The sequence below is a fragment of the Paenibacillus sp. CMAA1364 genome (genome assembly GCF_054373195.1).
The window spans coordinates 57,672-115,342 of the sequence record NZ_JBITNB010000008.1; the positions used below are offsets into that span (position 1 = coordinate 57,672).

At 39.8% G+C, this 57,671-nt stretch carries 48 protein-coding genes and 1 pseudogene (2 of these 49 cut by a window edge); 40 read left to right on the forward strand and 9 right to left on the reverse strand.

Annotation, left to right across the window (positions count from 1 at the left end; all coding sequences use genetic code 11):
- Nucleotides 1–94, forward strand: partial view of a response regulator gene (locus ACH8E3_RS07750; protein ID WP_458632048.1) — the 3' end only. 1,475 nt of this gene lie to the left of the window's left edge; 94 of the gene's 1,569 nt are visible here — the last part of the coding sequence; the start codon falls outside the window, past its left edge; its stop codon occupies nucleotides 92–94.
- A gap of 111 nt (nucleotides 95–205) precedes the next feature.
- Nucleotides 206–1,654 (forward strand): RICIN domain-containing protein, encoded by a 1,449-nt coding sequence (locus tag ACH8E3_RS07755; protein ID WP_458632049.1) that lies wholly within the window; start codon nucleotides 206–208, stop codon nucleotides 1,652–1,654.
- Between the two features lie 110 nt (nucleotides 1,655–1,764).
- On the opposite strand, the gene ACH8E3_RS07760 is transcribed toward ACH8E3_RS07755, so the two are convergent.
- The gene (locus ACH8E3_RS07760) at nucleotides 1,765–2,316 is read right to left on the reverse strand and encodes a hypothetical protein (RefSeq protein ID WP_458632050.1); all 552 of its coding nucleotides are present in this window, start codon (nucleotides 2,314–2,316) and stop codon (nucleotides 1,765–1,767) included.
- 11 nt (nucleotides 2,317–2,327) lie between these two features.
- On the opposite strand from ACH8E3_RS07760, the gene ACH8E3_RS07765 reads away from it, so the two are divergent.
- Entirely contained in the window at nucleotides 2,328–2,534 is a 207-nt protein-coding gene (locus tag ACH8E3_RS07765; RefSeq protein WP_458632051.1) for a hypothetical protein, read from the forward strand.
- 42 nt (nucleotides 2,535–2,576) lie between these two features.
- Here ACH8E3_RS07765 and ACH8E3_RS07770 read toward each other — a convergent pair whose 3' ends face one another.
- Both ACH8E3_RS07770 and ACH8E3_RS07775 read right to left on the reverse strand, forming a co-directional pair.
- Nucleotides 2,577–3,515, reverse strand: a complete 939-nt coding sequence (locus ACH8E3_RS07770; protein WP_458632052.1) for an aldo/keto reductase — start codon at nucleotides 3,513–3,515, stop codon at nucleotides 2,577–2,579.
- An 11-nt stretch (nucleotides 3,516–3,526) separates the two neighbouring features.
- Nucleotides 3,527–4,534 carry a Gfo/Idh/MocA family protein gene (locus tag ACH8E3_RS07775; protein WP_458632053.1) on the reverse strand — a complete coding sequence of 336 codons (1,008 nt, stop codon included), beginning with the start codon at nucleotides 4,532–4,534 and terminating at the stop codon, nucleotides 3,527–3,529.
- Nucleotides 4,535–4,647: 113 nt separating this feature from the next.
- Between ACH8E3_RS07775 and ACH8E3_RS07780 the strand changes: the two genes are divergently transcribed.
- From ACH8E3_RS07780 to ACH8E3_RS07790, 3 genes are read left to right on the forward strand one after another with little or no spacing between them, the layout of a single operon-like run.
- Nucleotides 4,648–5,496 carry an AraC family transcriptional regulator gene (locus ACH8E3_RS07780; protein WP_458632054.1) on the forward strand — a complete coding sequence of 283 codons (849 nt, stop codon included), beginning with the start codon at nucleotides 4,648–4,650 and terminating at the stop codon, nucleotides 5,494–5,496.
- Nucleotides 5,497–5,527: 31 nt separating this feature from the next.
- Nucleotides 5,528–6,097 (forward strand): SF0329 family protein, encoded by a 570-nt coding sequence (locus ACH8E3_RS07785; RefSeq protein ID WP_458632055.1) that lies wholly within the window; start codon nucleotides 5,528–5,530, stop codon nucleotides 6,095–6,097.
- Between the two features lie 24 nt (nucleotides 6,098–6,121).
- Nucleotides 6,122–6,727, forward strand: a complete 606-nt coding sequence (locus tag ACH8E3_RS07790) for a sugar O-acetyltransferase (RefSeq protein ID WP_458632056.1) — start codon at nucleotides 6,122–6,124, stop codon at nucleotides 6,725–6,727.
- A 77-nt stretch (nucleotides 6,728–6,804) separates the two neighbouring features.
- On the opposite strand, the gene ACH8E3_RS07795 is transcribed toward ACH8E3_RS07790, so the two are convergent.
- A complete protein-coding gene (locus tag ACH8E3_RS07795; protein ID WP_458632057.1) occupies nucleotides 6,805–8,490 on the reverse strand; it encodes a methyl-accepting chemotaxis protein in 1,686 nt (561 codons plus the stop codon).
- A gap of 279 nt (nucleotides 8,491–8,769) precedes the next feature.
- On the opposite strand from ACH8E3_RS07795, the gene ACH8E3_RS07800 reads away from it, so the two are divergent.
- The 5 genes from ACH8E3_RS07800 to ACH8E3_RS07820 all read left to right on the forward strand — a co-directional run bounded on the left by ACH8E3_RS07800 (nucleotide 8,770) and on the right by ACH8E3_RS07820 (nucleotide 17,564).
- Nucleotides 8,770–11,571: an NPCBM/NEW2 domain-containing protein gene (locus ACH8E3_RS07800; protein WP_458632058.1), complete on the forward strand. Its 2,802-nt coding sequence runs from the start codon at nucleotides 8,770–8,772 to the stop codon at nucleotides 11,569–11,571.
- A gap of 115 nt (nucleotides 11,572–11,686) precedes the next feature.
- On the forward strand, nucleotides 11,687–12,961 hold the full coding sequence (locus ACH8E3_RS07805; RefSeq protein ID WP_458632059.1) for a mechanosensitive ion channel family protein: 1,275 nt from the start codon (nucleotides 11,687–11,689) through the stop codon (nucleotides 12,959–12,961).
- Between the two features lie 860 nt (nucleotides 12,962–13,821).
- Nucleotides 13,822–15,363 (forward strand): xanthine permease, encoded by a 1,542-nt coding sequence (locus ACH8E3_RS07810; RefSeq protein ID WP_458632060.1) that lies wholly within the window; start codon nucleotides 13,822–13,824, stop codon nucleotides 15,361–15,363.
- 60 nt (nucleotides 15,364–15,423) lie between these two features.
- A complete protein-coding gene (locus ACH8E3_RS07815; protein ID WP_458632061.1) occupies nucleotides 15,424–16,707 on the forward strand; it encodes a tetratricopeptide repeat protein in 1,284 nt (427 codons plus the stop codon).
- Nucleotides 16,708–16,958: 251 nt separating this feature from the next.
- Nucleotides 16,959–17,564 (forward strand): hypothetical protein, encoded by a 606-nt coding sequence (locus ACH8E3_RS07820; RefSeq protein ID WP_458632062.1) that lies wholly within the window; start codon nucleotides 16,959–16,961, stop codon nucleotides 17,562–17,564.
- An 87-nt stretch (nucleotides 17,565–17,651) separates the two neighbouring features.
- On the opposite strand, the gene ACH8E3_RS07825 is transcribed toward ACH8E3_RS07820, so the two are convergent.
- Together ACH8E3_RS07825 and ACH8E3_RS07830 are read right to left on the reverse strand one after the other, a co-directional pair.
- Complete coding sequence (locus tag ACH8E3_RS07825) at nucleotides 17,652–19,142, reverse strand: TIGR00341 family protein (protein ID WP_458632063.1); 1,491 nt, start codon at nucleotides 19,140–19,142, stop codon at nucleotides 17,652–17,654.
- 148 nt (nucleotides 19,143–19,290) lie between these two features.
- Nucleotides 19,291–19,704, reverse strand: a complete 414-nt coding sequence (locus tag ACH8E3_RS07830; protein ID WP_458632064.1) for a hypothetical protein — start codon at nucleotides 19,702–19,704, stop codon at nucleotides 19,291–19,293.
- Nucleotides 19,705–19,929: 225 nt separating this feature from the next.
- Between ACH8E3_RS07830 and ACH8E3_RS07835 the strand changes: the two genes are divergently transcribed.
- From ACH8E3_RS07835 to ACH8E3_RS07925, 19 genes and pseudogenes are all read left to right on the forward strand, one after another.
- Nucleotides 19,930–20,250 (forward strand): antibiotic biosynthesis monooxygenase, encoded by a 321-nt coding sequence (locus tag ACH8E3_RS07835; protein ID WP_458632065.1) that lies wholly within the window; start codon nucleotides 19,930–19,932, stop codon nucleotides 20,248–20,250.
- Nucleotides 20,251–20,387: 137 nt separating this feature from the next.
- Nucleotides 20,388–21,845: an arylsulfatase gene (locus tag ACH8E3_RS07840; RefSeq protein WP_458632066.1), complete on the forward strand. Its 1,458-nt coding sequence runs from the start codon at nucleotides 20,388–20,390 to the stop codon at nucleotides 21,843–21,845.
- Nucleotides 21,846–22,080: 235 nt separating this feature from the next.
- Entirely contained in the window at nucleotides 22,081–23,496 is a 1,416-nt protein-coding gene (locus ACH8E3_RS07845) for an alpha-L-fucosidase (RefSeq protein WP_458632067.1), read from the forward strand.
- 69 nt (nucleotides 23,497–23,565) lie between these two features.
- The gene (locus tag ACH8E3_RS07850) at nucleotides 23,566–25,317 is read left to right on the forward strand and encodes a glycoside hydrolase family 35 protein (RefSeq protein ID WP_458632068.1); all 1,752 of its coding nucleotides are present in this window, start codon (nucleotides 23,566–23,568) and stop codon (nucleotides 25,315–25,317) included.
- Nucleotides 25,318–25,378: 61 nt separating this feature from the next.
- A complete protein-coding gene (locus ACH8E3_RS07855) occupies nucleotides 25,379–25,618 on the forward strand; it encodes a hypothetical protein (RefSeq protein WP_458632069.1) in 240 nt (79 codons plus the stop codon).
- An 84-nt stretch (nucleotides 25,619–25,702) separates the two neighbouring features.
- Nucleotides 25,703–26,050: a hypothetical protein gene (locus tag ACH8E3_RS07860; RefSeq protein ID WP_458632070.1), complete on the forward strand. Its 348-nt coding sequence runs from the start codon at nucleotides 25,703–25,705 to the stop codon at nucleotides 26,048–26,050.
- 189 nt (nucleotides 26,051–26,239) lie between these two features.
- Nucleotides 26,240–27,634 (forward strand): MATE family efflux transporter, encoded by a 1,395-nt coding sequence (locus ACH8E3_RS07865; RefSeq protein WP_458632071.1) that lies wholly within the window; start codon nucleotides 26,240–26,242, stop codon nucleotides 27,632–27,634.
- A 230-nt stretch (nucleotides 27,635–27,864) separates the two neighbouring features.
- Nucleotides 27,865–28,869, forward strand: coding sequence for an ABC transporter substrate-binding protein (locus ACH8E3_RS07870; RefSeq protein ID WP_458632072.1), 1,005 nt, complete (start codon nucleotides 27,865–27,867; stop codon nucleotides 28,867–28,869).
- A gap of 17 nt (nucleotides 28,870–28,886) precedes the next feature.
- Nucleotides 28,887–29,876 (forward strand): FecCD family ABC transporter permease, encoded by a 990-nt coding sequence (locus ACH8E3_RS07875; protein WP_458632073.1) that lies wholly within the window; start codon nucleotides 28,887–28,889, stop codon nucleotides 29,874–29,876.
- A 1-nt stretch (nucleotide 29,877) separates the two neighbouring features.
- The gene (locus ACH8E3_RS07880) at nucleotides 29,878–30,657 is read left to right on the forward strand and encodes an ABC transporter ATP-binding protein (RefSeq protein WP_458632074.1); all 780 of its coding nucleotides are present in this window, start codon (nucleotides 29,878–29,880) and stop codon (nucleotides 30,655–30,657) included.
- 38 nt (nucleotides 30,658–30,695) lie between these two features.
- Nucleotides 30,696–31,208: a pyridoxamine 5'-phosphate oxidase family protein gene (locus ACH8E3_RS07885; RefSeq protein ID WP_458632075.1), complete on the forward strand. Its 513-nt coding sequence runs from the start codon at nucleotides 30,696–30,698 to the stop codon at nucleotides 31,206–31,208.
- A gap of 41 nt (nucleotides 31,209–31,249) precedes the next feature.
- Entirely contained in the window at nucleotides 31,250–31,702 is a 453-nt protein-coding gene (locus tag ACH8E3_RS07890; RefSeq protein ID WP_458632076.1) for a DinB family protein, read from the forward strand.
- Between the two features lie 127 nt (nucleotides 31,703–31,829).
- Nucleotides 31,830–32,252 (forward strand): annotated as a pseudogene (locus ACH8E3_RS07895) (M48 family metallopeptidase); the annotation flags it as partial.
- 21 nt (nucleotides 32,253–32,273) lie between these two features.
- Nucleotides 32,274–32,750 (forward strand): GNAT family N-acetyltransferase, encoded by a 477-nt coding sequence (locus tag ACH8E3_RS07900; protein ID WP_458632077.1) that lies wholly within the window; start codon nucleotides 32,274–32,276, stop codon nucleotides 32,748–32,750.
- Between the two features lie 180 nt (nucleotides 32,751–32,930).
- On the forward strand, nucleotides 32,931–33,851 hold the full coding sequence (locus ACH8E3_RS07905; RefSeq protein WP_458632078.1) for a DegV family protein: 921 nt from the start codon (nucleotides 32,931–32,933) through the stop codon (nucleotides 33,849–33,851).
- Between the two features lie 449 nt (nucleotides 33,852–34,300).
- Nucleotides 34,301–35,629 carry an ABC transporter substrate-binding protein gene (locus tag ACH8E3_RS07910; protein WP_458632079.1) on the forward strand — a complete coding sequence of 443 codons (1,329 nt, stop codon included), beginning with the start codon at nucleotides 34,301–34,303 and terminating at the stop codon, nucleotides 35,627–35,629.
- 111 nt (nucleotides 35,630–35,740) lie between these two features.
- A complete protein-coding gene (locus ACH8E3_RS07915) occupies nucleotides 35,741–36,598 on the forward strand; it encodes a carbohydrate ABC transporter permease (RefSeq protein WP_458632080.1) in 858 nt (285 codons plus the stop codon).
- A gap of 22 nt (nucleotides 36,599–36,620) precedes the next feature.
- Complete coding sequence (locus ACH8E3_RS07920; RefSeq protein WP_458632081.1) at nucleotides 36,621–37,496, forward strand: carbohydrate ABC transporter permease; 876 nt, start codon at nucleotides 36,621–36,623, stop codon at nucleotides 37,494–37,496.
- Nucleotides 37,497–37,679: 183 nt separating this feature from the next.
- Nucleotides 37,680–38,681, forward strand: a complete 1,002-nt coding sequence (locus tag ACH8E3_RS07925; RefSeq protein WP_458632082.1) for a protoglobin domain-containing protein — start codon at nucleotides 37,680–37,682, stop codon at nucleotides 38,679–38,681.
- A 106-nt stretch (nucleotides 38,682–38,787) separates the two neighbouring features.
- Here the strand turns inward: ACH8E3_RS07925 and ACH8E3_RS07930 are convergent, their stop codons facing one another.
- The 3 genes from ACH8E3_RS07930 to ACH8E3_RS07940 form a co-directional block, all read right to left on the reverse strand.
- Nucleotides 38,788–40,473 carry a type 2 periplasmic-binding domain-containing protein gene (locus tag ACH8E3_RS07930; protein ID WP_458632083.1) on the reverse strand — a complete coding sequence of 562 codons (1,686 nt, stop codon included), beginning with the start codon at nucleotides 40,471–40,473 and terminating at the stop codon, nucleotides 38,788–38,790.
- Between the two features lie 103 nt (nucleotides 40,474–40,576).
- Nucleotides 40,577–42,187, reverse strand: coding sequence for a response regulator transcription factor (locus ACH8E3_RS07935; RefSeq protein ID WP_458632084.1), 1,611 nt, complete (start codon nucleotides 42,185–42,187; stop codon nucleotides 40,577–40,579).
- A 13-nt stretch (nucleotides 42,188–42,200) separates the two neighbouring features.
- Nucleotides 42,201–44,000, reverse strand: coding sequence for a sensor histidine kinase (locus tag ACH8E3_RS07940; RefSeq protein WP_458632085.1), 1,800 nt, complete (start codon nucleotides 43,998–44,000; stop codon nucleotides 42,201–42,203).
- A 145-nt stretch (nucleotides 44,001–44,145) separates the two neighbouring features.
- Between ACH8E3_RS07940 and ACH8E3_RS07945 the strand changes: the two genes are divergently transcribed.
- The 10 genes from ACH8E3_RS07945 to ACH8E3_RS07990 form a co-directional block, all read left to right on the forward strand.
- Nucleotides 44,146–45,096, forward strand: a complete 951-nt coding sequence (locus tag ACH8E3_RS07945) for an ABC transporter permease (protein WP_458632086.1) — start codon at nucleotides 44,146–44,148, stop codon at nucleotides 45,094–45,096.
- Between the two features lie 15 nt (nucleotides 45,097–45,111).
- Nucleotides 45,112–45,984, forward strand: coding sequence for a carbohydrate ABC transporter permease (locus ACH8E3_RS07950; protein WP_458632087.1), 873 nt, complete (start codon nucleotides 45,112–45,114; stop codon nucleotides 45,982–45,984).
- Nucleotides 45,985–46,027: 43 nt separating this feature from the next.
- A complete protein-coding gene (locus ACH8E3_RS07955) occupies nucleotides 46,028–48,190 on the forward strand; it encodes a glycoside hydrolase family 3 N-terminal domain-containing protein (protein WP_458632088.1) in 2,163 nt (720 codons plus the stop codon).
- Between the two features lie 55 nt (nucleotides 48,191–48,245).
- Nucleotides 48,246–51,590 (forward strand): GH36-type glycosyl hydrolase domain-containing protein, encoded by a 3,345-nt coding sequence (locus tag ACH8E3_RS07960; protein WP_458632089.1) that lies wholly within the window; start codon nucleotides 48,246–48,248, stop codon nucleotides 51,588–51,590.
- Between the two features lie 148 nt (nucleotides 51,591–51,738).
- The gene (locus ACH8E3_RS07965; protein WP_458632090.1) at nucleotides 51,739–52,242 is read left to right on the forward strand and encodes a DinB family protein; all 504 of its coding nucleotides are present in this window, start codon (nucleotides 51,739–51,741) and stop codon (nucleotides 52,240–52,242) included.
- 550 nt (nucleotides 52,243–52,792) lie between these two features.
- Nucleotides 52,793–54,544 carry an ABC transporter substrate-binding protein gene (locus ACH8E3_RS07970; protein WP_458632091.1) on the forward strand — a complete coding sequence of 584 codons (1,752 nt, stop codon included), beginning with the start codon at nucleotides 52,793–52,795 and terminating at the stop codon, nucleotides 54,542–54,544.
- Nucleotides 54,541–55,062: a hypothetical protein gene (locus tag ACH8E3_RS07975; RefSeq protein WP_458632092.1), complete on the forward strand. Its 522-nt coding sequence runs from the start codon at nucleotides 54,541–54,543 to the stop codon at nucleotides 55,060–55,062. Before ACH8E3_RS07970 ends, ACH8E3_RS07975 begins: the two co-directional genes overlap by 4 nt.
- 169 nt (nucleotides 55,063–55,231) lie before the next feature.
- Nucleotides 55,232–56,434 carry a cation:proton antiporter gene (locus ACH8E3_RS07980; protein ID WP_458632093.1) on the forward strand — a complete coding sequence of 401 codons (1,203 nt, stop codon included), beginning with the start codon at nucleotides 55,232–55,234 and terminating at the stop codon, nucleotides 56,432–56,434.
- Between the two features lie 33 nt (nucleotides 56,435–56,467).
- Nucleotides 56,468–56,956, forward strand: coding sequence for a cation:proton antiporter regulatory subunit (locus ACH8E3_RS07985; protein ID WP_458632094.1), 489 nt, complete (start codon nucleotides 56,468–56,470; stop codon nucleotides 56,954–56,956).
- A gap of 225 nt (nucleotides 56,957–57,181) precedes the next feature.
- A protein-coding gene (locus ACH8E3_RS07990) for a cation-translocating P-type ATPase (RefSeq protein WP_458632095.1) crosses the window boundary here: on the forward strand, nucleotides 57,182–57,671 show its 5' portion. Its footprint extends 2,141 nt past the window's final position; only the first 490 of its 2,631 coding nucleotides appear in the window; it begins with the start codon at nucleotides 57,182–57,184; its stop codon lies beyond the right edge, outside the window.

Sequence of the window (57,671 nt, forward strand, 5' to 3'; positions counted from 1 at the left end):
TGCGCTGGAGGTGGGATATACCGATGTCGATTGGTTTTATAAAAAGTTTAAGCAGTATACCGGGGTAAGCGCTGGAGAGTATCGATCCTCATAATCCAAATAGGTTGTTCGACTAGATCTGAGAGGGGGGTGATAGGGACTAGAAGTGGTGTCGGTTTATGTAAGCGATTAATCGTTTAATAATATGGAGGAGGTAATGTAGCATATGTCCATAACAAAGTCTATCAAATGGCTGGTAGTTGTATTGCTAATGGCAACTATGATCATCCCTACCGAAGTGATGGCGGCGAGTAAAACGATTGTTCCAGGCATAAAGTGGTATGATACATCGGGTAATTTAATTCAGGCTCATGGTGGCGGTATGATCCAGGTAGGAAACAAATATTATTGGGTTGGGGAGAATAAGACAGGCATCACCGATAGTGGAAGATTTAGAGGTGTGAGTCTTTATTCGACGACGAATTTCGCGGATTTCACTTATGAAGGGGAAGCTTTGACACCCCAGGCCACAGGTGATTTAACGTTAGACCGAATCGTTGAAAGACCCAAAATTATTTACAATGCGAGTACCAGCAAATATGTGATGTATATGCATATTGATGATTCTTGCTATTGTGATGCAAAGGTGGGCGTAGCTACTAGTTCATCCATTACTGGTCCGTGGACCTACCAAGGATCCTATCGACCGCTTAATCATGAGATTCGAGATATGACCATTTGGAAAGATACAGATGGAACGGCTTATTTGATGGGTGCAACAGATGGCAATGCGAACTTCGCCATTTTCCAATTAAGTGCAGATTACTTGAGTGTTAATAGTCTAGTCTATCAATGGAATGATGTCTACCTAGAAGCACCGGCAGTTGTGAAGGATAACGGAAAGTATTTCATCCTAACATCAAGACAGAAGGGTTGGACGCCGACCATTCAGAAGTACGTTAGTGCAACATCAATGGCAGGGACATGGTCCGACTGGCAGACAGTGGGTAATAGCAATAATTATCAGTCACAATCTACGTTTGTGTTGCCAATTCAAGGTGGGGCGGGTATGACTTATCTATACATGGCAGATCGTTGGAATCCTTCAAATCTACAAGATTCCCGATATATATGGCTACCACTCAAAATTGAGGGGAACATACTGAGTTATGGATATTTCGATCAATGGAACCTGGATGCCGCTGTAGGTACGTTTAGCACACCTTCGAGCTTCACTGGGGTGACTCCGAATAGCTGGTATAAGATCAAAAACTTGAACAGTGGATTATTAATGGATATCAGTGGTCAATCTACTTCCGATGGAGCGCCCGCTATTCAATATACGGATAACGGCGGATGGAATCAGCAATGGAAGTTCGTGCCGATTAGTAATGGATACTACCAAATTATTAATAGACATAGTGGTAAAGCACTAGTTGTCGCTACTGGAACGATGGCTCCTGGTAATCAGCTTGTTCAATCGACCAGCAGTGGTAGTTTGTCTCAGCAATGGTCATTGCAAGCTACAGCCGGTGGAACCTTCAAAATGATGAACGTGAATAGCTTGAAAGCGGCAGATGTAAGTGGTTCGTCTACGAGCCCAGGCGGTCCAATTATTCAGTGGGATGATCAGTTGCAGAATAACCAACAATGGTCGATTACAGTCGCGAACTAACGTTGTTAGTTCTATTCTAATCTCCAAAAGAATGAATCCGGAATGACATCGGATTCATTCTTTTGAGCTTGTTGATAGAATTGCCTATGAATATGGTTAAGCAGATTTCATTAGATCCGTCTAGCTACTTCTGCACCTTCCCATATGGCATTTAGTGCTTTACGAGCTTGAACCGCATCGCCAATCACATGATAAGGGATATCTTTCTCATCAAGGTACGATGCGAGTGATTCTTTGTCCCGAGCTTGGGAACCTACAGCCATCACCACGTAGTCTGCAGGAAAATTAAGACGTTCTCCATCTTTTTCAATAATGACTGTATCTTCTTCGATGGCACAACATTTACTGTTCGACATTAATTGAACACCATGACCATACAGACTTTCCATCACACAAATTTTTCGTAGAATTCCAAGACCGCCACCAATAATAACAACACGACCTTCAGGATGAACGGTTCCCCATAGCACATCATGTGAATTCAGGACATGCGCGCTAGTTACACCGTCTACTGGAGGCATCATTGGTGAGGAACCGATAGCAAGAATCACTTCATCGGGAGCAATCTCATCGATTAATGCTGTAGTTACCTCGGTATTCATACGGAGCTCTACACCTTCGCGTTTGGCAGCCTCGCCCATATTCACTGCGGCAAGGGGCATTTCCTCTTTACGTGGCGCAGCAAATCCAAGAGAATTTTACCGTTGAAGTAGAAGATGGACATTTCCACGATGATTTCGACTTAAGTATTGTTGCTGAATCCATTGTTGGTGTTATTGAGCACCTCACCGTAACGAAATTATGGACAGGCTTGAACACACCTGAGGAACTCACCAAAGAGATCACACGGATTTTTTTGTATGGATTGAAGAAGAAATAACTAGTGTACAATTATTTTAGATGAGTCTAATTACTTCAATTCTTATAGTTGATCCGCTGTTAGATCAAGCCAGTCCATTTCAGCCTTCGTCAATTGAATTATTGCTCCTTCGTTGCAAGATGACAGCTCCGCTTCACTGCGTGCTCCAATCAATGCACAAGTTGGAAATGGCTGATTCATCACATAGGCAAGAGCAATTTGTATAGCAGTCAGACCCTTTTGTGTCCCAAGCTGCTTGGCTCTTCTTAGACGCTCCCAATTAGCATCATTATAAAACACACGGACCAAATCGGCGTTTTCGCGATTTTCTGGTGTGAATAGACCTGTAAAAAACCCCCTAGCTTGTGAAGACCATGATAGCAAAGGCATTTGAACTTCTTCATGCCATTTACAGGTCTGTTCATCTGAGGAAACACAACCTTCCCAGAAAGGTTCACTTGCTTTCGCTAGACTCAGATTAGGACTGTTAAAGGTAAAGCCAGTTAAACCCTCACGTTGCGCATAGTCATTAGCTTCCTGTATACGCTGCCAAGTCCAGTTGGAAGTGCCGATAGCCTGCACTGTGCCAGCGTCTATATATTCATTTAATGCATCAATAATATGTCCTACAGGTGTATTGGGATCATCACGGTGCAGGGCATATAGATCAATGTAGTTCGTTCGTAATCTCTCTAAGCTAAGCGAAAGATCATATGCAATATCTTGTTTAGCTAATCGAGGGCCGTTGTGATCATGATGCGAACCTTTTGTCAAAATGACTATCTGTTCCCGATTCCCTCTGTCCTCTAGATATTTACCAATCACTTCTTCACTTTGACCACCACAATAGATATGGGCAGTATCCAAAGAATTCCCACCGATTGCAATATAAGCATCCATATTTTTTTGAACAAGCTCATAGCTATCATGGTAAAAATAATCCGTACCCTTCATCAACCTCGAGACGGGCTTGGGACATCCTGCGATTTGTATATATTCCATCGTATACACCTCTATTCGCTAAGTTCTACTCTCTTATTTCCTCTTGCCGAATCTAAACAGGCATCAATAATTTTCATATTAAGAACTGCGTCTGTAGCATCAAACGGAAGTGGCTCTCCTTGAAGAACTGCCTTAGCAAAGGCATCTGCTTGCAAGGAATAGGCATTTAGAAACGGTACAGATATTTTATTCGTTTCACCGGATTTAATGATATAGAAATGACCACTTTCTTCGGTCGGCGTTACGTAGGCAGAAGGAACCTCGATGATTCCCTCAGACCCTAGCACCTCTAACGGATTACGGAATGCTGACCACATGGCGCAGTCGAATTGAAGCGAGACACCACCCTCAAATTCAATTAAGCCCGCAGCCATCATATCTACATCACCATGAACACTGGAGAACTGTGCTTGGACGGTAACGGCCTCTGGTTCTTTTCCTAACAGTAATCTCGCAGCAGTGATTGGATAGCAGCCCACATCGTAAAGAGCGCCGCCGCCCCATTCTTTTCGATATCGTACATTATTCAAGTCATTGGCATTATTGAACGTAAAGGCACTTCGAATTCCTCTAACTTCACCAATTTCTCCACGATCAATAATTTCTTTAATTTGGGTATACCTTGGATGATAACGGTACATAAAGGCTTCTGCTAATAGAACTCCTGCTTCCTTGGCAGCCCGTATCATTTGCTCAGCTTCTTCTGCATTTAATGCTAACGGTTTTTCGCATAAGACATGCTTACCGGCTTGGATTGCCTTGATTGTCCATTCATAATGTAAATGATTCGGTAGTGGTATATACACAGCATCGATGTCTGGATCCTGTAGTAATTGTTCATATGTACCGTATGCTTTTGGAATTTGAAATTGAACTGCCGATTCTTGTGCTTTCTCTAAGGTTCTGCTTGCAATACCTACTACTTCATTTAAATGTGATTGAAGAATACCTGGAATAACGGAATTAATTGCAATTTGAGAACTCCCTAAAACGCCCCATTTGAGCTTGCGATCAGACAATTGGCTCACTCCTTCATTAGTAGTATATTGTGATTATACTATTACTGTATTACAATTAAAATGATAGTATTTTGTCTGTGAATACAACAAAATTGTCATAGAGGTGAATCTACATGAGGCGTCAATTCCATATGATTACACGATCTGAACAAATGTATTTCATCTATCCTGAGTCTGTTGGTCATTACTTCTCTGAGCCTGATCACAATGTTCAGCGCTTGCCCAATCAAATGACTAGTTATAACATTCATGTTGTCGAATCGGGTTATGGTATGGTTAAGTTAAATGGTGTTGAGCATGTTCTCGGTCCGGGAGACGCTGTCTTGTACTACCCTCAACAAGAGCAATATTATTATTCCAGTAAAGATCATCCTTGGAATATTCGTTGGATTCATTTTTATGGAGATAAACTGAAGGATTATTTACTAAGCAATAACATTAAACCAGGTCAACTGTGGACTTTAAGACAAACCGAACTTTGGATCAAATTACACGACGAATTGATGCTAGAGGCAGAAACCAATCGGATGCTTAATGCAACAAAATTATCTGCTAGAACGTACGCGTTAGTTGTTCATTTTATTGAGCAAGCTATTCCTTTGACGGAGCGGAAGCAAGGGGGAACGAATACCAAGATATTGGATTTGCTTCCCGATATGCAATCTTCTGCTACCGAACCCTTTCTGCTCGAATATTGGTCAAGCAAAGTGGGTGTCAGCCCTCACTATTTCTGCAAGTTATTCAAACAGACCATGTCGATTACACCAATGGAGTTTATGACAAGATGTAGAATGCAACTCGCTAAGCAATGGCTGCTGGAGCGCCGTGATGACTCAATCGGTCAAATTGCCAATGAAGCGGGCTATCCCAGTGTCAGCTATTTCAATAAAAGGTTTATGGAATATGAGAAAATAACACCTTCAACTTATAGAGAGCTTTATGCGATGACGATAGAAATCTAATCAACCATAATCATAGAACATAGGAGGATTTATGTCCTGGAGTAAATTGAAGCAACAACTAGAGAGTTATCTGTGTCCGGCGTTGTATGGAAGGGTAGAATACCGTGCAACTAGTTACCGTTATGCACCTGATAAAGCAGGTCATTGTTACATTGCAGTAGATAACAAGAACATACTCAATATGAATGATAGAACGACCTTAATTAGATGGTATCAGTCGGAGCTAGAAATTAAGAATGATTCAGAAATCCAAATTCCTCTCACCAACGAAGAACTTGATGCGGTTAGAATAGCTAGCAAAGGGATGGTTCCGGAGGATCGGCTAAATGTAATTGCAAGAAGTAGAAAAATATCGGAATATGCAAAGGAGATTTTATCTGCACAGACGGCATTAACGAAATCAAATTTTATGGTCGTATCTAATATGTTTCTATCTACTTCAATAGATGATAGCCTAGAGAGCAATGATATCTTATTAAATATTCTAGCTTTGGTAGACAGAAGAGTTGGAAAAAGGCGTATTTTAAACATGTCCGAGAAGATGAAGTTAAAGCATCCAATTGTGCAGTATTTCTATGAATTGCGGCTGAGCACATTATGAAGAAAATTTGGAGGGTCAAAACTGATGACTATATATGAAAAGCTACATTCGGGCGAGATTTACCATTGTGCAGATAACGATCTAGTGTTAGAACAACTAGGGTACCTAGAGAAGCTATATGATTACAACGCGACGCGTCCATCGGAGCAAGCTAAGCGTGAACAATTGCTGAAGGAAATGTTCGCGGAGATCGGGGATGACTGTTATATTGAGGCACCCTTGCGTGCGAACTGGGGCGGCCAACATGTGCATTTCGGTAAAAATGTATACGCCAATTTCAATCTAACACTTGTGGATGACACTCATATTTATGTGGGTGATTATACGATGTTTGGTCCCAACGTCACAGTTGCGACCGCAGGGCATCCTATTCTTCCGGAGCTTCGTGAGGATGTAACACAATTTAATATACCTGTTCATATTGGTAGAAATGTATGGATTGGTGCCGGCGTTGTTATTCTACCAGGTATTACAATAGGGGATAATAGCGTTATTGGTGCGGGTAGTATTGTAACGAGGGATATTCCGACGAATGTCGTTGCAGTAGGCAATCCCTGTCGTGTACTACGTGAGATCAATGACCATGATAAAGAATATTATTTCAAGGATAGAAAAATTGATGCTAAGTAATGTATAGACATATGCAAAGAAAAAGGAGTAAACCCTTGGGTTCACTCCTTTTTCTTATTATGCCTTGTATCACATGATTATAATTTAAACCGCTTTACAAGGTCGTTCAACTGTTCCGCTAATTTGGATAGGTCATCAGAACTGCTTGCTAGCTCATCCATGGCACTACTTGCTTCTTCAGCTGAAGCAGAAGTCTCTTCTACGCCCGCAGCGGATTCCTCTGAAATAGCTGCGATTTCCTGAATTGACCCGCCCATTTCTTGGCTGTTCGCTGAAATGTCGGCCAAGCTAGCAGATACGATATGAATCCGATCGACCATTGCTGACACTGCGACACTAATCTGCTCGAAGGTTTCCTCCGTCGTACGGATTTGATGAGTACCTTCCTGTACTTCCATATAACCCACTTGAAGGGAGTCAGCCATGCGTGTAGACTCACTTTGAATCCGTCCAACGATTTCTGTAATATTCGTAACAGATGATGCGGATTGCTCCGCTAGTTTCCTTACTTGATCTGCGACGACAGCAAAACCTCTGCCATGTTCTCCTGCTCGAGCGGCTTCGATAGCAGCGTTTAAGGCAAGTAAGTTTGTTTGTGCGGCAATGTCCTGTATGACTGCCACGATTTCTGAGATCTGTTGTGCATGCTTGTCTAAACCATCAACATTACCAACGGCATCATGTACAATCTTATCGATAATGGCCATTTGTGCTGCCGAAGATTTCATCAATTCACGACCCTGATGGGTCATTTCAAGAACGGTGTTAGATGAATTCTGGATCTGTTCACCGTTCTCACTCATATCCATTACCTTAACGACAAAATTCTCCATTGTGGTAGAGAGAATTCCAATGTTTGTGGATTGGCTCTCTGTACCTTTTGCTAAATCCTCCATCGTAATGGCAATCTGACTAGTACCTGCTTTTACTTCACTTGCAGATTGTGTCAAGATGTCACTTTGCGAAGATACCGTCCCTGATAAGGTATGTATCTGGACTAATAATTGATGTGAATTCTGGCTCATTTCATTGGTTGCCATAACCAGTTGACCAATTTCATCCTTCAATGTGGTCTTGAGTGGTTCATGGCTAAGATCACCTTGCGCTATAAGCCCCATCCGATGCATGACAAGGCGAAGAGGTCTAGAAATTGAATTCGCAGTAAATAGGGCAATGATAATTCCCAACAATACAGAAGCTATACTTAGTGCAAGTACGATAAGTATCGTCCGTTTCCCTTCCGCAAAAAGATTCTTTTCTAATTCAATAATATGTTGTTCTCTATTCGTGGCAATCTCTTCGTATTTCATAACGAGTGCACCTACATTGTTGTCTGCAGTAATGATGTTGTTACGTGCTTGATCTATATTCCCTTTATCGTATTCCTTGATGCCTTGTTCAACAACAAAATCTTCCCATTCCTTCGTAATAGTGATGAGTTGGTTAAATTCCTCATTCTTATATATCGAATTCACGAATTCTTGGTTGGCTTGTACCTTTGCTGTAGCGGCATGAAATAGTTCTTTATAAAAGGTATTGCCCGATAATACATACGCACGGACTGCTCCCATTCGATCATACATGGATGCTACTAATTGCTCATCGGCAATGAGTAATGGTAACTCCTCGTTTAAAATACTATCGACCGTTTTGTTACCGTTGTTAAGAACTACTAGGCTGTTGATCGATAGAATAATAACTAACAATAAGACAGTAGAAAATCCAAGCATCATTTTTGCGCGTATACTCTTAAATGTAAACATCCTCTTTGAGCAACCCCTTTAGATTTATGAGATAACAACATGTTGATAGGAAACTTCTACCTTGGTCGAATTTTGTAGAATTTCATAATATTAAGTATACACTGCGATTCAATATACATGAATAGTAAACTAGTACTTTTGTATGAATATTTTCAAGAGGGGGTCTTAAGATTTAATGCAAAAAAGATCATTGACTTCGGGGATAGCCAGTGAAATACTAGAAAATGATGATACTATTTGTATCTGGTAATTTGGAGCATAAAAAGGGAGGTTTATGAATTGAGCCGTTCTACTCGCAAACATTTCATTTTCTTATTCGTCATTACATTTATGGTAACACAGTTAATTAGCTTGAATAACGCTACAGTACAAGCCGCTCCAACCGATAGCGGTGGTGTGGTAAATCAATCGGTGGTGACTAATAATCAACCAGGTCTTACCCCTATCATGGGTTGGTCAAGTTGGAATGCATTTAGAATTAATATCAGTGAACAACTTCTACATGAACAAGCGGACGCAATGGTGAGTAGTGGCATGAAAGATGCAGGCTATCAATTTGTGAATTTGGATGATGGATGGATTGGTGGAAGGGATACAACAGGCGTACCTCTTCCTAACCCGAAATTTCCAAGTGGTATGAAGTCTTTAGCAGACTATATTCATTCCAAAGGATTGAAGGCGGGTATTTATACCGATGCAGGTAGAAAAAGATGTGCTACGATTTATGATAATGATCCATATACAACGGTAGGTGACGGTAGTTATGACTATGGTCAACTTGATTTCGATACATACATCAAGACATGGGGATACAACTTTGTGAAAGTAGACTGGTGTGGCGGAGAAATCATGAAACTGGATCAAGAAACAGAATACAAGAAGATCAAGCAATATATTGAGAATACCGGCATACCTACGGTCTATGAGGTTTGTAGTTGGAAATTCCCTGGTGCATGGGTTGCCGATGTGGCATCACAGTGGAGAATCTCAGGAGATATTGCACCTACCTTTGCATCGATAACAAGCATTATTGACATCAATGCACAATGGGGTCAATACGCCAAACCGGGGCACTTCAATCATATGGATATGCTCCAGGTTGGAAATGGCATGACCTATGAAGAAGATAAATCTCACTTCAGTATGTGGGCTATTATGGCTTCACCTCTGGTTGCCGGAAATGACTTGCGTACGATGTCTGCACAGACGAAGGAAATCCTCACCAATCAAGAAGTGATTGCTGTGAATCAAGATCCAATGGGTATTCAAGGCACACGTATCGTGAAAGACGGGAACAAAGAAGTATGGGCGAAACCGTTAGATAATCGCTCTAGTGGTGCAGTGGCATTATTTAATCGGGGGAATGCAGCAACAAATATGACAGTGAACTGGAGTGACTTAGGGCTCACCGGATCGGCATCTGTACGCGATTTATGGGCCCATCAAGATAAAGGATCATTTAACGGTTCTTATACAGTAAATGTTCCCGCACATGGGATTGTAGTTCTGAAGATCAAGGGGAATACATCATTTGGGATAGAGAAATTTCAGTTTAACAAAAATTCAAAACAAAACCTTCCTATCACAATGGCAAGCGATGGGAAAGTATTCGTTGATATCAAGAAAGGCAACGACATCTTGGTAAATGGTCTAGATTACGTCATGGATGGGCAACGATTAATCCTCAAAAAGGAATATCTGAAATCACTAACTAACGGTCATATTGCCTTTACTTTGAACTATAGTGAAGGTTGGTCGCAAAAGATTAGTATTGAGGTTCTAGGTCAAGATGGCTTCGAATATTTAAGTGATTTACCTTGGGTAAAAGCGATTAGCGGTTGGGATGTTGTTAGGCGTGATAAGGGTGGACCTGAGGCGTATAACCTGACAATAAATAATGTCGTTTATCCAAAAGGGTTATGGACGAACTCCAATTCCGAGATTGTGTATAAACTCGACCAGAAATATCGTGAATTTAAAGCTTTTGTGGGGAATGACGACTTTCAACGACCGAACGGTAGTATCATTTATCAAGTATGGACAGATGGTACAAAGCGATATGATAGCGGTCTTATGAGGGGTTCTGAGAATATAACCAAGGAAATCTCCGTAGATATATCACAGAACAACGAGCTTAAATTGGTTGTGCTGGATGGAGGAGATAATAACTGGTTTGACCGTTCTATTTGGGCAGATGCCAAAGTAATGATCAAAGATGATAATACGACACTGCGTAGTATTCAAATAGATAACAAGGTAATTGAAGGGTTTGACAACAATAAATATGTATATGATGTTGAACTTCCTGCGGGTACGCTGGATATACCCACTGTGACAGCTGCGACATACCATGCATCTGCCATAACTGTGGTGTCAGCAGCGACAACACTTCCTGGAACGACAACCATTAAGGTCACGGCAGAAAATGGATCTAGCACACAACTGTATTCCATTAACTTTGGTGTGAAAAGCAACAACACGATAGGTCCTGTAACCACCTTATTAGGTGATAGTACAGTCCAATCAGGCCAGACATACCATGTGGTATTAGGCTTAGCGGGTGTGACTAACAATGTCTATGCAGAAGATATCACATTAAACTATGATGCCAATCTATTTGAGTTCGTATCAGCCCAATCAATTAAATCTGGAGTTAATCTGGTTGAGTCTAAACAAACTGCACCAGGTAAGATTCGACTGATTCTAGCGAGCGAAGGCCCAAGCGTGAGTCTGATTGGGGATACTCCCATGGTAGAGATGATCTTCACAGCTCAGAGTGTACAGCAATCCGCTGTGGGGAACATCGCAGTCGTAAATGCTGTGATTGCAGATAGTACGGGAATTGAGACAGAAGCGGGATTGAGTACGCTACAAGTTCAAATTCAAATCACTATCGGTATTCCAGGTGATATGAATAACGATGGCAAAGTATCCATTGGTGATTTGGCCTTTGCGGCAGCAAATTATGGTAAGAACGAGTCGAGTCCTGACTGGAATCAAGTGAAAATAGCAGATATGAACAAGGATAGAGTCATTGATATTATAGACCTTGCAGCGATTGCAACAAAGATTATCCAATAGTGCGATAACACACACATAAAGAGGGTTGGGAGTGGTATTCCCATCCCTCTCTTTTGCTTCATAACGAAGAGTATTCTATAATTATAGGCTAATACAAAAGGGGGGGAGAGAACATTTGCAATTTATTAAAAGCCAATTAGAAGGATATGGAATAAAAGAGCAGATGGTTACTTATCTATCCAATATCATCATGATTGTGGTGATTGCAGGGATTTGTATAGTAGCAAACTATATAACTAAAAAGATAGTTCTGAAGATTATTGTCCGAATGATAACCAACAATAAGTATACGTGGGATAAAGTTATTTTAGAGAAGAAGGTATTCCATAAACTGTCTCATATCGTTCCAGCTTTTATCATCTATCATTTCGGATCTGTATTTCCGGCCTATCAATATTGGATTGAAAAAGGTGCAGTAACGTATATGACCATTGTGAGTATATCGATTGTAAGCTCGCTACTTAATGCCTTTGATGATATTTATCGATCGTATGCTGTCTCGAAGGTTAAGCCTATCAAGGGTTATATTCAGGTTGTTAAGATCTTTATGTATATCATTGGGACAATTATCGTGATCTCTAATCTTATCGGTCAGAATCCAGCGATTCTTTTAAGTGGTCTTGGTGCATTATCGGCTGTATTCATGTTGGTCTTTAAGGATTCGATATTAGGTCTAGTGGCGGGTATTCAATTATCGTCCAACGATATGGTGCGCGTAGGTGATTGGATTGAGATGCCAAAGTACAATGCGGATGGTGACGTGTTAGATATTACGTTAAATACGGTCAAAGTCATGAATTTCGATAAAACGATCACAATGATTCCAAGCTATGCGCTAATATCAGATTCGTTTAAGAACTGGAGAGGGATGCAAGCATCCGGAGGTAGAAGAATTAAGCGTAGCATCCATATCGATACAAGTAGCATACAATTCTGTACGCAGGATATGATAGATGAATTTCAGAACATTCACTTACTCACGGACTATATCATGACGAGGATAAATGAAATTGGAGAATACAATAAGAACAGACATATCAACTTATCCAATAAAGTGAACGGAAGACAACTTACGAATATTGGGGTGTTCAGAGTATATATACAGCAATATTTGAAGCACCATCCCAAAATCCACAAAGACATGACACTTATCGTGAGACAACTAGCACCAGAAGCAACCGGACTACCGTTAGAAATCTATACTTTCACCAACGATACGGATTGGGCAGTATATGAATCAGTTCAATCGGATATATTTGATCATATTTTTGCAGTTGCACCTCAATTTGGGCTTCGGGCGTTCCAAAATCCAACCGGATATGATGTTAAGCATATTGCAGAACGACAAGCCGGTAGTGTGAGAGAAGAGGCTGTTTCTTACGTAGATTAGTTTATTGACATGGTACTGACGCCTATTTACCTTAATATAATTTGGCATCTAGTTCGATAATTGACGACAAACTCTATAGCGTTGGTGGAGATATTACTAATGAGTATCTTTATCATATCTATGTCCTAGAAGATAAAAACATATAGGGAATTAAAATTTCAAAAAAATTCCTTGCACATTAAATATCATGAAAAAGAGAAGAATAGTCGTAGTTTGGTTGCTTATTGCGCACCTAACTCGCCTCTTCTTCTTTTTTCTTTCTTGTTAGTAAGTATTCCGTCATTGCCCTGTCAATTAGTCAGTTTACTAAACTTTAACCGTTAATAATTATAGAATTAGATGTCATCTTATATTGTTAATATTATATTCCATACCTGTGTTAATTGCATTGTGCAATGTGCACAGCGACTACGCGCTTCTTTTAGTTTCACTGTACAATGACAGCTATACTACGGGAGACTATAATAATGATGTTAGGCAAGCTTAATCTGTGATGTTTTTTGCAAAGATATCACAGGTCAACAAGAATAACAGCTTACCTATTATTTACTCCTATATTTAGTCATCTCTATTCATCGAATTAATCGTTTTATATCCCTGACAACAAGCAGAAATTCTCTTTGACTTATGGCAAAGGAGGCGATCGCGCGGTTAACGTATGGTGCATGTCAACCGATGATTTATATGCGATCTCAGATAACGGATCGAGTACGCTAGTCTCTCTTAAGTCGACAGTTTTTCGGCCTTGTACTGGAAATCGGGAATGATGTGTTAATGGAGAACGACAGATATTATATCTAATGTCTGAAGAGTAAATAATGATTAAAGTGTAAGCGCCAACAACCCAAAGGGGGATTCATATGGATCAAGTATTTATGAAAATGTTGTGGAAAAAGGGAGACTGGGCTGCTTTCTTCGGATTGCTTGCCAACAATTTGACCAATCTGCTGACGATGATATCACTATTGATATTTGTAGTAGGCTTTCCAGAGGATATGGTTTACGGAAGAGTTGTACCTGCTTTTGGACTCGCTATCTTTATTGCAAGTATAGCTTACGGCTGGTTTGGATATCAACTTGCCAAAAAAACAGGGCGTTCAGATATTACCGCATTACCTTCGGGTCCAAGTGCGCCTTCAATATTTACGGTTACTTTTTTAGTATTGATTCCTGTATTTAGACAAACCAACGATGCAACGTTTGCCCTTCAAATCGGTCTGGTATGGTGTTTCTTCGAAGCTATGATCCTGGTCGCGGGTTCTTTCTTAGGTGATCTACTCAGAAAGGCAATTCCAAGAACTGTACTTCTATCCTGTTTGTCAGGACTTGGATTGCTTCTTCTAGCCATGAACCCAATGTTGCAATCTTTTGAAACACCGATTGTCTCTTTTGTTGTATTGGTGATCATCTTTATCAACTGGTTCGGTAAAACACCGATATTCAAGAGAGTTCCAACCGGATTTCTTTTACTGATTTCTGGAACGCTTCTAGCTTGGATATTTGGTTTACAGAATCCAGAGGCTATTACGACTGCACTCTCGACGCTTGGATTCAATCCACCTGAGGTGCACATTACAAGCTTGATTCAAGGTATTCCTCATGCACTGCCTTACTTGGCTTCTGCTATTCCTTTAGGGTTAGCCAACTATATTTTTGACCTTGAAAATATAGAAAGCGCTCATGCTGCCGGAGACCCTTACAATACTCGGAAAGTTATGATGACCAATGGTATTGCTTCTAGTATTGGTGCATTCACGGGTAATCCTTTCCCTGTTACGGTGTACATTGGTCATGCTGGATGGAAATCTATTGGCGCTGGACTCGGCTATACAGTTGCATCCGGTTTTGCAATGTTAATCATTTGTCTCTTTGGTATGGGGGCGCTACTTCTGTCTATTATACCTGTTGTAGCGATTGTACCGATTCTAGTCTATATCGGTGTAGTCACCGCTAATCAGGTTGTTCGTGAGACGCCTAAGAATGAAGTGCCCGTTATCTTTATCACCATGTTCCCATGGATTGCCAACTGGGCATTAACTCTTGCAAATAACATTTTTAATGCTGCTGGAACTACGGCTTCAAATGTGGGAATTGATCTGTTGTCAAGTAAAGGTGTTTATTATAATGGATTGATGCATCTGGGTAATGGAGCACCGCTTAGTAGCTTAATTTGGGGGTCGATAACGATCTTCTCCATCCTCAATAAGCCACTACGAGCTGCGGCGTTCGCTGTTATTGGGTCATTCATGTCATTATTTGGTATTATCCATGCGCCAGTAGTAGGTTTTGCACAAGAATCACTTATGCCGTTTGTATATGCTTATCTAATGGTTGCCGCATTGTTTATTTATAAGCATTTTTCGGATCTTCGAGATCCTGCAAACAAGATACAATCCGAGTAATTACGATTGTATTCAAAATGAAATACAATGTTTATGATCACAAGAATAAGGAGCCTATCCATGAGTAATTTAACAATGTCCGAAGAACTCATTTTAGTATCTGATCGAGGAGACTTAGCTGCCGTAGAACGTTTATTGTCCTGCGGTGCCGATATTGATCATAAGGATGCCCTTGGCCGTACTGCATTGATGGTTGCAACACAAAGAAATAATATCTTACTCGCTCAAAGGTTGATTGAATTCGGCAGTGATGTGAACGCGAGAGATTTGACCATGTTAACTCCATACTTATGTGCAGGAGCTAATGGATTCCATGAAATCTTATCCCTGACGCTTGCAGCAGGTGCGGATACCTCTAGTGTTAACCGTTTTGGTGGAACTACCTTGCTTCCTTCCAGTGAGAAAGGCTATATAAGAACCGTTCAGAAATGTTTGGAGGCAGGGGTTGCAGTAAACCATACTAATAATCTGGGTTGGTCGGCTTTGCTCGAGGCAGTAATACTTGGAAATGGCGGTCGTTTGTACTCTGATATCATCCAGTTGTTGGTTAATGCAGGGGCAGATGTCCATTTGCCGGATAATGACGGTAAAACTTCTCTACAACATGCTAAGGAGATGGACCAGCACAAGGTAATTCAAATCCTTAACAGGGAGAATATATCCGTTCATCCGATCGTGAAGAGAGCACTAGATCTCGCTAAAGAGGGAGAATTATTAGAAGCGATCCTCCATATGGATCAAGGACTTCAAGAGGACAGTCATAACGCAGACTTACATTACTATAAAGGTTACCTACTGGGAGAACTAGGCAAACATGAAGAGGCTCTCGAAGCCTATAGCAAAGGAATTTCGATCTGTTCAGATGATCTCGATTTTTATTTCTATACTGCGAACGCCTACCGAATGATGAAACGATCAGAAGAAGCCTTAGCTGAATATGATAAAGCGATTGATCGTGATCCTGGCGAAAGTTTCTATAGGTACCATAAATCGAATTACTTAAGAGAACTAGGAAGACACGAAGAAGCGGTTATAGTAATGGATCAGCTTTTGGCACAGCAACCTCATCGCTATGACTTCTCATTCCATAAGGCTAACAGCTTGAGGTCACTCGGTAAGCATCAAGAGGCTGTTGAAGCGATCGAGAACGCGATTACTCATGATCCAAGCAATCCTTTATATCATTATCACAAGGCACAATCCCTTGGTTTGCTAGGTAATTATGAGACAGCCATTCAAGAGATTGATATAGCGATTGGTTATAATCCAGCTAATGCGGATTTTTACTCCGAGAAGGAAAGATATTTACAAGGCCTTAGTCGCAAGAACGAAGAAGTGGAATGAAAAAATTATAATAATAATGTATTAGCCCATTAGGTAATCTGAAAAGCTCCCATCATAGTAGACAGTAGAAATAACAACAACTTCTACTACTACAATGAGGGAGCTTTTCTAATGTCTACTCACAGTGAACACAAGGATGTGTTCATCGAAATAGGTATAGAAAACATAATAGAGGAAGTAGGAGAATATACTATATTGCCCACGAAATGTTGACAGGAATGTGTCTACAATAGCTATAAGGAGTAGGATGGATGAAAAAATTCTTCGTATATTTCCTGTTAGGATTATTCTATGTGGTGTTGTTGATGCCAGAGGTCAATGCAATTGACCATAACCATCATTCTACATCCACTATAGAATCGAATGTTCTAACCAATCCAGATCATGAAGGAATAACTTCTGAGGGTTCTTCTAAGTGGATGACGGCAATTTATATCGCTTCGCTTGTTCTAGTTGTTTGTGTGAGTAGTTATATCATTGTCATAATCCATCGTAAGGGTTCTGCTCTTTCTAGCATGACAGGGATGGTCGCTGCTATGACCGTTGCTATGATGGGAGGACTTGTTGTGGGTACCGTAGTAGGGATTATGCTGATGACCATGTTCCTGTCGACGTTCATTGGCGTCGTTACTGGAGCTACCTTGGGCTATATATCTGGAATTAAACACAGCTTGGTCGCGACGATGGACGGATTGATGTCAGGTATCATGGGTGGAATGATGGGAGCCATGATGGGTGTGATGGTCGTTTCTGATCATCCTGTATACATCGTGTTGATGATGGATATAGTGTTTCTCATACTAATAGGCTTATTGCACCAACTATTGCATAATGATATTAAATCCTCTACGTATTAGCTATCCAACAAGGTATTCACCCATGATCTAAAACAACCTAAAGAATGGACACTTATTAAAGAGTGTCCATTCTTTTTTAGTTGTGGTTCAGTTAGGATCGATACCAGGCGCTATGTCTGATTCAATCTCTGGTTCGATCTCTGGCTCAATCTCTGGTACAGGTAGATCCATATTGAGATTTACAACCACTCGACGTTTTAGCCTGTTTTCCAGAATATTCTCAATGGTAGGTATAAATTGCTTGTCCAACATTTCCTCATATTTAATTAATAAAGTTAAGTGATACGTCCCAGATCCCCTTTGATATTCGAATGAAAAGTCTTTTAACTCAGCAGATGGGAATAAGGCGAGTTTCTCATTTACGGTTTGATTGATAATTTCTTCAGGTGTTTTTGTCGTAATTACTTCAACTTGTTGCTTCTCCACGACTTTGGGTAGAAGTTCCTCGAATCCATGTTCGGAATCTTGATCATTAATTTTCTGGATCATCATCACTTCAGCTTGAAGCTTTACTGGCTTAGCCAAACGGTATTCCAATGCATTCTCTAAATGTAGTATATCCTCTGGGAGGATCATCTTGGTGGTTGTGAATTTAGTCGAAATTGAATATGTATCATCTGTTTTAGAATAATTTACAGAACTGATTTCAGATTGGGGTGCAATAACAGAGAGACCCTCGACCAATGAATTTTGGATAGCCTTGGTTGTCTTAGCTGTATCGAATGACTTAAACATGAATCCGACTAGTGGAATCGAGACCACAATGAGAATGACAATAGGATAGATAACCTTACTTTCGTACAAATAGACGATAATCGATCTCAAACTCCGTTTAGGAGAGTGATCCTGTTGTAATAATGTAGGCGTTGTAAATCCAGCTAATTTGAAGACTAGGATTGCCATAATATTGATTGCAGCCATATTTGCTAAGAATAGTAGAAAGGCACCACCTGCCATACTGAACTCTTGCTTAGCAATACAAATCCCAACAACACACAGCGGTGGCATCAAGGCAGTTGCAATCGCAACACCAACCATATTTGCACCTCCGCGATAACAGATCGCATACGTCCCAGCGGCACCAGAAGCTAACGCAATAATGACATCAACCAAAGTAGGATTGGTCCTTGACAGGATTTCACTAGTGAGTTCAGAGACAGGTAGAAATAAAGTTAACAAGCATGATAAGGTGACAGCTAGAAACGCGCCAGTTAATTCGGCTTTAATGGTTACCTTTAGTAATGGATTGCTCTGTGTAGTGAGCGCTAATGCACCGCCCAATATTGGATTCATCAACGGAGCAATTAACATAGCACCGATAATGACTGCTGTACTATTGGAGAGTAATCCGTATGTAGCAACAGCGCAAGACAGGAGTACCATAATATAATAATATTCGTCAGGTGTTGCTTCGGCTTTAATCTTTTCTAAGATCATGATTCGCAGTTTGATTGGTAGCTTGTGTTTACTTCGTGTAGATTGATTGAGATGATTAGAATCTTCTTCTTGTTTCTCTAAAAATTTCCCCCAATGCATATCCTCAGTTATAGTATCTGGTTGTTCATGAGCTTTCTTCAAGAAGGATCACCTTTTCGGCTGTATTTTTCGGGTCTGGTGTAATGACGGCTTACTTTCTGCAGTTTAAATTATAACATAATGAAATACCCTAAACATTAGATAATGACTCTAATGCTCAGGGTATATTTAATGCACGATCTGGATGTATTTATGCCATTAGACGTTTGATACCTCCGATGAGAGGAATGATGGACTTAATGGTGCTGTATCCCATTCGCACAACCGGCCAAGTCCTTTGAATCATTCCCATGAAGCCCATTATACCACCAAAGCCTGTAGCACCTGTACTTGCGCCTGCACTTGCGCCTGCTGCAGCTCCTCCGCCCATATTTCCTAAGAATAATCCTAAGAGTGGAAGTAATCCAGATACAGTAGCCTTCTGTGAACGAGACGATGATTTTCTTTTTGATTTCCGATTCGATGGTTGTGTGGTGAGGACCAGCTGTTCCTTCTGAGTACCAGTTATCCATCCGACATACTTACGTCCATCATTCAACGTAACACACACAGGTCGCCCCTTTAGCTGTTTAGCACGCTTACGAACCTTGGCTGAATTTGCCATTCTCAGATCACCTCGCAGTTCTACTTCCTTTATATTACTCAGTACTCAACGGGATGCTTGTGCTGATGACCGTATAATAAAAATGTTATGTTTTATGCTCGGTTGACGTTGATAATGATTATCAACTATAATGCGATTGAAGATATATTTTACAGATGATGCGTATATTCTCTCCAGTGCTATGGGCAATTGGATGCATTGAATACAATTATTGGAGGTTATTTCATGTTAATTCAGACAAGAACGATTCATGTGGAAAAAGGGAATGTAGATCAGGTTGTGGAGAGATTTAGTGGGGAGAAGCCAGTAGATAAAATGAAAGGTCTTATTGATCGAACCGTCATGGTCAACAGAAGAAATAAAGAATATGAAGAGATTATTGTGATGATACGTTGGGAATCAGAAGAAGCGTGGAAGAATTGGGAGAAGAGTGACGTCCATATTCAAGGGCATCGGGACAATAGAGGGAAGACCCCACCCGAGTATGTCATCAGTACAACAGTGCATATGTATGACGTGAAAAACGTGAAGCAAGGTGAGTCATAATTAGATGTATTAATCTTATGAATTCTTGTGATTGAATTTCAAAAGATCGCTAGGGTGTGCTAAAATTCAGTGTGTGATGTCTTATATTGTGACATAATACTCAATAGTCACTCATTAATGAATTGGAGGCGTATACATTGCAACCGAATATACTGTTTATTACCGTAGATCAAATGCGATTTGATTGTCTTCATTATTTGAACCATCCTGTGATTCAAACGCCTAACTTAGATAATTTGGCTAGGAACGGTGTTACCTTTGGTAACGCCTATTCAGCAACACCGTCTTGTGTTCCAGCGAGAGCATCTATTATCACAGGAATGAGTCAGCGAAATCATGGACGTGTGGGTTATCAAGATAAAATACCATGGAATTATGAGCATACGATGCCAGGTGAATTTGCTAAGGCAGGATATCATACACAATGCGTTGGGAAAATGCACGTCTATCCGACACGGAATTTATGTGGATTCCATAATATTGAGTTGCATGATGGCTATATGCATTATAATCGTAATCGGTCAAACAATTCAGCACTAGAATGGTGGGATAACACCGACGATTATTTACCTTGGCTACGAGAAAGAGTTGGATATGATCAGGATATTATGGATCTTGGATTAGATTGTAATGCATCCGTTGTCGCTAGACCATGGCATTTAGAAGAGAAATACCATCCTACCAACTGGGCGGTAACCAAATCAATAGACTTCTTGAGAAGACGAGATCCTAGTAAGCCATTCTTCTTGTGGACTTCCTTTGTTCGTCCACATTCACCATTGGATCCTCCCCAAGCATTTTTTGATTTATATAAGGATATAGACTTGCCAGAGCCACCGATTGGGGATTGGGCGAAGACTGATGATCCAACTAGAAAAGGATTGAATCCTACGACCAATAGTGGGATTGTACACGATCGTATGCGAAAGGATGCCTTAGCAGCCTACTATGCATTAATTACACATATTGACCATCAAATTGGAAGACTTGTAAATTCTTTATTTGAATTTGGTGTGAACGATAATACCATTATACTATTTACTTCTGACCATGGTGATTTGATGGGGGATCATAATTTATATCAGAAGCGTCTTGCCTATGAAGGCAGTGCGAAGGTACCGTTTATATTGAGCGATCCAACAGGTAAAATGGATTTCAATAAAGGAACTATGGTCGATGAAGTCGTAGAAATGCGTGATATTATGCCTACTCTACTTGATGCTGCTAGTATTGAGATTCCTGATAGCGTAGATGGGTTTAGTCTCATACCACTAGCTAAGGGTGAGCAGACAATAGCGTGGCGAGAGTATATTCATGGGGAACATTCCTATGACGAATTATCCTATCATTATGTAACAGATGGAAAACGCAAATATATTTGGTATTCCCAGACAGGTGAAGAACAATTCTTTGATCTAGAGATAGATCCACAAGAAAAGAAGAATTTAGCCACCGTGGACACCTATAGTGATGAGATATCTATCTGGCGAAATCGCGTCATAGATGAATTGATAGATAGAGAAGAAGGTTATACGGATGGAGAACATTTGATTACAGGGCGTCCTGTGCTTGACGTGTTAAGTCATATATTATAATAACATTCTAATAATCTAGATGAAGATACACCGATTGTAGTTGGGATTAGATAATGTACTAATGAACTATTTCCATGATGTAATATACATTTATGGAAATGGTTTTTTTGATGCACTTTCAAGCTTTGTTAGAGGATTATAATATCTATTATATATGTAGGTGATATTGCATAGTAGTTCCAGTATAATGTGGGTTAGATAATTTATTAGTATAAGATTAGATAGGAGGGTAACCTTGAATAATTTCATTAAAAATGCTGCCGAAGTGAAACCTATGGAACGACAAATAGCGTTACAAGAAATGGAGTTTTATTCGTTTATTCATTTTTCTATGAATACGTTTACAGATCGAGAATGGGGAACGGGTGATGAAGATCCTATGCTATTTAACCCTACAGCCTTTGATCCGAATCAATGGGTGGAAGCATGTAAGGCAGCTGGGATGAAGGGACTTATTCTCACTTGTAAACATCATGATGGATTTTGTTTATGGCCTAGTAAATACACCGAGTATTCAATTAAGAATAGTTCGTGGAGTAATGGACATGGCGATATGGTGAAGGAAGTTGCTAAGGCTTGCCACGAAGGTGGAATAAAGTTCGGGATTTATGTATCACCTTGGGATCTGCATGAACCGAGCTACGGGGATTCCCCTGTGTATAACGAATTCTTTCGGAATCAATTGGAAGAACTGCTGACAGGTTACGGAGATATCTTCTGTGTCTGGTTCGATGGAGCCTGCGGTGAAGGATCTAATGGGAAACGGCAAGAATATGATTGGGATTCCTATTATGATCTGATTCGTGAATTACAACCGAATGCTGTTATTTCTGTCTGCGGTCCTGATATTCGTTGGTGTGGTAATGAAGCTGGCCAATGTCGGGAATCAGAATGGAGTGTTGTGCCAGCTTCGCTTAAATTAAATGAAAGAATTCAAGAGAAGTCCCAGCAAGTAGATGATGGAGAGTTCGCACAGAAATATGATTCAGTAGATCAAGATCTGGGCAGTAGAGATATTATTCGAGATGAACATGAATTGATCTGGTATCCAGCTGAAGTGAACACCTCGATTCGTCCAGGGTGGTTCTACCATGCTTCAGAGGATGATAGAGTTAAATCATTAGAGCAATTAGTCGATATATACTATAGGTCAGTCGGTGGGAACGCAACATTTCTGTTGAATCTACCACCAGATCGTCGTGGACTCATTCACGAGAATGATTGGAAGCGTCTACAGGAACTTGGAGATCGGATTAGACAGATTTCTAGTGTCGATATAGGGAAGAATGCTGTTGTTCAGGCCTCTCAATCAAGAGAAGGATGCGATCCTGAACATATATTAGATGGAGACAAGAATACCTATTGGGCTCCAGAAGAAGGTACGGAGTTTGCAGTAATTGAAGTTGATCTGTCAGAAGAGTCAACGTTTGATCATATCATGATGCAAGAGTATCGATATGGACAGCGAATTGAACGATACACGTTAGATTATAAAAAGGACGGCGAATGGATACCGTTAATACAAGGAACAGTTATCGGATACAAGAAGATCTGTCATTTCGATAGGGTCACATCACAGTACATTCGTTTGACGATAGAGGAGTCAAGATGGTGTCCACAATTATGTGCATTTGAAGTTTATTGTAGTTAAATAAGGACAATAGTTAATCAGCTATGAAAATATAAGGATATATAATCACATCTAGGAGGTATTTAGAAAATGTCGAAGTTTGAAGTTAAAGGAAATCATTTTGAATATGAAGGGGAACAAACCATCATATTATCAGGTGCAATACATTACTTCCGTGTGGTCCCCGAATATTGGCGTGATCGATTACTTAAATTAAAGGCTTGTGGATTCAATACAGTGGAGACGTATGTAGCTTGGAATGTGCACGAACCTATAGAGGGCCAATTTGATTTCTCAGGAATAGCCGATGTGGAAGGATTTATCCGACTTGCTGGTGAGTTGGGATTACATGTCATTGTAAGACCAAGCCCATTTATTTGTGCTGAATGGGAGTTCGGGGGACTACCTGCCTGGTTACTTGCTGAGGATAATATGCGGCTACGTTGTTATAACAGACATTATTTGGATAAAGTAGATGCTTATTTCGCAGAATTACTACCTCGTTTCAAGCCACTCTTATGCACAAATGGTGGCCCTATTATTGCTATGCAAGTTGAGAATGAGTATGGTAGCTATGGAAATGACAAGAAGTATCTTGAACATGTCCGGGACAATATGATTGGTCATGGTATGGATGTACTATTATTCACCTCGGATGGTTCGGCTGATCATATGTTGCAGGGGGGAAGTATTGATGGGGTACTAAGGACCTTAAACTTCGGTTCGCGTACAGTTCAGGAGTTCAGCAAACTTCGTGAATACCAACCTGAAGGACCATTGATGTGTATGGAGTTCTGGAATGGGTGGTTTGACCACTGGATGGAAGATCATATTACCCGGTCAGCAGTTGAAGTAGCTGAGGAATTGAATGAGATGCTGAAGCTAGGCGCATCCGTCAATTTCTATATGTTCCACGGTGGAACGAATTTTGGATTCTATAATGGTGCCAATCATATTCATCGTTATGAGCCAACCGTAAATAGTTATGATTACGATACACTCCTGAGTGAATCAGGAGATCCGACGGATAAATTCTATGCTGTTCGGGAAGTGCTAGGGCGTTACACTGATCTTCCAGAACTGGTACTACCAGCTCCAATTCCAAAGCGTGCATACGGTGAAGTTCAGATGACAGAATACAGCAACCTATTTGATCAATTGGGTCAACTGTCGATACCCGTTCAAAGACCTTGTCCTGATCCGATGGAGAAAGTAGGACAAGCCTATGGATTTATTCTGTATTCGACATATGTTACAGGACCTAGAAATCAAATGGATCTACATATTCAAGATGTCCGTGATCGTGCGCTGATATTTATTGATGGAAAATACATAGGCGTGTCTGAGCGTTGGAATCCGTCCTCATACATCGTCGACATTCCAGTTGGGGGAGCAAGGCTCGATATCTTAGTGGAGAACATGGGACGTATCAATTATGGCAACTTGATTCATGATCACAAAGGGATTACAGAAGGGGTCCGTCTTGGATATCAATTCCTGTATGATTGGACCATCCATCCGTTACCATTGAACTCTCTAGATGGATTATCATTCACAGCAGAGAATAAGCAACAGCAGAATGATCAACAACCTGCCTTCTATCGTGGAACATTTACAGTTGATGAACTGGCAGATACATTCATTCGATTCGATGGATGGATAAAGGGAAGTGCATTCTTGAATGGTTTCAATCTAGGAAGATACTGGGAGGTGGGACCTTCCCATACACTTTATATTCCTGCTCCGTTGCTTCGTTCAGGGGAGAATGAGTTGATCCTATTCGAATTGCATGGTACAAGCACTTCCGTAGTCACATTGACAGATAAAGCCGATTTAGGATAAAGAGTAGGAGATCCCAAATATTATGCAACAGATGACGTAACGCATAAGCAGACCACACCGAATGAACAGAGTGAGATCTGGACTGGCCCACACAGCACTATGTATCCAAGCAGCACAGCTTCATGTTCAAATGGGTGAATATATTGAAGAATTAGCGGTTCATACGGGATTGACCGGAGAGCCTATCATGCGTCATCTAGAATATATGTATCCAGATATGGGGTATAAGGAAGTTGTAGCACCACTTGGTCGTCTTCCTTGGTATCGTATATCAGACTCAAGCATGAATGAACACAGTTAGTTAAACGTAGTTGAATCCATCTACTTTCTTGTCCTAATTCGTTGTCCTCGGCATAAACATGTAGTAAAGAGGATGGTGACGAATATGGACAAGAAAGTTAAACGCTACTATCAACTGAAGAAAAGACAGAAAGAAATTGAACTAGAGTTGATAGAACTACGTAGCGAGATTATGAATCATTGTGCAGAACTTAATGTTACGGATCTTGAGTTCGGAAGTTATGCCGTGAAAATAGTTCATCAGGAACGCAAGGAATATAACGATAAGAAGCTTTACGATTCATTGCCTGATCCAGAGGTGTGGCGTATGCTCTCTAAACCAGATTCTTCTAAGATAGCTGGATTAATTCATCTGAATGTCATCTCGGAAGATAGAATAAAGGATACATTTACGGTTAAGCATATAACGCAACTTCAAGTGAATAAGAAATGACTCATAGATATGGACTTACTTTGGTAATACGGACTACCGCAAAGGTATAGTTCGTATTTTTTTAATGCAGTTAGGATAGAGAACAAATAGGCTCACAGCACACGTAATAGATAAGTGGTATAATATGTTATGTGTTGCGACTATACATGATGAAATGTGACATAATCCAACAGAAGAAGTGATGATGAAGTGAATCGTTTAGGAACAAATATCAAGCTAAGAGCTGATTTTTTATTAAATAAATATTTCACTGGTGAGTCGATAGATTATAAACAGATTATTGGTATTATTATTCCAATCTTTGTCGATCAAGGATTTCTAATTATGATGGCATTGTTAAATACGGCGATGATCAGTTCATCGGGTGTTGCTGCAGTAAGTGCAGTGAGCATGGTGGACTCGTTAAATATATTTCTGATTAATGTATTTGTGGCGATAGCGACAGGTGGAACGGTCATTGTGGCACAATACAAAGGTAGTGGGAATCAACAGATGGTGTCAAAAGCGGCTTCCCAAGCCATAGTAGCTGTGGTCATTACATCCTTATTTATTAGTGCTACAGTGATCCTATTCCATACACCAACCTTGAATTTATTATTCGGTAATGCGGATGCTGAGGTATTTGAATATGCCAGAATTTATTTGATAGGTAGTTGCATTTCTTACCCATTCGTTGCAACATTCCAAGCTATAAATGGTGTACTTCGTGGTGTTTCAGAGACCAAAGCATGCTTAGGACTCTCATTAATCATGAATATGACATTCTTAATTTTAAATATTGTGTTAATCTCCGTTTTTGATATGGGCGTTGTGGGGTTAGTTATCTCTATGATTCTGGCGAGAGTGCTGGGCATGGTTAGTTCTTTAATCTATTTATTGAGATATAATCAAACGCTTCGATTTAAGATTGCAAATGCATTGAAACTGGATTACTCGATTCTAAAAAAGGTCTTATACATCGGTGTGCCATTCGCAGCAGAGCAGATGTTCTTCAACGGTGGGAAACTTTTGACGCAGACATTTATTGTTCAATTAGGAACGTTAGCTATGACGGTTAATGCGATCAGTGGGTCGATTTCTTTGCTCTTCCAAATTGGTGGAAATGCATTAAGTATTTCTATTGTTACCGTTGTTGGACAGTGTATTGGACGAAGAAATATTCATGATGCAAGAAAGTTCATTAAATCTTTCATTGGACTTTCAACGGGCTTCTTCGTACTTGCCTCATTGCTTCTTATTCCTTTGTTCCCTCTAATCGTAGGGATTTTCTCTCCTCCAGCGGATATTATTCCTTCGATATTCGCATTAACATTATTAATTGCCATTGCCCAACCTTTTTTATGGTCTTTCAGTTTTATCTTGCCTTCCGCTCTACGTGCAGCGGGTGATTCTAAATTCACATCGATCTCATCCTTGCTCACCATGTGGCTTTTTCGTGTGATATTGGGGTATGTGTTAGGAATTACGCTTGGATTCGGTCTGATGGGTGTCTGGATAGCTATGGTTTCCGAATGGGCTATTCGAGGATTAATCTTCGGATGGCGATTCAGAGGTGATAAGTGGTATGCGCATAAGTTAATTTAAAGGAAATAAGAGTATTCATAATCTTGCCACATCTACATTGATGAAGTATTCTTCCGTTGGAATGGGAATAAACTTTGTTAGATGTGGCTTTTTGTTGTAAACAAATGTCTTGACAATGTGTATTGATAACCAATATCATTGTAACGAGAATGAAAATCGTTATCAATGTGATTTAAATCATTGCAAACCTACACGATTTTTATATCCATACATAAACGGAGGGATACATTTTGAAAAGAATTTGTTTGTCTATACTTATTGCGGTAATTGCCGTAATGACTGGGTGTTCGTCGAATACAGTTAGTAATGAACCGAAGAAGGAAGTCGCTTCCACTGTGGATAATAAGGTAGTCACTGATACGTCCAATGAATCTACCGAAGTATATAGTTTATCTAATGATGGAATAGATGCAATAACATTTACAGAAGCGTCAAGTCAATTTCCAGCAGATGTGGCAGAGCGTGTTGTTACGACATCGGTACCTTTGACTGAAATGCTTCATGTATTGGGAGTTACTCCTGTGGGTGTTCCTACATCCAAGAATCCTATTCCTGCAGCATTCGATGCAGTTGAGCGTATTGGTTCACCAATGGCCCCAGATCTAGAGATTGTGACAAAGCTTACGCCGGATTTACTTCTTGGTGCAGAATCTTTACGAAGCACATTAGATAAGAACCTAGAAGGAATTGAATTGAATAAGGCTTATCTCAAAACAGATTCCTTCGAAGATCTGAAGCTAAGTTTCAAAGTGTTAGGAACTTATTTTGATAAAAAGGATGAGATGAATAAGGTTCTAGGCTCGATACTAGATAAAGAAAATGAATTGTTGAAAATAGCTGAAGGTAAGAAACTACCAACTGTGATGCTAATGATCGGAACCTCAGATTCGTTCATGGTGATGAGTGAGAAGTCTTATCTGGGCAGTCTGGTGAAGAAGCTTGGTGCAGATAACATTGCAACATCGCAATTGAAGGTGACGGATACTTACTCTGCTATCAATATGGAGAATGTTGTAGTTGCCGATCCGGATATTATTCTTGTGTTGGCTTCGGGGGATCATGGGGCATCGGAAGATATGTTCAAGAAAGAAGTAGAGAGTAATGATACTTGGACGAAGCTTTCTGCTTATAAGAAAGATGAGATCCATATTCTGGATTACAGTATCTTCGGTGTGACATCCATAAGCAATGTAGAACAAGCATTAACGCAAGTGGCTAAATATTTCTATGAATAGATAAGAGGAGATAGCAGGTGATAAGTACAACTAGAAGTCGGTCGATCGTTATTGTGACATTTATCTTGATGATTGTCGTAGCAATCATCGCTATAGGACTAGGTAGTGTATCTGTTTCGGTACCAGACATACTAAGAACACTCTTTCTTACATCATCGGAATCCGTAAATAATACGATCATTTGGGATATACGATTACCACGCGTCCTACTAGCGATGATCATTGGTGCGAACATTGCGATCTCAGGGGCCTTGCTACAGGCTGTAATGGGTAACCCATTAGCAGATCCTGGTCTGACGGGGGTTACTAGTGGTGCTGCTGCTTTTGTTCTTTTGATCATGCTCGCTATGCCAGAATACACACAGTTCATTCCGATTGCGGCTTTTGTTGGAGGCTTACTTGCTGCAACGATTGTGTACGCACTTTCATGGAGGCGTAGTGGGATATCGCCGATCACCATTATTTTATCAGGTGTTGCTGTCAATGCCTTATGTGGTGGAGTAATCGGTTTTCTCTCCATTATGTATAGTGATCGTCTTCCTTCGGCTGTTCAATGGTTGAACGGAAGCCTAGCGGCAAAGGGAAATAATGCTCTGTTTATGGTATTACCTTATGCCTTGATAGGTTGGATATTATCTATCTTCGCGATTCGTAAAGCAAATATTATTCGGCTTGGAGATCAGGTTGCATCTAACCTTGGCGAGAATGTGAACCAAATTCGTATTGTCCTATCCCTGTTAGCTGTATTTTTGGCTGCGATCTCTGTAGCTGCTATTGGAATGATTGGTTTTGTCGGTCTTATTGTCCCGCATATGGCTAGATTATTAGTAGGTTCAGACTATAAATATTTATTGCCAATGAGCATGGCACTGGGCGCACTTATTTTATTGATTGCCGATACGGGTGGTCGTACATTATTCTCGCCATTAGACATACCTGCTGGGATACTGATGGCTGTCGTGGGTGCACCGTATTTTCTATATCTAATGAGAAGGAGGATGTTCTAATATGTTTACTGTTGACTCTATATCGATTCGGTATGAACAGAAAAGTATCATTAACAACTTCTCATTTGCAGTCAATGAAGGTGAGATCATGTCCATCATAGGACCGAATGGATCTGGGAAATCTACGATACTTAAAGCCATTTCACGTCTTATTCCTTATCACAAGGGTGATGTTATGCTTGAAGGAATGAATCTGAAATCAATGAGTTCCAGACAAATTGCGCGCAAGATGTGCATGCTTAGTCAGAAGAACCAAGCACCTAGCGATATGACTGTAGTTGATTTAGTCTCATATGGCAGATATCCACATAAGAAGTGGTTCGAGAAATTAAACCAAGATGATATGGAAATCGTTCACTGGTCACTCGAGAAAACACATTTAACACCGTATAAGGATCGAACCGTGGCTTCTTTATCGGGAGGAGAATCACAGCGTGCATGGATAGCAATGGCCCTTGCCCAGCGTCCAAAGATTATGTTGCTTGATGAGCCGACGACGTACTTGGATATATCCCACCAGCATGAAGTACTTGAACTTATCCGTGAGCTCAATGAAGAAATGGGTATGACGATCGTCATGGTGTTACATGATCTGAATCAAGCCTCACGTTATAGCGATAGTATTGTTGTAGTACAAGATGGAGTTAACGCTATGTCCGGGACCCCAAAAGAAGTCATGACAGAGCATATGATTCGTAATATTTACCGCATGGATGCTGAAGTTCAATATGTGCCTACGGAGAGAAAACCACGTATCCATTTACTAAGTACCGCGAGATAATCAGAATAACAATACAATAATGATATGGAGGGTTTAATATGAAAAAGGAAGTTGATGTAGAAAAGTTCAAGAAATCTTATTTAGAGTTTGTAGCCAATCGCAAAAATGCTATTTTAGGGCTAATGGATGATGAGGGTAAACCTTTCATTAGTTATGCACCGTTTGTGAAGCAAGATGGTAAGTTCTATATTTACATTAGTCAGATTGCAGATCATTACCGGTATATGGAGAACAATGACTTTGTAGATGTGTTACTTATTGGAGATGAGTCTACAACGGCGAATAAATTCGCTACGGAAAGAGTACGTTGGAGCTGTACTTCAATCAATTTGGGTAATGAAGGTAATGAGGAGATCTTTGAATTGTTTAATACAGACCATAGCGTTAAAATGATGGATTTATTACGTGGTTTAGATTTCTCTATCTTTGAATTGACCCCGACACAAGGTCGTTATGTTGTTGGATTCGGTATGGCGTTCGATCTAGACTTGGATGCTAATGTGTTCACTCATGTTGTTGTGGATAAGAAAAAAGAAGTTGCGAATAAATAAAAATCATCACATGTTGTGATTGTTATAGGAGGTACGTGTAGATGTCAATGTCAGCAGTGTTGCCGATATGGCAAGCGGCTCGAGAGCGTTTTCTTAAATTGGTAAAAGCCTTGCCGGAACAAGATTTACAATTGCAAACAGGTAATTCAAGCGTGGAATCATTGATTCGTCATAATGCGGAAGTGGAGTATATGTTCGCAGAATGGTTCTTTGGTAAAAAAATGCCGGATGAGGTCAAAGCTGCGATGAGTGGAGATGCGGATGAAAGTAAGGTATCTCCTGTTCAGTTAGAAGAACTGGTGCAACTACTTGAGGCATCCAATACTAACCTAATTGAAGCGATGCAGAGTCTTTCTGATGATGCATGGTATGAATCCGTAGAATCATCTTTTGGAACATCAACACCGCTCGAAGCTATAGGTAGATTAATCTATCACACAGGTATTCATGCAGGACAAATATCATTTATACAGAAGAGTGGACGCAGCCAATAAGGCTGCGTTTTTGTGTGTGGATGACATTATCTATCAAGATAATTAATCGACAATGTAGTATAATATCGAGATAAGAATGGTTAATGGGATTGAAAGGATGAATTAAGAAGCAATGACAAATACAATTGATGGCGTATTTCTTTATCTAGGGAAAGAGCACTATCTTCATGAATTAATAGACACGACAGATATAGAAGAGTCTGAGCTTCACAAAAAACTAAAGAAATTCTATTTCTCAAGTTGTAAAGAAATCGTAGCGCAACGAATAAAGATTTATCAACAGCAATTACGTGTGAAACCTAAGAGCTTTGAAATTGTAGAATCGATAACTAAATGGGGCAGCTGTAATTCAGATAAGAAGTTAACCTTCAATTATCGTCTTGCAATGGCACCATTGGATGTGATAGATTATGTCATCATTCATGAACTTTGTCATCTCCTACATATGAATCATGATCGATCATTCTGGCGACGGCTTGGGAGTGTTATGCCAGATTATAAAGAGAAGGAAGCGTTCCTATCAAGGTACGGACATCTAATGACACTATAGGTAGTAAAAGGAGATAAATGAATGGTTACAATTAGAGTGAAACAATTTGATCAAGAAATGCAGACGATATTAAGTGAACTGTCCTCTGGATATCATGCAGGAGAACTAAGTAAGAAGCACGCGTCAGATATACCTGAAGATATATATATTATTGAAGATAATGATTTGATGATCGGTTATGGCGTGATCTGGGAGTACAAGACGGGGAAAGAGCTTATTCATAAGGCAGAAGAGGATTATTTCCGTGAAGATGAGCGATACCTTGAAAAGGATTTCTATATTGATATTAAGAATAAAAAGGATTTTATTTTTATTGAGGCGCTAGATGTACTCAAAGAATTTGAACGAAAGGGTTATGGAGCAAGCCTGATGGATTGGATTAAGTTGAAGTATCCTAACAAGAAAATGTACGTATATACGTTAGATAAATCACGCAACTTTTGGTATAAACAGGGTTTTGAAGTTGTAGGGAATACGATGTGGATGACATATCAATAGAGAAGAGGGTAATACTACCATACCTTTTTCCTATATAGATCGACATAAAGTGACAAGATCCATTGACGAGAGCTTAGGAATAAGCTAATGTTTAATAGACGAATATATTCATAGATTATAGATCGTAATATATGAGAAGTGGGGTATAATGCCCTGCTTCTTTTTATTTGGAGGGATTAAATGATTAAGATCATGGCTGATTCAACGTGTGACTTGACGGAAGAAATGATTGAGAAATATAACATCGCTATCGCGCCATTAATGATAAGAATGAATGAATTAGATTATAAAGATAAAATCGATATATCAGCAGATGAGTTTTTTGCAATGTTACCTAATCTTAATGAACCGCCTCTAACTTCTATGCCAAGTCCAACGGAATATCTGAAAATCATAAGTGAAGCTATCGACGAAGGGCACACTTCAATACTCTGTATTTGTATGTCAAGTGGGACAAGTGGATCTTATCAATCGGCTGTCATTGCCAAAGAAACTTTTTATGATGAGAATCCAGATTCATCTATAGAAATTCACGTGGTCGATTCTAAATCTATGAGCCATGGAAGTGGTTGGTTGATTATCAAATCTGCTATTTTAAGAGAAAAAGGATTTAGTTTTGAGGAGCTAGTTCAATTTAATGAAACCTATAAAACCAATGTGAAGCACTTTCTGTGCGTAGACGATCTTGGTCATTTAATCAAAAGTGGAAGACTTACCAATGCTAGTGCGTTAATTGGTAGAATTCTAAGAATAAAGCCGATCATGTCTATGAGAAATGGAAAAGGGGCTATTGTAGCTAAAGAAAGAGGATTAAAGGGTGTGCTAGACCACTACGTGAAACAGTTCATCCAACGAAATGACGCGGAAATCTCCGATTTCATTATTATTGGCTACACCTCGGACAGAACGATAGCAGAGAAGTTGATGGATAAAATTGTAGCGGAGACGACTTTCACTGGTCCTATATTCATTATGCAAATGGGAGTAGCTGTGGGTACGCATGTGGGATTAGGTGCCGTATCGATGTTTTTTATAGAGAAGAAACATATGCGAGATGGATTGTTGATCAATGAAATGATAAATAAAATTAAAAACAGATAATGAAAATGACCCCTTTTGAAATAGAAGGGGTTATTTTTTATGAATCAATAATGATTAAATTTTCCAAATAGACTAAATGCTTGCACTTCATATGTATAATAATTTACAGATGTAAACGGTTTCATAGGATAAATTTATCTATTGATTTTGAGGGAAAAAATGGACTTTTAGACAATCTCAAGATTTACAATTGGTTATACACAGCATGTCGGTTTCTATCTTATCACGTGACAATACAATGTAAGGGTGTTCATTAGGGCAAGAAGTGGCTTCGTGATTATAGAATTTCAGCGCTTAATTGGAGCCTTCTAACCCTTGGTTTATAAGAGAAATGTATCCCTTCAGGCATGTTGACTATTGATCTGAACAAGTCATATTATCAGGTATACAACAAGAATATATACACAAATATGTATCTTGTAATTAATCATTTAAAGGGGGATATACAATTGAAAAGATCGTCGGTAGTTCTATTAAGTATGATGTTAGTATTCACAATGTTTATTGCAGCATGTGGCAACAGTGAAGTGAAGAATGCCCCGAAAGAAACACCTAGTACAGATACACCTAAAACAGAGGAAGCTAAAAAGGATGTATCATTACGTGTGTTCTCCACATTTGGAGGAACAGATGCAGCACGTGAATCATTCCAAGCGGCTTTGGATGAGTTTGCGAAGAATAACCCTAACGTAAAGATCGAGAATGATACCATGTCAGCAAATGATGACGGTTTCAGAACAAAAGTGAACACAGATATGACAACGGGTAATGAGCCTGACTTATTGTTCTACTTCGTTGGTGCAGATGCTCAAGGTTTTGTAGATGCAGGTAAAGTTGTCCCTATGAATGAGATCCTTGATGGAGATGCTGAATGGAAGAAAGGCTTTAGTCCAAGCGCTCTAGAGAATACAAGACAAGCAGATGGTAACATCTATGCTATCCCATTAACTGGATTCTACGAAGGGTTGTTTGTGAATAAGCAATTGTTCACTGATAACAACGTTGAACTTCCGACAGACTGGGACAAAATGAAGAAGGCAGTGGAGACATTTGCTGCAAAAGGAATTATTCCATTAGCTGCTCCATTTGATCAATCACACTATGTAGTAGAGCACTTCATCCTATCTGCAGCTGGCCCTGAAAGCCAAAGTAAAGGTTTAGCTGGTGAAATTGATCCTAACTGGGAAAAAGGATATGCAGCGATGAAGGAGCTTTATGACCTTGGTGCATTCCCTAAAGATGCAGCAACCATCGATCTTGGGATGGCTTCTAACTATTATGGTGAAGGTAAAGCTGCAATGATTCTTGAAGGTTCATGGGCATTCGGTGGATTCACTGACCAAGGCGTGAAAGATAATACGACAGTTATTCCTTTCCCAGTTGTTCCTGGTGGTGTGGGTAGCGGTAAAGATATCATTGGTGGATTCGGTTCTGGATTCTACTTGTCGAAGTCAACTTACGACAATGCTGATAAGAAAGATGCTGCAATCGAATTGTTAAAGCATATGACTTCAAAAGACGTAATCCAAAAAATTGCTACTGCTAATGGTGGTACACCTGCAGCTAACGTTGAAATTAGTGGGTTAGCACAAGCTTCAGTTGATGGTTTTGCAATGGCTGCCAATTCAACATCCATTAACAATCCAGTAGACAGTAAGATTTCTCCAGAAACATTCTCAAACCTTCGTGCTGGTGTTCAACAGGTGGTAACGGGTAAGAAGTCACCGGCTGATGTATTAAAAGAAGCAAAGGCAACTGAGGATGCAAATAAGAAGTAAGTATCTTATTAAATAATCTGTAATCATATAGGATGAACGCCGCCAATCTTGTATAGGCGGCGTAATCTTTTAAACAACAATGGAAGAAAATAAACATCAAAGGTGATAAATATGAAGGGTGATAAAAAGTATATTTTGATGTTTTTGTTCCCTATGGCAGCATTCATGTCCGTCTTCTTATATTATCCGTTCTTTAAAAGTTTATATCTTAGCTTTTATCGAACTAGAGGCTTCTTCGACAAGAAATTTGTTGGATGGGATAATTATGAACGTTTAATATCGGATAAGCTGCTGGGAGCTGCAACATTACACACATTAGAAATCATGTTATATGTTATTGTCTTTCAGGTTGGAATTGCCTTATTACTGGCTGTAATGGTTGATAATATTTCGAAGTTCCAAGGATTCTTTCGTACGGTATTCTTCTTTCCTGTCGTGATTTCAGGAACAGCCATTTCATTAATGTTTGTACTATTTTATAATTATAACTTTGGTCTATTAAACACTGTTCTAGCTAACTTCGGATTAGAGAAGGTTCTTTGGTTAAGTGAGAGTAATGCATTGAAGGCAGTTGCCGTTCCTACCGTGTGGCACTATGTCGGGTTTTATTTCGTCTTATTCTTAACCGCTATGGCCAAAATTCCAGCTGATTATTATGAAGCGGCGAAGCTAGAGGGGATTACAGGTTTTAAGAAAACAACTAAATTGACGATTCCTTTAATTATGAATGATATTAAAGTTGTTATTACATTGGCGATCACGGGAACGATGAAAGTGTTTGAATTTGTATGGGTCGTTTCAAGAGGTCAGAATGGCACAGAAGTATTAGGAACCTATATGTATAAAAAAGCGATGGTCGATCAGAACTTTGGTTATGGATCAACAATTGCAATATATATGGTCGTTGTTGGAGTACTATTAGCTTTACTTGCTAACCGTTTGTTAAAGAGCGATGAAATCACATACTAAGCAATTATTAGGGGTGTAATTGATGCAACCAGCCATTAACAAGGAACATAACACACGGCGAGTTAAATTGACGAGCCGATTTAATTTAGGAACCACCCTCATGTATGTTGTGCTGACTCTATGGTCCCTAACGACAATTTATCCATTATTCTGGATTGTGAACAACTCATTTAAGATTTCAAGAGATGTTATGAACAAGTCGTTTGCCATAGCTTTGGACCCGGTGTTTGTGAACTATACAACTGCATTTGACCGAATTAATATTGGAAAGAGTTATATGAACAGTCTGATCATGTCAGGTGGTACGGTATTGTTCGTACTACTCTTTGGTGGGTTAGCCGCGTATGTGTTGTCAAGGTTCACCTTCAAAGCAAAACGAGGTTTATACTCGCTACTATATGCGACACTACTGATCCCTGCTTTCGCAACCGTCGTTCCCGTATACGAAATCCTTATTAAATCTAGTTTAGTGAATACGTATTGGGGATTGATTTTACCACAAACCGCAGGTAACTTAACTTTTGCAACGTTAGTTATTGCAGGATATATGACTACCATCGCTAAAGAGCTGGAAGAAGCGGCTTTCATTGATGGATGTAACAGATGGCAAATGTTTACGAAGATATTTTTTCCAGTATCTAGACCTGCATTTGCATCGGTGAGTATCTTTGTATTCTTGTGGTCATACAATGATTTGTTCTCTGCATTAATTTTTGTTAATAAAGAGAATGTTCGTCCTATTGTTGCTTTGTTGAACGAGATCAGTTCGCAATATGGAACGGACTTTGGACTTATGGCAACTGCCGTTGCACTTACTGTCATTCCTGTATTAATCATTTATTTATTCATATCTAAATTTATTGAAAAGGGATTGACTGAAGGAGCAGTAAAAGGGTAAGAAAAGTCCATATTAAATCTAGAAACGAGTGTCCCACGAACCATGAATATGGCCTGGGTCACTCTTTTTGTGTTTCATAATATTATTAAAATTTTAAATGCTAGCTATTTTGTTGGAAAATATCTAATATGAGGATTGGTTAACTTTTGAAATCATAAGATATACATCTTGGGAGGATACATAATGATTCAAGTAACAGAAGAGAGAAATAAACAATTAAAGTACACGGGGATAACGGAAAATGATCTAACTTATTTGAGTCAGCAGAAGGAATTTTTCAAAGCGATTACAAACATTGTTGTTGATCGTCTCTATGATCACATTGAAGAGCAACCGGAACTGGTTAGAATTATTAATGATAACAGTACATTGGAGCGATTGAAGGAAACGCAACGGTGGTACTTCATGACCATGGTAGAAGGTAAGATTGATATGGAATTTATAGATAGAAGATTACATATTGGTAGAATACACTCTAGAATTGGATTGACAACAGATTGGTACCTAGGAACGTATATGACTTATTTGGATATGGCTGTACAGTGTTTACAGCAGGTTGCTCCAGAGGAGTGGATGAATATTACACTATGTCTATCCAAAATGTTTAACTTTGACTCTCAGCTAGTGTTAGAAGCATATGAGCATGATGAGAAACAGAAAGTTCAAGTGATGTCTGACGAAAAAAAAGAGACGCTTATTAAAATTAATCAAGTGGTTCAAGATCTAGCTACGATGATGGTGCAATTAAGTAGAAATAGTCAGTCGATCGCAGATACTGCGACTAATACAGCAGAACTACAAGAGCAAGCTAATACTAAAGTGGATTTGCTTCAATCGAAGATTGGTGAAATATCTGTCGTTGGAACGTTATTGCAACAAGTATCTAGTCAAACGCATTTGCTAGGCTTGAATGCAGCGATAGAAGCAGCACATGCCGGTGAATTTGGTAGAGGGTTCGGTGTCGTGGCGAACGAAATTCGAAAGCTAGCTACACATTCTAAAGAATCCGTCGGTGATATCAAAAAGAAACTGAATGAAATAACCACTGTGCTTCAAGAAGTGATGGAGGATTCAGTGAAAACCAATCAACTGGCAAGAGAACAAGCGGCAAGCTCACAAGAATTAAGCGCATTTGTGAATATGATAGAATCGGTTACTAAAGATTTAGAACAGATAGAGCATTAATATTTTTATATATAAGAAAATACAACAGGCTAAGGATCGGTTATCGATCTTTAGCCTGTTGTTTATTTAGGATAGTAAGTAGAAATCTATCTCATCGAAATTATGTCTACTTAGATACAGAAGTGAACCATTCGTTTACTTCTTTCGTAATCTGATCTCCACCATTGGCTTTCCAGTTGGCCAAGAATTGGTCGAATGCATCTACAGGAAGTTGACCGTAGATGATTTTATTGAAAGTCTCCATCTCAGATTGACGTAGAAGATTCCATTTCGAGATCATCGTAGGTGTTGCAGCACCTGTGAAATAGTTCTGTTTACGAACGTCAATTTGAGACATAACGACTTTAGCAGCATACCAGTTCTCAGGTTTGCGGAATTCTGCCAGTTGTTTCTCGTAAGGTGTTGCAGCTGTTTCACCATCTGCAAGTTTCACTAATGTCTTCATGTAAAGATTCGGTATACGAGCTGGCCCTGTTAAGAATGGGAATTCATTAGAGAAATCTTTGATTTTCTCTTTATCACTGGTTGGTTGTCCATCAATGATATCCCAATCATACCCTTTTGCGAATCCGAATTCGAATTCACTGCCTACGGCAGGATCAGCTAAGTTATCTAATAGATAGTTATAATATAGGAATATAGCTTCTGGATGCTTAGCATCCTTATTAATCATAATACTAGCATTCACACCAGAGTTCTGCCATTTGGTTCCGACATGTCCATCCGGACCTGCAGGAACGGGATAGGCTTTATATTTCGAACCAGCTACATTCTTCAATAAATCTGGTGCTGGCCAATCTGGAACCCAGTTGGCACCAGGTAGAATACCCGCTGCGCCTTTCGTCCAGCTCTCTGCTGATTTACCTTCATCCCATAGCGCGGAGTCGGCATGTATATATCCTTTGTCCATCCATTCTTGAAGTTTCGCTAGAGCTTGTTTAGCTCCTGGATGAATTGAACCGTATTCAAGATTACCGTCTGCGTCTTTGTTCCATTGCTCTTGCACGGTACCGTATGCTCCGAACAACCAATCTAGCCCACCCATCCAAGTGTTTGTATTACTTTTTAAGGAAATAGCTAATGGGAATACATCCTTAGGAGCTAAACCATCTGGGTTTTCATTTTTGAACTTGTCCATGATGATATCTAAATCGGCAATGGTCTTTGGAGCTTGAAGGTTTAATTTCTCCATCCAATCTTCTCTTAACCATAACAACGTATCGTCATTATCTGTGTATTCAAGAATAGGCATGTTGTATTTCTTACCGTCTCTTGTGAAGGGATACCACAACTCTGGATGTTCAGTGGAGTGATTCTTCAAAATATCGTTGGCGTATTTATCAAATAGTTCATCGATGGCAATAAACTGACCTGAATCAATTAATTGGTTAGTTAACACGGCATCTGTCGGTACAGATACAAAGTCAGGAAGCTTTTCACCGGATGCAATGGCGAGTTGAAGCTTTTGTCTATATTGATCATCATTGGCAGGGTACCAAGTATCTTTATGTTTCATACCTAAAGTATCCAACATCCATCGATCATGGACATTATTTTCTTTGGTGTCCCCTTGCACATACTTCTTAGGCATCAATACAGCACTGATCTCGATCGGTGGATCATATTTACCCTTTTCAAATGCAAGATCTGCAGGATTACTGTCATTGGAAACGGTCTCAGAATTAGGTTTGCCATTCGAGCTGGTGTTGTTTCCTGTGTTGCCACTACATGCTGTAACTACCATTAATGCTACAAGCACGAGCAGAAACCATGGTTTTTTCAAGTTACTCATTATTGATCTCCCCTTAAGAATTAGTCTTTACAGCTGTTACTTTACCAAGGATTCAGGGAGTACATCTATATGAGATTATTAGTTTTGATAGGACTCTGTCATGCTAGTTACTTCCGTCTCTATATTCCTGAGGCGTTACCCCAAATTGTCGCTTAAATACTTTAATAAAGTATGCGGGGTCCATATATCCAATTTCCATACTGATCTCATATACCTTTTTCTTCGAATTTTTCAGTTTATGACATGCACGATCCATGCGAAGGCGGGATATATAATCGCTTATGCCTTCACCTGTTTCGATCTTGTAGATTTTGGATAGATGTGTAGGATGTAAATTCACATGATCTGCTAGTACACGTAATGACACATCAAGATGTAAATTTTTGTCCGTGAAATCTTGAACTTTCTTCACATACAATGATCGGATGTCCTTGATTTCATTTGAAGTTCCATCCTTCAGCTTACCCAACACACCGAGTGACCAATTTCTAAGTTTACTTATAGATGAGAAGGCATCACCACTCTGCAGTGGCTCTATGTCTAACCCTAGTAATTTGACTAGCGTATGACCATTCTGATGAGCAAGATGCGAGAATGAAGAAGAGATAAGATACCCGGCTTCCATACAGTGCTCTAAAGACTCGGACCATTTCTCATCTAATTCCGCACACACCGCCAAGAGTTTCTCTTCAGCCGCATCCCAATGACCAGCTTCTAATAAGTTGCTTAAAAGTGGTGGCAAGTAAAGTGTGTCTAATGGACCAGGCGCAGTGTCTTGTTCTAATTCACCGACCCGCATAACAAATTCCCGTTCTTCACCGACAATTTGACGGAAATAGGCTGAAGCCTGACGGAAAACCGTAGGTAGATTATTTGGAAATAAGAACCATTCTGTCATAACAATAGATATGGAACCTTTCAAGAACTGTTTCACTTTCGACTGCAGTTGTAAAGAAAGCTTTTCTAATATATTTTCTTTCGAAATATTATGATTGAGATCTTTGATTTGCAGTAAGAATACGAGATATCCATGTTCTTCTTTAACACCCCAGACATGCATGAATTCACCAATAATCTCTTCTGCCATATTGATAATGGCGTATTCTAACAAGGGTTGCTCATGATTTGGATAATGTCCGAATTCATCATCCATTCGTACCAACAATAAGGCACAATCCCCCTCTGTGAAAGCTAATCCGTAATTATCGAGCTTCCGACTCCAATCAACGGCTGACATTCGATGCCCTCTTAATGCGTCAAGTAGAAGCTGACCACGTAAAAGAGGCAAGTTCTCCCTAAGGGTATATTGTGTTCGTTCAAACGAACTAATCGTTTCCCATTCCATCTTAATCTGATTCATTGCTGTTGTCACAGCAGTGAATAATTCTTCATCCAACGGTGGTTTAAGAAGATAATCTACAGCATGATGCTGTATCGCCTTCTTAGCGAACTCGAAGTCGGAATGACCGGATAAAAGGATGCATTTTATTCTTTTGTCACGCATCCTTATATGCTCAATCAGTTCGATGCCGGTCATTTCGGGCATTAGAATATCTGATATGACAATATCGATCGGATACATATCGATGATTTGAAGCGCCTCATGTGCGGAATACGCTTTATATACGTGCTCGATACCCAATGTGTGCCAAGGTTTATGTTCCGAAAGGTTATCAACCCAGTGTGCTTCATCGTCCACGATTACCATTTGCATATGATGTCTCTCCTTAGGTGTTTAGATCTTTGTGAATAACTTCAGTAGGTATCTCCCAGACAATCTCTGTACGGAATCCTCCTAGTGGTGACTTTTTAAAAGATAAATAAGAGTTGTTACCGAATTGATGCATGATTCTCTGATTCGTATTCCACAGACCGCAACCCATCTCATCAAGCAATGATTCATACATTTTAAGATTTAATGCCTCTAGTTGTTCCTGATCTAACCCTGGCCCGTCGTCATCAATGTAGATCTTGCAATAGCCATCGAACATCTCGCCACTGATTCCAATCTCACCGGATGTATACGATTTAGCTACGCCATGAATGACGGAATTCTCGACAATGGGCTGTAACATTAAGCGAGGCACAATCAGAGTTCGCATCTCCTTGGATATATCAATATGATAATCAATTCTGCCGTTACGAAGTTTTTGGATATCTAAATAATTAATAAGAAGTTGAATTTCTTCTTCCAACGTTGCCGTATCGCGTTCCATTCGAGTGGTATAACGATAATATCCACTCAAGTTATAAGCCATGGAGACGACAGCTTCTTCATTTTTCATCTGAGCCATATTAATAATATAACCTAAGCAATTATATAGAAAATGTGGATTGATCTGTGCCTGTAACTGCTTAAGGGTTGCTTCTCGTGATCGAATCTGCTCATGGAGTACGTTCTCAATCAAGTCTTGAATTTGGCGTGACATATCATTAAAACGATAGAAAAGGTAAGAGAACTCATTCTGATCTTTGGAATCAAGTCTGACAGAATAATCGCCTCGCTTCACACTTCGTAGGCCATTAATTAATTTCTTGATTGGAATCTGAACATTCTTATATAACAAGACGGAAGCTGATATACCCACAACCAATAGTAGTAACATCGATAAATAGAATAAGTTCCGACTGAAAGATATGGGACCTAGAATTTGATCCAGTGGAACAACATCAACCAATTGCCAATCCAAATAGGATGATTGAACAGAACTAACTAAGAAATTATCCCCGTTCAAAGTGACTACATGTTGGTTGATATCTGTGGATGATTGCTCTTCCAAATAGTTGATTAATTCAGCAGACAACTGCTTGTTCATGGTACGATTTAGGATCGGAGCATTCCCTTTGTGGTAGAAGAAGGGATCACCTTGTCCGCCCGCTTTATACGTATCTAGCATATTCTGAATATTCTCATAACTAAAGCTTGCTTCAATGACTAGATTACTTCCCGTGAGGGCTCCTTGTTGCGCGATGGAATCCGTATAGAACCAGTAGAAGGACCTTAGTTCATCCCCATAGTCGCTTCGACCATCCCCGTAAGTCCATTTACCACTCATATTTCTTTTTAGATAATTCTCATCATACGGTTCTTGTTTATTGTAATTGGATATAACATCTCTATTCTGTTGAGAGTGTACGGCATATTTAGCAGGCCATATATCCATTACGCCAGATTGAAGAACCATCTTTTCTTGAATTACATATCTAGTCTGCATTCGATCGTAGCGATCTTCCCATATGTTTAATCCGTTGAACTTCCGAACATTCGGATCTTTGGAGAAGACCAGACTGAAATCCATCATCTGATTAATGCGCGAATCAATCTGGCTAGATAGAAATGTGAGTTGTTTCGTGTTCGACATCTGTAACTCGTTACTTACGACTTTGAATGTGACGTCATTTGAGTATGTATACAAGAACACAATAGGTATAAACAAGACGATAATCAAGCTATTCATCTTCGCGAAAAGACTTAAATTGGCCCAAGACATTCTTTTGACAAACGTATTTGCTCTCATTCGTTCCATAATTGTCTCCCCCAGACGAAGTCCCTAATAAAAACATATCAATCCTAACAATGTTATATAGTCAGCTCTAAGAAAGGCTTGATACTATATATATCAGAGATTCTCATTACACACAAAATAAATTTTTTTGGAACGGGAGAGAGCTATGGAAGCAAATACTGTACGTCAGGTGGAACTTGAGAATACCCGGCATATCAAGAGAAAAAAAAGCTATAAGCAGCCTTGGATATTGCATTTCATGGTATTACCAGCAGCCATTTTGGTGTTTATATTTTCTTATATTCCAATGTCTGGCATTATTATGGCATTTCAAGATTATAAGCCTGCGCTAGGAATAGCCGATTCTCCTTGGGTTGGATTGAAACATTTTCGGTACATGTTAGAGAATGAATACTTTTTACAGATTACGTGGAATACGCTGTTTTTTGCATGTACTAAGATGGTCATGAACTTAATTGTTCCTTTTCTCTTTGCCTTGTTATTGAATGAAGTAAGGAATATGGGATTAAAGAGATCCATTCAAACACTCGTATATTTACCTCACTTTCTTTCTTGGGTCACCTTGTCTGGCATCTTGATTGATATGCTCGCACAGACAGGGCTAGTCAACCAGTTCATTTCAAGTGTATTTGGTATTAAGCCAATTTTCTTCTTAGGCAATGGAAGTTGGTTCCGATTCACGATCATTGTGAGTGATGTTTGGAAGGAATTTGGATTTAATACAATAATCTTCCTAGCAGCACTTTCTGGTATTAGTCCATCACTATATGAAGCTGCTGAGGTGGATGGTGCTAATCGTTGGAAGCAGACGACACATATTACCATTCCATCCATTATTCCGATTGCTATCGTGATTGCAACGCTAGCATTAGGTAGCGTATTGAATGCGAACTTCGACCAAGTATTCAACTTATATAGTCCTTTGATTTATCAACAAGGAGATATTATTGATACATTCGTGTATAGAGAAGGACTTCTTAGTGGACAATTCAGCTTTGCTACGGCAGTGAATTTATTCAAATCTATGATTAGTCTAGTTCTGATTGTTGTCTCCTATCGTCTCGCTTACAAATTTGCTGGCTACCGAATCTTCTAGAAAGGATGATCCCTTATGTATCATAAGACCCTACCTTATCGAGTCTTTAGCGTTATTAATAATGTTCTCCTGACCCTTATATCCATTCTGTGTTTATTGCCTTTATACCATTTACTGATGGTGTCCATGAGTGCATCCGCACCAGCTAACGCTGGATTGGTTACATTCTGGCCAATTGGATTTACTCTGGAAGCTTATGCAAAGACATTTACCAATGTTAATTTTCTATCATCCTTATGGGTCTCTGTTGAACGAACAATCCTAGGAACTGGGCTTGCACTGGTAGTGAATACTATTGCTGCCTATGCACTATCCAAAGAGACACGTGTATTTAGAGCGCGCAATATCTATCTATGGTATTTCGTCGTTACGATGTTGTTCAGTGGCGGTCTTATTCCAGGCTATATTCTTATTCTGAAGTTAGGACTCATGAATACCTTATGGGCACTTATTCTTCCAGGTATGGTAGGCGTATTTAATATTATCCTGCTTCTGAATTTCTTTCGTACCGTTCCCAAAGATCTTGAAGAAGCGGCATTTATCGATGGGGCAGGTCAGTTTAGAACGTTCTTTAGTATTTACTTACCTGTATCATTGCCGGTCATTGCAACGGTATCTCTATTCATGATGGTGGGACACTGGAACTCCTATTTTGACGGTATTATTTATATTCGAGATGCTGAGAAGCTACCTTTAGCAACATTTATGCAAACCATTATCGTGCAGGCGGATATGTCTAAATTGGATCCAGAAGCTGTAAAGAACTTATCACAAAGAACCATTAGAGCATCGCAGATCTTTATAAGCGCATTACCTATTCTGCTGGTTTACCCATTTCTGCAACGTTTCTTCGTTACAGGCATTGTAGTTGGCGCTGTAAAGGAATAATAAACACCACAATATAGATGAAATGACTTGGGGGATATTGAATATGGAGAACATAGAGTTAAAAGAATTACTAGAACAGATGACACTAGAAGAGAAAATTGCACAGATGTTGCAATTGGTCGTGTCTTATTTCGTAGCAGATGATAGTGGTCAGATTACGGGGCCAATGGAGTCTCTTGGAATAAACGATAACACCGTTAATCAAGTGGGTTCTGCATTAGGACTAGGCGGAGCAGCCAAAGTAATTGAAGTACAACAAACACATTTGAAGAACGATAGATTAGGTATTCCCTTACTATTTATGGCGGATATTATCCACGGCTACAAGACTATTTTCCCGATACCTCTAGCTATAGGATGTTCCTGGGATCCAGAATTAGCAGAACGAAGTGCAAGTATTGCGGCAAAAGAATCGGCAGTATCCGGTCTACATGTCACGTTTGCTCCGATGGTTGATTTGGTGCGAGATCCTCGTTGGGGTCGTGTGATGGAATCCACAGGAGAAGACCCATACTTAAATAGTTTGTTTGCTCGTTCATTCGTACGTGGGTTTCAAGGTGAGGATTTAGCAAGTGATGTTAGCCGTGTGGCTGCTTGTGTGAAGCATTTTGCAGCATATGGTGCTGGAGAAGGTGGACGTGAATATAACACAGTAGATCTATCCGAAAGACAATTAAGAGAATATTACTTACCTTCGTACAAAGCTGCCCTAGATGAAGGTTGTTCCTTAGTGATGACATCATTTAATACGGTACATGGATCACCTGCTACGGGAAATCGTGCTCTAATGCGTGATGTATTGCGTGAAGAGTGGGGATTTGATGGGGTGCTAATCTCGGACTGGGGAGCGGTTATAGAACTGATTGCTCACGGTGTTGCCGAGGATGAAGAGCAAGCGGCTTACTTAGCAATTCAAGCAGGTGTAGATATTGAAATGATGACATCTTGTTATGTGAAACATCTGCCGGAGCTTGTAAGAAGCGGTAAGGTGAATGAGTCACTTATTGATGAGGCAGTACTTCGTATATTGAATTTGAAGAACAAGTTAGGTTTGTTCGAGAATCCATTACGTGGAGCAGACCCAATAGCGGAGCAAGAAGTTGTATATTGTGATGAGCATAGAAGTGTTTCCCGTGAATTGGCTTCCAAATCATGTGTTCTTCTCAAAAACACAGGTGTTCTTCCGCTTCAAAGGGATCAAAAAGTCGCATTGATTGGACCGTTCGCCCAAAGCACAGACATCCTAGGCCCATGGTCTTGGATGGGCGCGGATGAAGAGATTAAGCCTTTGAATCAAGCGATTCAGGAGAGGATTTCTTCATCTAATATGGTCATTGCAGAGGGTTCGGACATTGACACCATGACAGAACAACAATGGCAACAAGCGGTTGAAGTTGCTCGTGAATCAGATGTTATCGTACTGGCACTGGGAGAGAGTTCCCATATGAGTGGTGAAGGTGGAAGTCGTTCGGATATTACTTTGCCAGAAGCACAACTTCAACTAATTGCTCACATGCGTACTTTGAATAAGCCTATCGTAATTGTCTTGTTTAACGGTCGTCCACTAGATCTGCGTGGCGTACATGATCAAGCGGATGCTGTACTTGAAGCATGGTTCCCAGGAAGTGAGGGGGCGAACGCGATCACAGATATTCTATTTGGAGATGTCAACCCATCAGGAAGACTATCCATGTCGTTCCCACAGGCGGTAGGACAAATCCCAGTATATTATAACCATTACAATACAGGTCGTCCGAAAAAAGAGTCTGAACCGGATAATCGCTATGCATCGCAGTATCTAGATATCCCGAATGAACCTTTATTCCCATTTGGTTATGGGTTAAGTTATACCGAATTTAAATATGGTGAAATGGTGCTTTCTGCAGAGGAAATGACATCAGAACACCCAATACAAATCACTGCAACGATCACGAATACCGGTTCTATGGCAGGAGAAGAAGTCGTACAACTCTATATCCGTGATATTACGGGAGAAGTGGTTAGACCGATGAAGGAGTTGAAGGCATACTCCAAAGTTCATCTACAGCCAGGAGAAAGTAAAGAGGTTAGCTTTACTGTGACAGAGGAGCAGCTTCGATATCATCATTATGATCTAAGTTACACAAGTGATGCTGGCAAGTTCGCTGTATTATTGGGAACGAATAGTCGAGATGTGGAAGAGCGGAGATTCTACTTAAATAAGTAGATTAGAAGAACAACTTTTAAGATAAAGAATGTGACGAGAGAGTAGGAGTGAGAATATGGCAATAAAGAGTGATGGTTTGTTAACGTTGGAAGCCGGGAATCTAACGTTCCAATTTCTACCGAGTGGGGATTTATATCAAGCTACTTCGGGGAGAACCATGATTAATCAATGGTTGTCTAATTCAATCGATGGATCTCTTAATAATATTTATTTGCGATTGCATGAGGAAGATGGCATTGAGTCCTATCCCTTGCTGGGTGTGAAATCGAATAGCCAAGTCCGTCAGCTGGATCATGGATTGGTATTTGAAGGTGAAGTAGCAACGATCAGATATCAAGTCATATTCACCCTAACAGAGCAGGGGATATGGTTCTGGGATGTTCAGCTTGAAGGAAGTCATAAGAAGATAGACTTGATTTACGGGCAAGATATTGGTATTGCCGACATCGCTGCAGTACGTAGTAATGAGGCTTATTGTTCGCAATATATTGATCATACGATATTTGAAGATGAGCTTCATGGTTACGTCGTATGCTCAAGGCAGAATCAACCACAAGGTGGAGCATTTCCATATATGCAACAAGGCGCTTTAACTAAGGCAGTTGGATACGCTACAGATGGATTTCAATTCTATGGATTATCATATAAAGAAACTAATATACCCGTATGTTTGACTCAACCTACACTGGCAAATGAAGTATATCAATATGAATTTGCTTATACGGCATTACAATTAGAATCTGTTCAGCTCGATGGAGAAGCTAGTTTCGTATTCTATGGACTATTTAAAGAGAACCATCCAGAAGGAATATCTACGCTAGAGTTCGTTGAAGAGGTTGTAGAAGCTCGTCCGAGCGTAGATAAACTTAGCTTCGAGGGTGGAAAGCCTCTAGATCAGGTAGCTTTACTGCCTACGATAGGAGCCCCATTGCTTGCAGAAGATATGACTGTAGAAGAAGTGAATCTTCTATTTCCTAATCGTCAGCAAGAAGAAGTGGAAGAAGATACGTTGTTGGCCTTTTTCACAGAAAGCTACGAACATGTAGTTACAAAAGAGAAAGAACTCAGAGTGGAGCGTCCTCACGGTCATATTCTAATGAGTGGAGAGAACGTAAGTCTAAAGAATCCCGTAATGACGACGACCTCTTATATGTACGGAATTTTCAACTCACAACTGGTTGTGGGGAATACCAACTTCAACAAAATGACAACCAATGCTAGAAACGGTCTGAATGTTCCTAAAACATCGGGTCAGCGGATCTATGTAGAGATCGATGGGGTGTATCGTCTATTGACTATGCCATCTTTATTCGAGATGGGATTCAACTACGTACGTTGGTATTATAAAATGGAAAATGATATGTTGATCATTACTAACTTTACGACAGTGGATACGCCAGAAGTAAGATTACATGTGCGTTCAGAACAAGGCATATCCTATCGTTTCCTTGTGAGCAATCAGATAACGATGGGTGTGAATGAATATGAAGTTCCCTATGATATGGTTGACCATGTGGACTATCTATCATTTCATGCAGACGCAGCTTCCCTTTCTTCGGATATTTATCCAGCATTAGAGTACAGACTTCATTTGACGGGTAGTAACATGACTGTTTCTGATGAGCGTAAGCTTGTAGGTCATGTCATTCCTGGAGAATCATCATTGATTGTGCTTGAACTGGATGCCAGCAGTGATTGGACGATGACTTTCCAAGGATTGTTACATGGTGGAGATCTACCATTGGTAGACAGACAAGCTGAGGAAGAGATAGAGCGTTATCGAGAATTCTTCCGTTCTGTCATGAATGGATTTCATTTATCGTCTGGAACTGGAAATGATGGTGAACTGTTCAAAGTGAATGGCTTAGCATGGTGGTATACGCATAATATGCTAGTTCATTATTCCGTACCACACGGTCTGGAGCAATATGGTGGGGCTGCATGGGGAACACGCGATGTCTGTCAGGGACCCGTCGAATACTTCATGGCAACACATAAATATGATCAGGTTCGTGAGATAATATTAACTATTTTCTCACATCAATATGAGGATGATGGTAACTGGCCACAGTGGTTCATGTTCGATAATTATGCACAAGTTCAACAAGAAGAAAGCCATGGTGATATTATTGTATGGCCTCTGAAGGTTCTTGGTGATTATTTGAATGTGACTCGTGATTACAGCATTTTGGCAGAAAAGGTTCCTTACACCAACAAACATAGCTTTGAATTCACAACGCAGACAGCGACAATATTAGATCATGCCCACAAAGAAATTAAATATATTAAGGATCATTTCCTTCATGGTACTCATTTATCTTCCTATGGAGATGGTGATTGGGATGACACGCTCCAACCAGCCAATGCGCAATTGAAGCAATACATGGTAAGTAGTTGGACGGTAGCTCTGACGTATCAGACATTGAATCAGTTCTCACAAGTGATGGAATCTGTTGACCCAGCGGTCGCAACAAGCTTACGGGAACTTGTTAAGGGTATCCAAAATGACTTCAACCAATATATGCTTCAAACCGATGTGATACCAGGTTTCTTGTATATGGAGAATTCTGAAGAAGTGACATTGATGGTTCATCCAAGCGATACGCAGACAGGGATTCAATACCGATTGTTACCTATGACTCGGAGTATGATTAGTGAATTGTTGACACCTGAACAAGCAGCGTCACATGATGAGATCATTCGTGAACAATTGTTCTGCCCTGATGGTGTACGTCTTATGAACAGACCTGCCCAATATGTAGGCGGAGTAAGCACACACTTCAAACGTGCTGAACAAGCTTCGAATTTCGGACGTGAGATTGGACTTCAATATGTACATGCCCATATTCGATATGTGGAAGCCATGGCTAAACTGGGTAAGGAAGATGACGTGTGGAGCGGGCTTGCACGAATCAACCCGATTGGCATTCAAGATGTTGTTCCGAATGCGGAGATTCGCCAAAGTAACGCATACTTCAGTAGCTCTGATGGCAAATTTAATACGCGTTATGAAGCACAAGAGAGATTTAGTGAATTGCGTACTGGTGAGGTAGCCGTAAAAGGTGGCTGGAAGATTTATTCGAGTGGACCGGGAATCTATATGAACCAATTGATAACGAATGCGCTTGGCATTCGTCAAGAAGCAGGGAATCTAATCATTGATCCAGTATTACCACAATCGTTAGATGGTCTGCGATTCGACTTCGAATATGCGGATGCACAAGTTCAATTCGTATACCATCTGAATGGTAGTGAAGAAAGACGTGTTACGGTGAACGGTCAAGAGGTTGTGACGGAGAATACGACAAACCGTTATCGTTGCGGTGGCTTGCGAATCGACCGCGAAGAATTTGATCGTGTCCGTATAGAACATAAGAACATCATAGAAATCTATATGTAGTGGATGAACCAGAAGAATAATAGGTCAAATGAGCTGAAAACTCATTTGACCTTCTTTCATGGTTTCACGATATTGTGTTCATTATATAAAGTATATTATTTGGAGTTACGTGAGTATATCATGTAATATCAAACATGGAGGCGATAATATGTTCACGACAAGGGAAGAGTTTATAACAACGTGGCAACAAGAAAGTGGATCAACGTATAAAATAATAAATTTATTAACAGATGATTCACTTGCTCAGGAAGTGTCACCTCAAGACCGGACACTTGGAAGAATCGCATGGCATATCGTTACGACGCTCGATGAAATGATCGGACGAACAGGACTCAAGTTCGAAGCGGCATCACATGATTCACGAGTTCCCACAGTGGCTTCTGAAATTGCTGAAGCTTATCGGGCCTCAAGTGAAGCCATGGTGGCAGCCATCCGTGCCCAGTGGACGGATGCAACTCTTAGGGAAGAGAAGGATATGTATGGTGATATGTGGACGATCGCTAGCACACTGGGAATTTTGATCGCACATCAGACACATCACAGAGGACAAATGACTGTGCTCATGCGTCAGGCAGGATTACCCGTTCCTGGTGTTTACGGTCCATCAAGGGAAGAGTGGGCTGCATTTGGCGGACAACCTCCTGAAGTATAAGTTGGCATCATACCACAAAATTAACATCATAAAAAGACGCCGTTAGGCGTCTTTTTATGATGTTAATTTATACAAATACGATTTGATTCGTTTATAGAGGCAGTATCAGATCTATGCTAGATAGATAGGTGTGAATTAGTTGTATAAAGTGCAGTTAGTTTGAGGAGAAAGGTTGGTTAGAGAGAAATAGTTGCTTGAAGTACAGTTAAAAGTGGGTAAAAGGCGGGAAATTAGGTTTACGAGTAATATAGATGTAGTCTGTGCAACTAAATGGAGTGAACGAGGAAATCGATTGAATTTAGGTGTGGTTGATGCAACTATTTGCATCTAGGTAGAAGGTAAAAAGTACACAGGTTGAAAAAGCAGTAATAAGCAGTAATAAGCATTATAAATGTAGGGAAAAGATTGTTAAACAGAGTTAATTGTTTAAATAATCAACTATCAGGAGCTTTTCTATAGTGAAATATTTACTAGAAAGACTCTATCTATGCTTCTAAAAGCGTGATATAATTAACCAAATTTTAGGTATTACTCATGAAAAGGAGCATATATGAAAAGAAAATCAATCAAAGTCGTGTTGTGGTGTTTGTGTCTAATTCTAATCCTTCCAAGTACAACTCTAGCTAGCGGGGCCTATCAAGGAAATGATAGTATCATTAAATTAGCAGCGATGTTACCCATCAGTGGAGAATTAGCGTCAAAAGGCGAGATACGCAAGTTAGCTATTGAGAAGGGTGTAGAAGACGCTAATCAGCGGTTTAAAATGAATGGCAAGGATATGCAATTTCAGCTCGCCGTAGAAGACAGCCAAAGCGATCCAGTTGTCGTACTCAGAAAAGCGCAGAAATTGTGGGAAAAAGGGTATAACATTTTTATCGTCGGTTCGAGTAATGAAGTTCAAAGCTTGCAATCTTGGGCTGAACAATGTGGTGCTATCGTTATTAGCTATAGCAGTACATCCCCTGCATTAAGTGTTGCGGATGATGGTATTTTCCGAATGGTCCCTAACGATATTGAACAAGCTAAAGCGTTGGCTAGCTTGTTGGAATACGAGGGTGTTAACGGTATCATTCCTGTTTATCGCAATGACATATACGGACGACAATTAACTAAGCTCGTTGCGGAAGAGTTCACCCAAATGCATGGTGTCGTGGGCGAAGCGATAGCGTACGATTCGCAACAAGCCAATTGGGCAGATGTCTCTTCGCGTATAACGAAAGAGATACATAAGTTAGGGATCGAACGGGAACGGGTAGCGATATTACTTATCGCTTTTGATGAAGCGGCTGATTTGCTACAACATAGTGAAGCATTGTCAGATGTGCGCTGGTTCGGATCTGATACCGTGACGCTTAGCCCTGTTATTTTGAATAAAGAAGACACGGCTAAACAAGCAAACAAGGTGAAATTAAAGGGGGTCACATTCGGACTTCCGGATTCACCAGAATTACAGGCAATACAATTAGAATTAGCCAAAAGTACCAATGGTATTGTATTACCTGATGCAATGTTCGCATACGACATTCCTGGTATGTTGGCATCGATTATTGGTCAAATGGATTCTCCATTTAACATAGGGAATCTAAAGAATTCAATGATTGAAGGTTCAGGAATCTATGCAGGTATAACGGGATGGACTATTCTGAATAACACGGGTGACCGTAAATACTATCATTATGATATATGGGAAGTTCAGATGGGTAAGGAAGGGTATATGTGGGATAAAACAGCGAAATTCGTACGTAATCCAGGTGCCCCAGGTTATATTCAACCACTCCAATCAAGTGAGAGCATCGATAATGATCAGACGACCTCTTACTTGTTTGGTTATGAAGGCCAGGCAATAGATTTGAAACGTACGTTAACAAGAGCTGAATTCACTTATATGCTTATGAATTCCCTACATCCAGATGCATCTATAGATAAATCACTTAAACCCACTTTTGTTGATAAAGAACTAATCGATGTACGTGCTAGAACCGCAGTGGCAAAAGCACAACAAGAAGGTATTGTAACGGGGTATGGGAAAAATGAATTTAAACCGAATCAAGTTATTACATGGTATGAAGCAATCGGTATGATTGTCAAAGCACTCGATTGGCAGGTACCAGTTAATGGAGAGAACGAAGTCAAGCTTGACTTCGTTGCACCAACTTGGGCTAAACCTTACTTGAAGACCGCTTTAGAGCGAGGTCTAATACAGATGACAGAACAGTTCTCTCACGTGATATCCGGATCTATCGAACTGGGAGACGTATCCCATATTATGCTTGAAATTATGAAAAGGAGTGGAAATGAATGAACAAATTTTTGCGGAAAGTAGCTTTAGGAAGTATCGTGACGACGGGTGCTGTTATAATGAGTTCATCCATTACTTTTGCCAACTATACAGATGAGCTGGATCAAGTAACAAATGCTGCTAAACAAATGGATAGTACTTCACAACGTCTTATGATAGGCCAGAGCCTAAACGGAATAGATACTCAGAGCATGGACTTAGAGACAGCTATGTTAGCTGTACAGTCAGAAAGAGCGAAACTTCTCGACACACAGCTTAAAACTCAAATGGAAAGTGTGCAGAATAGAAATCTAGACATAAGTAAATTGAACCAAGAATTGTTGGAAGCCCAATCAGCGGGCGATACACAAAAAGTAGCATCATTAAAGTCTCAAATAGATGCTATGAGTAACTCCCAACAAATGGACACGTTGAGGTTACAATCATTAAGTAACAAACGGAATGAGTCGTTTGAGATAATGACGAATTTCATAAAAAAGATGCAAGACAACAGATCTAGCATTATTGGTAATATGCGTTAAAGGGAACGATTTGAAATGAGATAAACACATAAAGGAAGAATCGTTGGATTTATTCAAGGGTTCTTCCTTTTCGAGTTATATCTTCCACGTATGTATTTGTTTTCACATTATGAATGGGGTATAATATATGATTAGTTTCATTAGAAACGAGGAGGGAGATAGGCATTGTATGGATGATATGATTTTTGAAGTTGGAACTGCATTAGTATTAGTTGCAATCGCTTCATTAATTGCAGGCAAACTAAAGATTTCTATTATTCCTTTTCTAATCATATTAGGAATGGTAGTGGGGCCACATGCACCCGTCATTGGAATCTTTGACTTCACATTTATTGAGAGTCAAGAAATCATTTCGTTCCTAGGGAGAATAGGGGTACTCTTTCTATTATTCTATATCGGACTAGAGTTCTCTGTTTCTAAGTTAGTTCGATCGGGTCGGAACATCGTATTCGGGGGTACCATTTACGTTGTATTGAATTTCGTCATTGGATTAGGGTATGGTTTCTTAGTCCACTTACCGTTATATGAGACGCTAATCATTGCCGGAATGCTATCTGTCTCTTCCACCGCAATTGTTGCTAAAGTGTTGGTGGATCTGAGACGTACAGGTAATTCAGAAACCGAATTAATATTAGGTATGGTTCTATTCGATGATATATTTCTGGCCGTATTCTTAGCGATCATGTCAGGTCTACTCCTTGGGGGTGCGACATCGGTCGGTGGAATTCTCCTATCTGTGGGAATTTCTATTGGATACATGCTTGTATTTTTCGTTATTGCTAGAAAGGGAACACCACTATTAAATAAGTTATTAAATATTAAGTCGAACGAAATATTTATCATTGTTATCTTCTCCATGCTATTCTTTATTGCAGGATTCTCCGAAATTTTGCATGTTGCGGAGGCTATTGGCGCGTTATTACTAGGGCTCACTTTATCTGAAACCAAACATAGTAAAAGAATTGAACTCCTTGTTATTCCTTTTCGAGATTTCTTTGGTGCGATATTCTTCTTTAGCTTCGGGTTGAGTATTGATCCACTGACTCTTGGTGAGGGTGCATGGTTGGCCATAGGTGCTATCATACTTACTATAGTAGGAAATGTAATCGCTGGAATGATCGCAGGTCGACAAGCAGGCATGTCGCATAAAGCTTCAACCAATATTGGACTAACCATTATGGCTCGTGGAGAATTCACAATTATTGTTGCCAACCTAGGCATAGCAGCAGGGTTAATGCCAGTACTTAAGCCATTTTCCGCACTATATGTTCTAGTCTTATCCATTCTTGGACCTTTGTTAGCGAAAGAATCAAAGTATATTTATGCAGGACTAAATAAATTGTTCAAATGGAATACAGTGAAGCAAAAGTGAACATGTACGATATTCTGAATGGAGGGATTGAGAATGGCTAATATTAGAGAGTCTGACCTACCCGGAATTGGAAGAAAGTATCAGATCGATACGAATTCAGGTGATAAAATAGTTGTTGTCATTCATGATGATGGTAGGAGAGAGATTTATCATTACCATGATAATGATCCTGATGAGAGCATCTCACAAGTGACGCTAGAAGATGATGAGTCTAGACAGATGGCAGCTATTATAGGTGGAATGAACTATCATCCCAAAGCGTTAGAGACTGTGGAAATGGTTTTAGATGAACTCATTATTGAATGGATCAAAATAGAACCAAGTTATAAATGCATTAATCAATCCATCGAGGAATTGGGAATTCGTCAAAGAAGTGGCGCTACAATACTAGCGATTGTAGAGAAGAATAAACAGAACGTTAATCCAGGACCTGATGAGAAATTAACCTCAGATATGACACTAGTTATTGCATGTGAAAGGAAGCATATTAAGTTACTTAAAGTTATTTTGCAAAATGGATAATCAAAAATACTGTTATAATGACTCCGTAAAGAAACAACAAACCTAGAGGATAAATGCTCTAGGTTTGTTGTTTCTTGTTTGGATGATGGCATGGAAAGGGTAATAAGAGTGAGATGTAGAACGATAAGCTAATCCAAAAATGTGTAAGGAAATATTAAAAGCAATTCCAGAGCATATTATAACCAAGTGAGAAAGTCATGTACTAAAGATGAAAGGATGTTGTGGATGTGGTTCTCTAAATCGAAAGAAGAGGTTCTTCAAGAACTTGAAGTAAATGTTGCAACTGGACTGACAACGAATGAAGCCAAATCTAGACTAGAGAAATATGGTCCCAATAAGCTCAAAGGGAAACCTAAGAAAAGCATGATTTCCCTCTTCTTCGCACAAATGAAAGATATGCTAATCTATGTCCTTCTTGGGGCAGCGGTTGTAACTTTTGTTATCGGAGAAATCATGGATACGATCATCATATTTGCTGTCGTTATTCTTAATGCAGCCATCGGAGTGATCCAAGAAAGCAAAGCAGAGAAGGCGATAGAAGCTTTGCAACAAATGACGACGCCGAAGGCACTTGTCAGGCGTGATGGCGAAGTGTTAGAAATAGCATCTGAAGATGTTGTACCTGGGGATATCCTCATATTGGATGCGGGAAGATTCATTTCAGCCGATCTACGCTTAATAGAAAGTGCTAATCTTCAGATTGAAGAATCTGCGT

Bases quoted from the DNA above. Each gene is read 5' to 3' on its own strand.
- ACH8E3_RS07755 (WP_458632049.1), top strand. From the start codon at position 206: ATGTCCATAACAAAGTCTATCAAATGGCTGGTAGTTGTATTGCTAATG.
- ACH8E3_RS07760 (WP_458632050.1), bottom strand. From the start codon at position 2,316: ATGCCCCTTGCCGCAGTGAATATGGGCGAGGCTGCCAAACGCGAAGGT.
- ACH8E3_RS07770 (WP_458632052.1), bottom strand. From the start codon at position 3,515: ATGGAATATATACAAATCGCAGGATGTCCCAAGCCCGTCTCGAGGTTG.
- ACH8E3_RS07780 (WP_458632054.1), top strand. From the start codon at position 4,648: ATGAGGCGTCAATTCCATATGATTACACGATCTGAACAAATGTATTTC.
- ACH8E3_RS07785 (WP_458632055.1), top strand. From the start codon at position 5,528: ATGTCCTGGAGTAAATTGAAGCAACAACTAGAGAGTTATCTGTGTCCG.
- ACH8E3_RS07790 (WP_458632056.1), top strand. From the start codon at position 6,122: ATGACTATATATGAAAAGCTACATTCGGGCGAGATTTACCATTGTGCA.
- ACH8E3_RS07795 (WP_458632057.1), bottom strand. From the start codon at position 8,490: ATGTTTACATTTAAGAGTATACGCGCAAAAATGATGCTTGGATTTTCT.
- ACH8E3_RS07810 (WP_458632060.1), top strand. From the start codon at position 13,822: ATGGATCAAGTATTTATGAAAATGTTGTGGAAAAAGGGAGACTGGGCT.
- ACH8E3_RS07815 (WP_458632061.1), top strand. From the start codon at position 15,424: ATGAGTAATTTAACAATGTCCGAAGAACTCATTTTAGTATCTGATCGA.
- ACH8E3_RS07820 (WP_458632062.1), top strand. From the start codon at position 16,959: ATGAAAAAATTCTTCGTATATTTCCTGTTAGGATTATTCTATGTGGTG.
- ACH8E3_RS07830 (WP_458632064.1), bottom strand. From the start codon at position 19,704: ATGGCAAATTCAGCCAAGGTTCGTAAGCGTGCTAAACAGCTAAAGGGG.
- ACH8E3_RS07835 (WP_458632065.1), top strand. From the start codon at position 19,930: ATGTTAATTCAGACAAGAACGATTCATGTGGAAAAAGGGAATGTAGAT.
- ACH8E3_RS07850 (WP_458632068.1), top strand. From the start codon at position 23,566: ATGTCGAAGTTTGAAGTTAAAGGAAATCATTTTGAATATGAAGGGGAA.
- ACH8E3_RS07855 (WP_458632069.1), top strand. From the start codon at position 25,379: ATGAACAGAGTGAGATCTGGACTGGCCCACACAGCACTATGTATCCAA.
- ACH8E3_RS07860 (WP_458632070.1), top strand. From the start codon at position 25,703: ATGGACAAGAAAGTTAAACGCTACTATCAACTGAAGAAAAGACAGAAA.
- ACH8E3_RS07880 (WP_458632074.1), top strand. From the start codon at position 29,878: ATGTTTACTGTTGACTCTATATCGATTCGGTATGAACAGAAAAGTATC.
- ACH8E3_RS07885 (WP_458632075.1), top strand. From the start codon at position 30,696: ATGAAAAAGGAAGTTGATGTAGAAAAGTTCAAGAAATCTTATTTAGAG.
- ACH8E3_RS07890 (WP_458632076.1), top strand. From the start codon at position 31,250: ATGTCAATGTCAGCAGTGTTGCCGATATGGCAAGCGGCTCGAGAGCGT.
- ACH8E3_RS07900 (WP_458632077.1), top strand. From the start codon at position 32,274: ATGGTTACAATTAGAGTGAAACAATTTGATCAAGAAATGCAGACGATA.
- ACH8E3_RS07905 (WP_458632078.1), top strand. From the start codon at position 32,931: ATGATTAAGATCATGGCTGATTCAACGTGTGACTTGACGGAAGAAATG.
- ACH8E3_RS07915 (WP_458632080.1), top strand. From the start codon at position 35,741: ATGAAGGGTGATAAAAAGTATATTTTGATGTTTTTGTTCCCTATGGCA.
- ACH8E3_RS07920 (WP_458632081.1), top strand. From the start codon at position 36,621: ATGCAACCAGCCATTAACAAGGAACATAACACACGGCGAGTTAAATTG.
- ACH8E3_RS07925 (WP_458632082.1), top strand. From the start codon at position 37,680: ATGATTCAAGTAACAGAAGAGAGAAATAAACAATTAAAGTACACGGGG.
- ACH8E3_RS07930 (WP_458632083.1), bottom strand. From the start codon at position 40,473: ATGAGTAACTTGAAAAAACCATGGTTTCTGCTCGTGCTTGTAGCATTA.
- ACH8E3_RS07935 (WP_458632084.1), bottom strand. From the start codon at position 42,187: ATGCAAATGGTAATCGTGGACGATGAAGCACACTGGGTTGATAACCTT.
- ACH8E3_RS07940 (WP_458632085.1), bottom strand. From the start codon at position 44,000: ATGGAACGAATGAGAGCAAATACGTTTGTCAAAAGAATGTCTTGGGCC.
- ACH8E3_RS07945 (WP_458632086.1), top strand. From the start codon at position 44,146: ATGGAAGCAAATACTGTACGTCAGGTGGAACTTGAGAATACCCGGCAT.
- ACH8E3_RS07950 (WP_458632087.1), top strand. From the start codon at position 45,112: ATGTATCATAAGACCCTACCTTATCGAGTCTTTAGCGTTATTAATAAT.
- ACH8E3_RS07955 (WP_458632088.1), top strand. From the start codon at position 46,028: ATGGAGAACATAGAGTTAAAAGAATTACTAGAACAGATGACACTAGAA.
- ACH8E3_RS07960 (WP_458632089.1), top strand. From the start codon at position 48,246: ATGGCAATAAAGAGTGATGGTTTGTTAACGTTGGAAGCCGGGAATCTA.
- ACH8E3_RS07965 (WP_458632090.1), top strand. From the start codon at position 51,739: ATGTTCACGACAAGGGAAGAGTTTATAACAACGTGGCAACAAGAAAGT.
- ACH8E3_RS07970 (WP_458632091.1), top strand. From the start codon at position 52,793: ATGAAAAGAAAATCAATCAAAGTCGTGTTGTGGTGTTTGTGTCTAATT.
- ACH8E3_RS07975 (WP_458632092.1), top strand. From the start codon at position 54,541: ATGAACAAATTTTTGCGGAAAGTAGCTTTAGGAAGTATCGTGACGACG.
- ACH8E3_RS07980 (WP_458632093.1), top strand. From the start codon at position 55,232: ATGGATGATATGATTTTTGAAGTTGGAACTGCATTAGTATTAGTTGCA.
- ACH8E3_RS07985 (WP_458632094.1), top strand. From the start codon at position 56,468: ATGGCTAATATTAGAGAGTCTGACCTACCCGGAATTGGAAGAAAGTAT.